General features: G+C 55.4%; 54 protein-coding genes, 4 tRNA genes and 1 pseudogene (1 of these 59 cut by a window edge). 21 read left to right on the plus strand and 38 right to left on the minus strand.

Annotated elements, in window-relative coordinates; genetic code table 11:
- The first annotated feature begins 200 nt into the window (after positions 1–200).
- A tRNA-Thr gene (locus APY94_RS11855) sits at positions 201–277 on the plus strand.
- Positions 278–652: 375 nt separating this feature from the next.
- On the opposite strand, the gene APY94_RS11860 is transcribed toward APY94_RS11855, so the two are convergent.
- From APY94_RS11860 to APY94_RS11875, 4 genes are all read right to left on the minus strand, one after another.
- Positions 653–946 (minus strand): hypothetical protein, encoded by a 294-nt coding sequence (locus tag APY94_RS11860; RefSeq protein WP_058939823.1) that lies wholly within the window; start codon positions 944–946, stop codon positions 653–655.
- Between the two features lie 98 nt (positions 947–1,044).
- Positions 1,045–2,550, minus strand: a complete 1,506-nt coding sequence (gene gcvPB / locus APY94_RS11865) for an aminomethyl-transferring glycine dehydrogenase subunit GcvPB (RefSeq protein ID WP_058939824.1) — start codon at positions 2,548–2,550, stop codon at positions 1,045–1,047.
- Positions 2,551–2,560: 10 nt separating this feature from the next.
- Positions 2,561–3,916, minus strand: a complete 1,356-nt coding sequence (gene gcvPA / locus APY94_RS11870) for an aminomethyl-transferring glycine dehydrogenase subunit GcvPA (RefSeq protein ID WP_058939825.1) — start codon at positions 3,914–3,916, stop codon at positions 2,561–2,563.
- A gap of 111 nt (positions 3,917–4,027) precedes the next feature.
- Positions 4,028–4,252 (minus strand): hypothetical protein, encoded by a 225-nt coding sequence (locus APY94_RS11875; protein ID WP_058939826.1) that lies wholly within the window; start codon positions 4,250–4,252, stop codon positions 4,028–4,030.
- A gap of 198 nt (positions 4,253–4,450) precedes the next feature.
- Here APY94_RS11875 and APY94_RS11880 point away from each other — a divergent pair, with 198 nt between their 5' ends.
- The gene (locus tag APY94_RS11880; RefSeq protein WP_058939827.1) at positions 4,451–5,122 is read left to right on the plus strand and encodes an HAD family hydrolase; all 672 of its coding nucleotides are present in this window, start codon (positions 4,451–4,453) and stop codon (positions 5,120–5,122) included.
- A 45-nt stretch (positions 5,123–5,167) separates the two neighbouring features.
- Positions 5,168–5,746 carry a hypothetical protein gene (locus APY94_RS11885; protein WP_148882587.1) on the plus strand — a complete coding sequence of 193 codons (579 nt, stop codon included), beginning with the start codon at positions 5,168–5,170 and terminating at the stop codon, positions 5,744–5,746.
- Here APY94_RS11885 and APY94_RS11890 read toward each other — a convergent pair.
- The gene (locus APY94_RS11890; protein WP_058939829.1) at positions 5,733–6,011 is read right to left on the minus strand and encodes a hypothetical protein; all 279 of its coding nucleotides are present in this window, start codon (positions 6,009–6,011) and stop codon (positions 5,733–5,735) included. The genes APY94_RS11885 and APY94_RS11890 overlap by 14 nt on opposite strands.
- 160 nt (positions 6,012–6,171) lie before the next feature.
- Here APY94_RS11890 and APY94_RS11895 point away from each other — a divergent pair, with 160 nt between their 5' ends.
- The 4 genes from APY94_RS11895 to APY94_RS11910 all read left to right on the plus strand — a co-directional run bounded on the left by APY94_RS11895 (position 6,172) and on the right by APY94_RS11910 (position 8,587).
- Entirely contained in the window at positions 6,172–6,939 is a 768-nt protein-coding gene (locus tag APY94_RS11895; RefSeq protein ID WP_058939830.1) for a hypothetical protein, read from the plus strand.
- A gap of 44 nt (positions 6,940–6,983) precedes the next feature.
- The gene (locus APY94_RS11900; RefSeq protein ID WP_058939831.1) at positions 6,984–7,691 is read left to right on the plus strand and encodes a PrsW family intramembrane metalloprotease; all 708 of its coding nucleotides are present in this window, start codon (positions 6,984–6,986) and stop codon (positions 7,689–7,691) included.
- Positions 7,688–7,891, plus strand: a complete 204-nt coding sequence (locus tag APY94_RS11905; protein WP_058939832.1) for a hypothetical protein — start codon at positions 7,688–7,690, stop codon at positions 7,889–7,891. Before APY94_RS11900 ends, APY94_RS11905 begins: the two co-directional genes overlap by 4 nt.
- Positions 7,892–7,954: 63 nt before the next feature.
- Positions 7,955–8,587 (plus strand): hypothetical protein, encoded by a 633-nt coding sequence (locus APY94_RS11910; protein WP_058939833.1) that lies wholly within the window; start codon positions 7,955–7,957, stop codon positions 8,585–8,587.
- A 110-nt stretch (positions 8,588–8,697) separates the two neighbouring features.
- Here the strand turns inward: APY94_RS11910 and APY94_RS11915 are convergent, their stop codons facing one another.
- The 10 genes and pseudogenes from APY94_RS11915 to APY94_RS13780 form a co-directional block, all read right to left on the minus strand.
- Complete coding sequence (locus tag APY94_RS11915; RefSeq protein WP_058939834.1) at positions 8,698–9,048, minus strand: DUF1667 domain-containing protein; 351 nt, start codon at positions 9,046–9,048, stop codon at positions 8,698–8,700.
- The gene (locus APY94_RS11920) at positions 9,045–10,301 is read right to left on the minus strand and encodes an NAD(P)/FAD-dependent oxidoreductase (RefSeq protein WP_058939835.1); all 1,257 of its coding nucleotides are present in this window, start codon (positions 10,299–10,301) and stop codon (positions 9,045–9,047) included. The genes APY94_RS11915 and APY94_RS11920 overlap by 4 nt, the downstream gene beginning before the upstream one ends.
- A pseudogene (locus APY94_RS11925) lies at positions 10,301–11,787 on the minus strand (FAD-dependent oxidoreductase). The gene APY94_RS11920 and the pseudogene APY94_RS11925 overlap by 1 nt, the downstream one beginning before the upstream one ends.
- 234 nt (positions 11,788–12,021) lie before the next feature.
- The gene (locus APY94_RS11930; protein WP_058939836.1) at positions 12,022–13,326 is read right to left on the minus strand and encodes an RNA-guided endonuclease InsQ/TnpB family protein; all 1,305 of its coding nucleotides are present in this window, start codon (positions 13,324–13,326) and stop codon (positions 12,022–12,024) included.
- A 149-nt stretch (positions 13,327–13,475) separates the two neighbouring features.
- Positions 13,476–14,957 (minus strand): glycerol kinase GlpK, encoded by a 1,482-nt coding sequence (gene glpK, locus APY94_RS11935; RefSeq protein ID WP_058939837.1) that lies wholly within the window; start codon positions 14,955–14,957, stop codon positions 13,476–13,478.
- Between the two features lie 36 nt (positions 14,958–14,993).
- Entirely contained in the window at positions 14,994–15,686 is a 693-nt protein-coding gene (locus APY94_RS11940; protein ID WP_058939838.1) for a hypothetical protein, read from the minus strand.
- Entirely contained in the window at positions 15,668–16,336 is a 669-nt protein-coding gene (locus APY94_RS11945) for a hypothetical protein (RefSeq protein ID WP_157065546.1), read from the minus strand. Before APY94_RS11945 ends, APY94_RS11940 begins: the two co-directional genes overlap by 19 nt.
- 34 nt (positions 16,337–16,370) lie before the next feature.
- On the minus strand, positions 16,371–17,114 hold the full coding sequence (locus tag APY94_RS11950) for a glycerophosphodiester phosphodiesterase family protein (protein ID WP_058939840.1): 744 nt from the start codon (positions 17,112–17,114) through the stop codon (positions 16,371–16,373).
- Between the two features lie 25 nt (positions 17,115–17,139).
- A complete protein-coding gene (locus tag APY94_RS11955; protein WP_245610474.1) occupies positions 17,140–17,610 on the minus strand; it encodes a hypothetical protein in 471 nt (156 codons plus the stop codon).
- Between the two features lie 29 nt (positions 17,611–17,639).
- Entirely contained in the window at positions 17,640–17,840 is a 201-nt protein-coding gene (locus tag APY94_RS13780) for a glycerophosphodiester phosphodiesterase family protein (protein ID WP_245610475.1), read from the minus strand.
- Positions 17,841–17,950: 110 nt separating this feature from the next.
- Between APY94_RS13780 and APY94_RS11960 the strand changes: the two genes are divergently transcribed.
- The 4 genes from APY94_RS11960 (at position 17,951) to APY94_RS11975 (ending at position 22,232) form a co-directional block, all read left to right on the plus strand.
- Positions 17,951–19,273, plus strand: coding sequence for an SLC45 family MFS transporter (locus APY94_RS11960; RefSeq protein ID WP_058939841.1), 1,323 nt, complete (start codon positions 17,951–17,953; stop codon positions 19,271–19,273).
- 75 nt (positions 19,274–19,348) lie between these two features.
- Positions 19,349–20,605, plus strand: a complete 1,257-nt coding sequence (locus tag APY94_RS11965) for an MFS transporter (protein ID WP_058939842.1) — start codon at positions 19,349–19,351, stop codon at positions 20,603–20,605.
- On the plus strand, positions 20,605–21,468 hold the full coding sequence (locus APY94_RS11970) for an alpha/beta hydrolase (RefSeq protein ID WP_083500662.1): 864 nt from the start codon (positions 20,605–20,607) through the stop codon (positions 21,466–21,468). The genes APY94_RS11965 and APY94_RS11970 overlap by 1 nt, the downstream gene beginning before the upstream one ends.
- Before the next feature lie 38 nt (positions 21,469–21,506).
- Positions 21,507–22,232 (plus strand): DUF2334 domain-containing protein, encoded by a 726-nt coding sequence (locus tag APY94_RS11975; RefSeq protein ID WP_058939844.1) that lies wholly within the window; start codon positions 21,507–21,509, stop codon positions 22,230–22,232.
- Positions 22,233–22,408: 176 nt separating this feature from the next.
- On the opposite strand, the gene tmk is transcribed toward APY94_RS11975, so the two are convergent.
- The 3 genes from tmk to APY94_RS11990 form a co-directional block, all read right to left on the minus strand.
- On the minus strand, positions 22,409–23,026 hold the full coding sequence (tmk, locus tag APY94_RS11980; RefSeq protein WP_058939878.1) for a dTMP kinase: 618 nt from the start codon (positions 23,024–23,026) through the stop codon (positions 22,409–22,411).
- Positions 23,027–23,133: 107 nt separating this feature from the next.
- Positions 23,134–23,841: a phosphohexomutase domain-containing protein gene (locus APY94_RS11985; protein ID WP_058939845.1), complete on the minus strand. Its 708-nt coding sequence runs from the start codon at positions 23,839–23,841 to the stop codon at positions 23,134–23,136.
- A 10-nt stretch (positions 23,842–23,851) separates the two neighbouring features.
- Complete coding sequence (locus APY94_RS11990; protein WP_058939846.1) at positions 23,852–24,937, minus strand: sugar phosphate nucleotidyltransferase; 1,086 nt, start codon at positions 24,935–24,937, stop codon at positions 23,852–23,854.
- Positions 24,938–25,159: 222 nt separating this feature from the next.
- Here APY94_RS11990 and APY94_RS11995 point away from each other — a divergent pair, with 222 nt between their 5' ends.
- The 3 genes from APY94_RS11995 to APY94_RS12005 all read left to right on the plus strand — a co-directional run bounded on the left by APY94_RS11995 (position 25,160) and on the right by APY94_RS12005 (position 31,089).
- The gene (locus tag APY94_RS11995; protein ID WP_211259712.1) at positions 25,160–27,040 is read left to right on the plus strand and encodes a phosphoenolpyruvate carboxykinase (GTP); all 1,881 of its coding nucleotides are present in this window, start codon (positions 25,160–25,162) and stop codon (positions 27,038–27,040) included.
- A 113-nt stretch (positions 27,041–27,153) separates the two neighbouring features.
- The gene (gene malP / locus APY94_RS12000) at positions 27,154–29,655 is read left to right on the plus strand and encodes a maltodextrin phosphorylase (RefSeq protein ID WP_058939848.1); all 2,502 of its coding nucleotides are present in this window, start codon (positions 27,154–27,156) and stop codon (positions 29,653–29,655) included.
- 141 nt (positions 29,656–29,796) lie between these two features.
- Positions 29,797–31,089 carry a sodium-dependent transporter gene (locus tag APY94_RS12005; protein WP_058939849.1) on the plus strand — a complete coding sequence of 431 codons (1,293 nt, stop codon included), beginning with the start codon at positions 29,797–29,799 and terminating at the stop codon, positions 31,087–31,089.
- Between the two features lie 60 nt (positions 31,090–31,149).
- On the opposite strand, the gene APY94_RS12010 is transcribed toward APY94_RS12005, so the two are convergent.
- The 17 genes from APY94_RS12010 to APY94_RS12090 form a co-directional block, all read right to left on the minus strand.
- Entirely contained in the window at positions 31,150–32,868 is a 1,719-nt protein-coding gene (locus APY94_RS12010) for a glutamate--tRNA ligase (RefSeq protein ID WP_058939850.1), read from the minus strand.
- 77 nt (positions 32,869–32,945) lie between these two features.
- Positions 32,946–34,352 carry a DNA primase DnaG gene (gene dnaG, locus APY94_RS12015; RefSeq protein ID WP_058939851.1) on the minus strand — a complete coding sequence of 469 codons (1,407 nt, stop codon included), beginning with the start codon at positions 34,350–34,352 and terminating at the stop codon, positions 32,946–32,948.
- Positions 34,349–34,750, minus strand: coding sequence for a toprim domain-containing protein (locus tag APY94_RS12020; protein WP_058939852.1), 402 nt, complete (start codon positions 34,748–34,750; stop codon positions 34,349–34,351). The genes dnaG and APY94_RS12020 overlap by 4 nt, the downstream gene beginning before the upstream one ends.
- 79 nt (positions 34,751–34,829) lie before the next feature.
- Positions 34,830–36,104, minus strand: a complete 1,275-nt coding sequence (locus APY94_RS12025; RefSeq protein ID WP_058939853.1) for a TIGR04013 family B12-binding domain/radical SAM domain-containing protein — start codon at positions 36,102–36,104, stop codon at positions 34,830–34,832.
- Positions 36,105–36,176: 72 nt separating this feature from the next.
- Complete coding sequence (gene hpkA, locus APY94_RS12030) at positions 36,177–36,380, minus strand: archaeal histone HpkA (RefSeq protein ID WP_014012340.1); 204 nt, start codon at positions 36,378–36,380, stop codon at positions 36,177–36,179.
- A gap of 337 nt (positions 36,381–36,717) precedes the next feature.
- Complete coding sequence (gene dcd, locus APY94_RS12035; protein ID WP_058939854.1) at positions 36,718–37,185, minus strand: dCTP deaminase; 468 nt, start codon at positions 37,183–37,185, stop codon at positions 36,718–36,720.
- A 464-nt stretch (positions 37,186–37,649) separates the two neighbouring features.
- Positions 37,650–37,725, minus strand: a tRNA-Arg gene (locus APY94_RS12040).
- A 75-nt stretch (positions 37,726–37,800) separates the two neighbouring features.
- Positions 37,801–38,898 carry a hypothetical protein gene (locus APY94_RS12045; protein ID WP_058939855.1) on the minus strand — a complete coding sequence of 366 codons (1,098 nt, stop codon included), beginning with the start codon at positions 38,896–38,898 and terminating at the stop codon, positions 37,801–37,803.
- 36 nt (positions 38,899–38,934) lie between these two features.
- A complete protein-coding gene (locus APY94_RS12050; RefSeq protein ID WP_157065547.1) occupies positions 38,935–39,585 on the minus strand; it encodes a hypothetical protein in 651 nt (216 codons plus the stop codon).
- Positions 39,586–40,021: 436 nt separating this feature from the next.
- A complete protein-coding gene (gene rpl12p / locus APY94_RS12055; protein WP_014012337.1) occupies positions 40,022–40,339 on the minus strand; it encodes a 50S ribosomal protein P1 in 318 nt (105 codons plus the stop codon).
- A gap of 77 nt (positions 40,340–40,416) precedes the next feature.
- Entirely contained in the window at positions 40,417–41,436 is a 1,020-nt protein-coding gene (locus APY94_RS12060) for a 50S ribosomal protein L10 (protein ID WP_058939879.1), read from the minus strand.
- A gap of 5 nt (positions 41,437–41,441) precedes the next feature.
- Positions 41,442–42,092, minus strand: a complete 651-nt coding sequence (locus tag APY94_RS12065) for a 50S ribosomal protein L1 (protein WP_058939857.1) — start codon at positions 42,090–42,092, stop codon at positions 41,442–41,444.
- 79 nt (positions 42,093–42,171) lie between these two features.
- Positions 42,172–42,663, minus strand: coding sequence for a 50S ribosomal protein L11 (locus APY94_RS12070; RefSeq protein ID WP_058939858.1), 492 nt, complete (start codon positions 42,661–42,663; stop codon positions 42,172–42,174).
- A 26-nt stretch (positions 42,664–42,689) separates the two neighbouring features.
- Complete coding sequence (locus APY94_RS12075) at positions 42,690–43,148, minus strand: transcription elongation factor Spt5 (RefSeq protein ID WP_058939859.1); 459 nt, start codon at positions 43,146–43,148, stop codon at positions 42,690–42,692.
- A 23-nt stretch (positions 43,149–43,171) separates the two neighbouring features.
- Positions 43,172–43,357 (minus strand): protein translocase SEC61 complex subunit gamma, encoded by a 186-nt coding sequence (locus APY94_RS12080; protein ID WP_058939880.1) that lies wholly within the window; start codon positions 43,355–43,357, stop codon positions 43,172–43,174.
- A 37-nt stretch (positions 43,358–43,394) separates the two neighbouring features.
- Positions 43,395–44,516, minus strand: a complete 1,122-nt coding sequence (ftsZ, locus tag APY94_RS12085) for a cell division protein FtsZ (RefSeq protein WP_058939860.1) — start codon at positions 44,514–44,516, stop codon at positions 43,395–43,397.
- A 122-nt stretch (positions 44,517–44,638) separates the two neighbouring features.
- The gene (locus APY94_RS12090; RefSeq protein ID WP_058939861.1) at positions 44,639–45,457 is read right to left on the minus strand and encodes a D-aminoacyl-tRNA deacylase; all 819 of its coding nucleotides are present in this window, start codon (positions 45,455–45,457) and stop codon (positions 44,639–44,641) included.
- Between the two features lie 224 nt (positions 45,458–45,681).
- Here APY94_RS12090 and APY94_RS12095 point away from each other — a divergent pair, with 224 nt between their 5' ends.
- The 3 genes from APY94_RS12095 to APY94_RS12105 are packed head-to-tail and all read left to right on the plus strand — an operon-like array spanning position 45,682 to position 49,500.
- Entirely contained in the window at positions 45,682–46,713 is a 1,032-nt protein-coding gene (locus APY94_RS12095; protein WP_058939862.1) for a TAXI family TRAP transporter solute-binding subunit, read from the plus strand.
- An 11-nt stretch (positions 46,714–46,724) separates the two neighbouring features.
- A complete protein-coding gene (locus APY94_RS12100) occupies positions 46,725–47,183 on the plus strand; it encodes a DUF1850 domain-containing protein (RefSeq protein ID WP_058939863.1) in 459 nt (152 codons plus the stop codon).
- A 1-nt stretch (position 47,184) separates the two neighbouring features.
- Positions 47,185–49,500, plus strand: coding sequence for a TRAP transporter permease (locus APY94_RS12105; RefSeq protein ID WP_058939864.1), 2,316 nt, complete (start codon positions 47,185–47,187; stop codon positions 49,498–49,500).
- Positions 49,501–49,562: 62 nt separating this feature from the next.
- Here the strand turns inward: APY94_RS12105 and APY94_RS12110 are convergent, their stop codons facing one another.
- A complete protein-coding gene (locus tag APY94_RS12110; protein WP_058939865.1) occupies positions 49,563–50,771 on the minus strand; it encodes a hypothetical protein in 1,209 nt (402 codons plus the stop codon).
- Positions 50,772–50,831: 60 nt separating this feature from the next.
- Between APY94_RS12110 and APY94_RS12115 the strand changes: the two genes are divergently transcribed.
- Both APY94_RS12115 and APY94_RS12120 read left to right on the plus strand, forming a co-directional pair.
- Positions 50,832–51,431 carry an RNA ligase partner protein gene (locus APY94_RS12115; RefSeq protein ID WP_058939866.1) on the plus strand — a complete coding sequence of 200 codons (600 nt, stop codon included), beginning with the start codon at positions 50,832–50,834 and terminating at the stop codon, positions 51,429–51,431.
- 26 nt (positions 51,432–51,457) lie between these two features.
- Positions 51,458–51,534 (plus strand) — tRNA-Thr (locus APY94_RS12120).
- A 916-nt stretch (positions 51,535–52,450) separates the two neighbouring features.
- On the opposite strand, the gene APY94_RS12125 is transcribed toward APY94_RS12120, so the two are convergent.
- A tRNA-Pro gene (locus tag APY94_RS12125) sits at positions 52,451–52,528 on the minus strand.
- A 151-nt stretch (positions 52,529–52,679) separates the two neighbouring features.
- Here APY94_RS12125 and topA point away from each other — a divergent pair.
- Together topA and APY94_RS12135 are read left to right on the plus strand one after the other, a co-directional pair.
- Positions 52,680–54,830: a DNA topoisomerase I gene (gene topA, locus APY94_RS12130; protein ID WP_058939867.1), complete on the plus strand. Its 2,151-nt coding sequence runs from the start codon at positions 52,680–52,682 to the stop codon at positions 54,828–54,830.
- Positions 54,831–54,860: 30 nt separating this feature from the next.
- The gene (locus tag APY94_RS12135; protein WP_058939868.1) at positions 54,861–55,661 is read left to right on the plus strand and encodes a hypothetical protein; all 801 of its coding nucleotides are present in this window, start codon (positions 54,861–54,863) and stop codon (positions 55,659–55,661) included.
- On the opposite strand, the gene APY94_RS12140 is transcribed toward APY94_RS12135, so the two are convergent.
- A protein-coding gene (locus APY94_RS12140; RefSeq protein ID WP_083500660.1) for a geranylgeranyl reductase family protein crosses the window boundary here: on the minus strand, positions 55,645–56,398 show its 3' portion. 437 nt of this gene lie beyond the right edge of the window; the window shows 754 of its 1,191 coding nt (coding positions 438–1,191); its start codon lies beyond the right edge, outside the window — the gene reads right to left on this strand; the stop codon is at positions 55,645–55,647. The genes APY94_RS12135 and APY94_RS12140 overlap by 17 nt on opposite strands.

The following is a 56,398-nucleotide window of genomic DNA, read 5'->3' on the forward strand; positions in this document are numbered from 1 at the left end:
CTCGAACCGGGGACCGCCGGATTAACAGTCCGGCGCTCTACCGACTAAGCTACGGCGGCACGACCCAATGTAGGGAATATGGGGGGGATTTATAAATCTTACGGTGCTCCCCAATGAAGGATGTCAGTCATTTTTGTGGAACATGGCGCGAGAACCGGCTGCGAAAACTTTATATTTTCCCCGGGGAGTCTTTAAACCGTGCCCCGGTAGCCTAGCCTGGTGGGGCGGCGGACTTGTAATCCGCCGGTCGCGGGTTCAAATCCCGCCCGGGGCTCCATTCTAACAAACTTCGCGAAGGCGAAGTTTGATCAAGGTTCGTAGCCCCTTCTGGAAGTGTCAATTTTCAAGTGGTTTCTCATTATCGGAGCGTTTAACACGGAGAACAACTCTAAAATACTCCCGTACAAGGGGTTTGCTTTTTTGACGCCCTTCGGGCGTCTTTTGGAGTTAAACCCCTTCAACAGGAACACCAAAATGGTTCTCACCTGAAACGTTGGCCTTGAGTTGAGAAACCACCTTTCCAAAGTGCAACCTGGAGAAGAGCTACGAACTTTTGGTGAAGCTTTTGGAAACGCTTTTTGACCAAAATTCGTCGGATAAGTTGCCCGCTTAAAACCGCTGTGGATTGTGTTGGAGGTGAGAGGCATGAACCTCAGCTCGTCGTGAAGATGGTCCGGCTCTGGTAGTCAGCTTCTATGAGAACCTCTATTACGTCCTCTTCACCGTAGCGTATCTCCCTCACCGTTATCTCCTTCTTGACACGGCCTTGTACAACGGCTTGGTGAACCTCTTTGGGGAGCTCCTCGGTTACTGGGATTATTCTGCCCTTCACGTATATTCCCGCTAGCTTGCCCCTCTGGAGGAGGAACCCCCTCACTGGGACAACGTACTCATCAAATCCAACCTCATATCCGGTGTTCTCAACACGTCCAACCCCAACTGCCATATGAATCACCCATGTGTAAGTTTTCTATTACATATTTGTGCCCTTCCTTTAAAAATCTTTCTGGACAACATCGGGGATAAGGAAATAGAAAAGGCACCTCAGTAATCAATCTCGCCTTTCTCCCTCAGCCGGAGGTACATTCTCCAGCTTAAGATGGGCTTTTTGGCCGCCAGAACGTCGTCCACCCTTCCAACGGCGGCGTTGTGGGGCGCCTCCTTGACTACTTTGGGGTTGGTGTAGGCCTCTTCGCTGATCCTCTTGAGGGCCTCAACGTAGGCGTCTATCTCCTCCCTGCTGACGGTCTCGGTCGGCTCTATCATGAGGGCCTCGTGCACAATCAGCGGGAAGTATATCGTCGGTGCGTGCATGCCGAAGTCGAGGAGCCTCTTCGCCACGTCGAGGGCCTTAACCCCGGTCTCTCTCTTCATGGGCTCTGCCGAGAAGACGACCTCGTGCTTTCTCAGCTCCTTGTGCGGCAGCTCGTAGCCGCGCGTTCCCTTCAGCTTCTGGGTGAGGTAGTTGGCGTTGAGAACCGCTATCTCGCTGACCTCCCTGAGGCCTTCCCTGCCCATTATCTTGAGGTAGGTCAGGGCCCTGACTATCACCGCGAAGTTGCCGTAGAGCTCCTTCACCTTGCCTATGCTCTTTGGCACGTCGTAGTCGAGGTAATAACCACGCTCCTCATCGTAGCCCACGAGCGGAACCGGCAGGTAGTCCTTGAGGAAGTCCTTGACGCCAACGGGCCCGCTTCCCGGTCCACCGCCGCCGTGAGGTGTTGAGAACGTCTTGTGGAGGTTGAGGTGGACAACATCGAATCCCATGTCGCCCGGCCTTATCTTGCCGAGGACTGCGTTCAGGTTGGCGCCGTCGTAGTAAAGGAGACCTCCGGCCTTGTGGACTATCTTCGCTATCTCGAGTATCTCGTCCTCGAAGATGCCGAGCGTGTTGGGGTTGGTGAGCATCAAACCGGCCGTCCTCTCACTTACGGCGTTCTCAAGGGCCTCCAGATCAACGGTGCCGTTCTCGTTGGAGGGTATCTCTACGACCTTGAAGCCGGCCATAGCTGCACTTGCAGGGTTGGTCCCGTGCGCTGAATCCGGAACGAGCATCTCCGTCCTCTGGGTGTCGCCGCGGTCAAGGTGGTAGGCCCTTATTATCGAAACGCCCGTGAACTCGCCGTTCGCCCCAGCCGCCGGCTGGAGCGTGAAGCGGTCCATTCCGGTTATTTCCTTCAGCCACTGCTCCAACTCCCACATTATCCTGAGCGCTCCCTGGACGGTCCGTTCGTCCTGGTACGGATGGACGTAGGCAACGCCCGGATGGGAGGCGATCTCCTCGTTTATCTTTGGGTTGTACTTCATGGTGCACGAGCCGAGGGGATAGATGCCGTTGTCAACGCCGTAGTTCATCTCGCTCAGCCTGGTGTAGTGCTTCACAACCTCAGGCTCGCTGAGCTCGGGGAGGTTGAGCTGGCTCTTCCTCCTCAGCTTCTCCGGGATTTCAACGTCTATCTCCTCGATCGGCTTGGGAAGAGTGTAACCAATCCTTCCGGGGCGCGAGAGTTCGAAAATGGTCGGCTCATCCCATTTGGCCTGTCTGAACATTTTCACCACCTCACAGCTCCGCCTCGCTTATTATCTCCCTCAGGGCCTCCACGAGGGCATCAATCCACTCCTTCCTAGTCGTCTCGGTCGCCGCGAACAGCGCCGTCTCCCCCAGCTCCGGGAAGTGGCCGCCTATGTAGTAGCCGCCGTGTATGCCCCTCTCGAGGAGCCTCTCGTGGACGACGTCGTAGGGAACCTCGAACTTAACCGGCACGTCCTTGAAGTTTACACCGTCGAAGGCCACCTCTCCAACCTCACCGAGGCGCCTCTTGAGGTAGGCGGTGTTTTTCAGAATGATCTCGCCAAGCTCCCTCAGTCCCCTCGGCCCGAGGGTGGCAAGGTGTATCGCGGCCGCTACCGCGACCAGCGCCTCGTTCGAGCAGATGTTGGAAGTCGCCTTGGCGCGCCTTATGTGCTGCTCCCTGGTCTGGAGCGTCATCACGAAGTCCCTCTTCCCGTCGGCCGTCTTGGTCATGCCGATTATCCTTCCGGGCATCTGGCGGATGAGCTTTTTGTCATTCCTGACCGCGAATATTCCGGCCCTCGGACCTCCGAAGTTCATGGGGTTTCCAAAGTAAGCGGCCTCGCCGACCACCACGTCGGCCCCAAGCTCTCCCGGCGCCTCGACTATCCCGAGTATGGTTGGGTCAACGCCGACCACGAAGAGCGCCCCTGCCTCGTGGGCTATCTCACCGACCTCCCTTACGTTCTCCTCGAGGAGTCCGAAGAAGTTGGGCATCTCGATGTAGACCCCGGCGGCGCCTTCAACCGCCTCCTTGAGCTTCTCAATGTCAAGCTGTCCCCTCTCGTCCCACGGAACCTCGACTATCTCGAGGCCGGGGCCACCGGTGTAGGTTCCGAGAACCCTCTTCTTCTCGGGGCTGAGTGCCTTGGGAACGATGAACTTATTTCTCCTCGTCACGCGGGCGCTCATCAGGGCGGCCTCGGCCATAGCCGTTCCCCAGTCGTACATCGAGGAGTTGACTATCGGGAGGCCGACCAGTTCGGCGATGATGCTCTGGTACTCGAAGAGGGCCTGTAGCATGCCCTGGCTTACCTCCGGCTGGTAGGGGGTGTAGGCCGTCAAAAATTCGCTCCTCTCTATGAGGTACTTGACGTGGGCTGGAACGTAGTGGAAGTAGGTTCCAGCGCCGAGGAAGCTCGGCATCTCGAGGACGGTTTTATTCTTGCTTAGAATTTCGCTGAGTTCTGTGAATACCTCGTATTCGCTCTTCCCTTCGGGCAGGTTGAACTTCTGAACCATTCCCTTCGGGACGTCAGAGAAGAGATCTTCAATCGATGTGAATCCGATTTCCTTCAGCATTTCATCCTTATGGGCCGAGTTTGGAAGGTAGTGCCTACCCATACCTATCACCTTCTGAGCTTTAAGACGCTCGTTGAAAGTTGAAGTACCAGTAATATATGCTTTGTGCCGCGGGTGAAAATGTCGGAGGAAAAAATAGGGGGATAAAAGGCCTCAGCCAGTAACGCCGACGTCCTCGAAGAACTTCTCCATGAGTCCGGCCATGGCCCTTATGTCGTACTGCATGGTCTCGTAGACCGCCCACTGAACCTTGCTGTAGGCCCTGCCGTCGAGGGTCTTGAAGCCGCTCGGCGCATTCACGTCGAAGTTGGCGTGGAGTTCGATGTTCCTTATGGCCCAGCCGTCCACGTCGTCGTCGAGCCAGTCGTCCTTGCTCACGTAGGTGTAGATCTGACCTCCTCCCCGCCCTGAAGGGCGAGGCTTTCAAAAAGAAAAAGTAACGCAGGATTAAAGCTTTTTCGAGTTACTGAGGTTATAGCCTTTGGAGTCCTCTGGGTCATGCTGTATCATCCGACATGGAAAAGTCACCGGGACAACGCTTAAATGTCCATCTTCCTCCCCAGTAAGGGGGTCGTCATGATAATCGCTTTCGACTTCGACGGAACTCTAGCGGATACGTACTCGTGCATTGGGGAGGCGTTTCAGCGTGCGCTCGAGAGGCGCTACCGATGGCTTCCCGGAAAGGCCGTCTGGGCGAAGCTCCTGACTAAAATCGAGCTCCAGTTTGAGAGGCCTACCTTTGGAAAGCACAAGAAGAAAAGCAGGCCGCCGTTCTTCCTACGCACAAAGTTCTTTGAGACATGGTTCGAGGAGAGGGCCGAGCTCACGAAGCCCATTGACGACTCCATCGAACTGCTGAAGAAGCTCAGGGAGGATGGCCACGTGGTCCTCTCCTTCTCGGCGGAGGATTTCATCGATGGCATGAAGGTGCGGCGCCTGAAGCGGATGGGCATCTACGACCTCTTCGACGACGTCATCGTCTTTGGCCACGATATGACCATAGATGAGGCGTTCCGGCTTGTTCGCGAGAAGTACGGGGATGACGTTTTCATCTGGGTGGACGACAAGCCCTGGCGCTTCGTGGGCCACGGCGACGAGAACACCGAGTACGTCTGGTACTACTTCCCGTTCACAGCGAGGTTCGTGGAGAAGAACCCCGAAAAACTGGCCCTGATACCTCACCTCCACGTCATAAGGGACCTGTGGAGTATATTCGACGTCATTGAGAACGTTAAAACAAAACGCTGATATGCCCAGAAACTTTTTTAGTTTGAATGTGGAATATTAAGGGTGATGAGGGTTATGCGGAATAAGGTGGTAATCGGACTGCTGGTGATTTTTGCGGTCATGGTCATCCTAGGTGTTGGGCCGTGGTGGGATAACATCATCGGGGACGTCAGCCCACCTCCCCCGAATGTTAGCGCGATTTATCTGGGGGTCAAAAATCCCGATGCCCAGAAGGGCTGGCAGTTCGTCGTGGAAGACTCTATTCTGACGGACTGCATGGTGGCGTACATATATTCCTTTGACCACCCTGGAAAGCTCACGGTATATGAGCTGGACGGGGGGACGTTGAATTCACTTGGGCTGAATTTTGAAGTCCAGAACTGCACCAACGTCCGGAGGTACGGAGTTCTTGCCGTTAATTTCACGGAACGCCCAGACGTTCTCTCGATCGAAATATGGGTCAGCAAAAGTTCTACTGGGGGAAACGACGTTTACTTCCAGCAACTCGGTAACTGGCGCTTTGTCAACGGCTCTTACATAGGATTCACCGCACCCCCAATGAACGATGATTATGCCCTGCTGGACATAGAAAAAGTGCGGGAGCTAATGAATGCCACTGGGATTCACTACATCAATCGCCGCTGAGGTATTCGAGGGTATCCTCCACAAAACCATCCCAATCGTCGTCGTTAACCTCTTCGAGTCTAATGGTGAAAGCATCCCCGATGTTCCACCTGATGGCTATCGCCCCCCTTTCGGTTTCCACTATAACAAGCCCGAATGGGGCATCCCCCATCCAGTGATGTTTTGAGAACCCTATTCTAAAACCGCGCTTTCTTAGTTCATCCATGATCAGTTCGTAGGTTTTGGCCGGTCCGTACGGACTCCTTGCAAACCCAATATGGGGCATTTCTACTCACCGATGTTCCATTGGTGGACGGATTTAAAACCTTTTCGGTTCCCTTAACAAAATTTGAGCTGCGAAGAAGAAACCTCACTGGCACCGGAACACCCCTGGGGGCGATGCTAACCTTTTAATACCCCGTGGGGGAGTTATCTCGGGTGATGGAATGAGGAAGCTTTACATTGGCCTGTTCATTGTTCTGGTGGTCTTTGCCGCGGGCTGCATCTCCGGGGGCGGGACGACCCCTGCTCCAACCACGACCACGACGACCGCCGCGAACCTTCCTTTTACCCCCGATGATATGGAAAACGCCATAAAATCCCTTAAGAGCTACGAGTACACCATGCACGTGGACAGCTACAACGGAACAAAACTCGTGGCCCAGCTCTCGAACGAGGGTGCGATTGACTTTGAGAGGAAGCTCAAATCCGTCTCCACCTTCTCGAACAGCTCCGTAGGCGGCGGCTCGTATTATAGGAGCTATTACTACACCACCTCCAGCGGCTACGCAAGCTATTTCGACCGGAACGGCACCGTGACCTGGGAGGCCTCGTGCTACGGACCGGGTGAAGGGCAGGATTTCAACTCCACGATCCTCAGCGGGCTCTGGGAGATCCTTAACATCGATAACGTCAGGGTCATCGAGGATGGGGATTACTATGTTATCTACGCCAATGAGACCGGCGGCACCGCGATTGGGCCCAACGTGACGAACGCATACCGGACCAGAATCGAAGTCAGGCTCACTAGGGACCTGATTCCGGTTGAGATAAAGAAAACCGTCTATTACGAGAAGGATGGCGCCAAGTGGGTTGACGTGATCACGATAGACGTCAGGAACCCCAACGCCGCCGTGGTTGAGCCGCCCGAGGAGCTCGTCGAGTACCTCAGTGCACAGGGTATCGACCTGGCAGACTTCCTGAGTGGATGCTAAACCTTTAAATCCCACTTCCCCCATTTTCTTTTGGTGGATCTGCGGTGGATGCGTTCAGCGGTCTGGTGTTCTTTGCGTACGGGCCAGCACTGGCGATACTCTGGTACTTCTATCACGCCGACAGGTACGAGCCCGAGCCGAGGAGGTACGTCCTGGGCACATTCATCTTGGGAGGGACGCTCTCGGTTGGGATAGCGTTCATTCTGGAGAGCTTTCTGACCCTCGGTGGAGCCATTCAGCCCCTCCTGCCCGCGTCTGCATTCTACGTCGCCCTCGTGGCCGGAATAGTGGAAGAACCCGCCAAGGCGCTGGCTATACGCTGGCCATTCAAGGCGGGACAGATGGATGGGATAATGGACGGCCTCGTCTACGGCGTGGCTGCGGGCCTCGGTTTCGCCGCGACGGAGAACTTCCTCTACGGCCTCGGCTGGGGTCTCGGAGTAACCGTGATGCGCGCGTTCCTCACCCCCCTCGCCCATGCCACATGGAGTGCCGTGATAGGAGTGGCCTACGGCATGAAGGCGGAGGGCAAAATGACCTCCACGGCCTCGTACTTCCTGCTGGCGATGTTTCTGCACTTCATCTGGGACTACTACGCGTTCATGAGTGCTGGCGTCCCCGCGTACAACATCCTGCTGATATTCTTCATAATCCTGAACCTTGCCCTGCTCCGCTACTTCCTCCTCCTGGGACAGGCGGAGGACAGGAGCAGGCTGTGGTACTACTGGTTCAAGAGGAGGGACGGACTGTGAATGAGCTAGAGGAGGCTCTATTTGAAGCCAGACCTTACGTGGAGTATTATGATCGGCTGGAGAATCTGGTAAAGCGCCTCTGGGAGGAGGCCACCGATAGAGAGAACTTCCTCCAGTTTCTGAACGAGGAGATTGAGCGGGCCGAGGAACCCTTCAGAACGGACCTCAGGATATTCCTGCAGAAGTTTGAGGCGCTGTGAGATTCCATCCCTGGATGGTAACCTTTATAGCCTTCCATTTTCAAACTTTTTTCGGTGGGTGTGATGAGAAAAACGGCGGTTGCGGCCGCGGTGGCTGTTCTCGTAGTGCTGGCAGTTTGGGCCGTGGTGGATGGGACGCTGGGAAGGCCATCTGTGGAGGACGTTCTCGATGCCATTGGGGGCCAGAACTCCTTCTGCTGGAGGGCGGAGCTTGCCGACAATCTCACTGAGAAGGAAATCCTTGCCTGCGTGAACTATGACAACGGGAGCGCCTTCTGGAGGGTGACTTCGGGTAACAGAACCTCGCTTATCAGGGCGTTTCCTGGCGAGGAGTTCTACGACCTCAACTGGGACGTTGTACTCAACAGCAAAGGCGTGGAGTGGAATGCACTCAACTTCGCGAGCTGGGTTTTAAAGGAGGGCACGGTTGAGGGAATCGAGAAGGTCGGGCGAGATGAATATGAAATCCGCGTCGTTCTCAGGGGGACCGATAGCTACGCCGTTGGGACCATCGAGAACGGGAGCAGGGTCGAGGAGAGGTACGAAATAGTCGCCTTTCTCCGGGTGGACGGTGACGGCGGACTTAAGGGTGGACGCTTCACATGGAGGCGCGAGATGCACTACACTGATTGGAACATGGACGAGGTCACGGAAATCCGCGGGAGCTTCGAGATGCTCGGGCCGTGGAAGCGCTGATATCCTAATCCTGAACGTGAGTGTTCTTAGAGAGGGCTTTCCACTTTTTGCAAACTTTTTTTGGGAATTGAGCGCGCGGGGGACTTCGAGGAAATATTCTGGTGAGGGGGCTAAGCCCCCCTCGTAGCCACTATTTTTATTCCGTTCCACTCGGCAACGACTTCCCCGATCTCCACAGGTGCCTCGAGCTTCAACTCCGCCAGGAATTTCATCAGCTCCGGAATCAGCTCCTTCGGTACCGGCTCCGCGGTTTTAACGCTCACCGTTGGTAGTGCGCCGTCCTTAACCCTAACCACGCTCATGATGACCCTCTTGGGGTTGGTGGCCTCTTCCACTGCCCATTCCTGCCCCCTGGGGCAGGTGTGCCCGGTGACGCCTATGACCTTCCCGTCCTCAACCCTTACCTCAATAGAGCACCCAAGGGGGCAGACGATGCACGTGAAGCGGTACGTTTTCGTCATTCCCTCACCACCTCGACGGTAAGCTTCTCTGCATCCCTGATCTCCTCCGCCTTCAGCTTCACCCTGAGCATCTCGGCCGGCGTTGCCAGGGAGAGCTTTACGCGCTTCCCGGCCTCGGGGATCCTGAGTTCGACGTCTTCCATTGGCCTGGCGACGCGCAGGTAGAGGTAAACGTCGCGCTCCCCGCTGAGGCGGTGTGGGGCGAGGAGGCGGACGTTTTCTCCTTTCTCAACCCCGATCCATTTCCTGCTCCCTATTCCGCCGTTCTCGATGAACTCCTTCGCCCCTTCGGCCGCCAGCTCTCCCTGCTCTGCAACGTAATCGACGAGGTCGTTGATGAGGAGCGCGTTTCCAGCCACGAAAACCCCGGGAACGCTCGTCTCGAGCCTGTCGTTCACAACCGGCCCACCGGTGGATGGGTCGATCTCAACGCCTATGGCCGTCAGCTTCTTGACGCTCGGAACCAGTCCGGCGGAGATAATCAGTGTATCCGCCTCGATCCAGAACTCACTTCCGGGGATTTCGTTGAGGTTCTCGTCCACTTTTACTACCTTCACCCTCTCGACCCTTCCCCTGCCCCGCACCTCGACAACCTTGTGGCTCAGGTAAAGGGGAATCTCGAAGTCCCTCAGAATCATAACGTTTCTGGCCAATCCACCTGGGTAGGGCATTAACTCGATGACGGCCTTCACCTTCGCTCCTTCAAGGGCGAAGCGGCGCGCCATTATCAGGCCGACGTCGCCGGAACCGACTATCACAACCTCCCTGCCCGGCATTACCCCGTAGATGTCCATAAGCGTCTGTGCCTCCCCTGCGGTGTAGATTCCGGCAACCCTATCGCCGACTATTCCTATCTCGAAGGCGTGCCTCTCGCGAGCGCCGGCGGCGTATATGACTGCCTTGGCCCACGCCTGATAAGCCCCGCTTGGAGATGTGAAGATTACGACCTTCTCCAGGTCGGAGTAGTTTCTGATTTCCATAACCCTCGCGGCGGTTCTGTATTCCACCCCAAGTTCAACCAGCCTCTTCGCGAGCCTCGCCGCGAACTCCGGGCCGGTTAGCTCCTCCCTGAAGTAGTGCAGTCCGAAGCCGGGGTGTATGCACTGGGGGAGTATCCCTCCCAGGTAGTCGTTCTCATCCAGGAGGAGAACGTTCAGCCCCAGCTCCTTAGCCCTTACCGCGGCCGCCATGCCGGCGGGTCCGCCGCCGATGACCACAACATCGTAGTTCAGCATCGGAATCCCCGGGAACATCAGGCATCACCCCTGAGAAGGGCCTTGACGTCGCCCACTCCAATCTCGCTTCCCTTACCTTTCAGGGTAACCTTCCACGCTCAACGCCGTACTCCCTCGCGAGGAGCATGACTATCTTCGGCCTGCAGAAGCTCCCCTGGCATGTCCCGGTGGTTGCCTTCGTCCTGAACTTCACGGAATCCACGCTTGGCGTTTTAACGCCTATGAACTTCATCCTCTCGATGGCTTCAAGCACGTCCCCCTCGCTCACGTTGTTGCACCTGCAGACCACCTTTCCGTAGGAGGGGTTCCTCTTTACGGCCTCGTTCACTCCCTCGGGACTCATCATGAAGAGGTGGCTTATCTCCTTCCTGTAGGGGCTCCATTTGGACTTCTCGACCAGTTTTATCCCGAGGTCGCGCCCGATTATCTCGGCAACCTCGTAGGCTATCGCTGGAGCGCTCGTCAGTCCTGGCGAACGGATTCCGGCGACGTTGATGAAGCCCCAGACCTCTTCCTCCGCTTTGATTATGAAGTCTCCCCCGCTGGGCTCTGGCCTTAATCCGGCAAAGGTTCTGATGACCTTGCTCTTCGGCGGGAGCTGGGGCCAGAGCTTCTTTGCCCCTTCCCAGACCTGCTCAAGCCCCTCCCGGGTGGTGGCGAGATCCTCTTTCTCCTCGGGCGGCAGATCCTGGGCGTTCGGCCCTATCATCAGATGGCCGGATATCTCGGTTGTTACTACGATTCCCTTGCTTATCGGGGTTGGGGTCGGGAAGAGGACCCTCCTCGGTCCGGGGATTCCCTCGTCGAAGAGCCAGTATTCTCCCTTCCTCGGGTGTATCTCGAAGTAATCTATGCCCGCCATTCTCGCTACCCTGTCGGCGTAGAGGCCCGCGGCGTTGATGACGATATCGGCCTCAATGAAGCCGTTGTTAGTTTCAACTCCCTTAACCTCGCCGTTCTCGGCCTTTATGCCGGTGACCTCTGTCTCGAGGTGGGTTTTTACGCCATTAGCTACCGCGTTCTCGGTTATCGCTATAACGGCTGGAATCGGCCCAATCTGTCCCACTATCGGAACCCACAGGGCGCCTATCGCTTCAGGGGTCAGGTTCGGCTCGAGGTGGAAGAGCTCTTCCCTGTCCACAATTCTCATCTCTGGGACGCCGTTCTGCCTTCCACGCTCCAGAAGCCTCTCAAGCTCGTCGAAGTCCTCCTCCCTGGTTGCGACTATCAGGGCCCCGTTCCAGATGTGGGGAATCTCAAGCTCTTTCACCCACTGGTGCCAGAGCCTGTTTCCCTTTATACACAGCTTCGCCCTCGTCGGATACTTCTCCGGGTCATCGTCGTAACCCCCGTGGATCAAAGCCGTGTTCGCCTTGCTGACGCCCCAGCCAACGTCCGGGGCCTTCTCTATTAGGTGAACCTCGAGGTTCTCGTACCGGCTCAGGACGCGCGCTATACTGGCCCCACTAATCCCCGCGCCTATTATGGCAACTTTCGTTTTCATGCTCTTCACCCCGATTTAACTTGAGAAAGGATTTTCATCGTTTTAAAGCTTTCCTTAACCTTAAGTTTGGCTGAAAAGGGGGGAGAGAACAGCTCTGGGCATGAGGGGGAAGGACATGGGTGGACACTCATCAAATGAACAGATATGGCGTCTGCCCTGCCAGTAACTTCAGGTTTTGCATGTACATGACCTCCTCCCCGTCCTGAAGGATGGGGTTTCTGTCGGGGGAACCCCCTAACTCAAGGGCGGGGAAGTTTGAGGGGTTCTCATCACCCCTTTTGAAGGAGGTTCAAAGAACCCCTCCGGCCCGGTCTTAGGCCAGTTACCCCTACCGCCAGCCAAGGCCGAGAGGCTCGGGGTTATGGTTTCCACAACCTTCTTCAAGATATTAAACGCTCCAACAAGGTCAGCGTTCATAACAACGCCCTCTCCACGGCACTTAAACAAACCCCTGAAAATCCTCCCATCAGGATGGCGTTGGCCGCAGAGAGGGCAAGATTGAGAAGTGAAAGCCTCGTTCACAACCACAACAGAGATACCATACTCCTCAGCCACTTCCTTGAGCCGTTGAATCACGGTATTGAACCGCCAGACGTGAGAGAGGATAAAATTCTGCTTCCTGCTCCTATAAGAGTTTCTGGCTATCCCCTTCGGGTAACCCACGACAATTTTGCTAACCCCAAGGCGGTAGAGCTTCTCCACAGTCTGCCTTACGGCAGTGTTGATGTAGTGTTTTGCTTGTAGTTTAGCCTTCTCGTGCATTCTTTTGAGCTTCCTACTCTTTTTACAGCCAGAATTATTGAGTTTGGACTGATACTCGGCTATTCTCTTCCGCCAGTAAAATGCAATGCTCTTTAAGGGTCTGCCATTGACCAAGAAGCTCTCTCCACTCTCAACGTAAACTGCCATTAAATTGTTCACTCCCAGGTCAATCCCTGCTGAAACGTTGCCCAACGGTTGCCTTGGAACTTCAACCCATTCTCCGTTGAGTAGTTTTTCCTCAACGGTAAGGCTGATGTGAGCGTACCATTTCCGCTTTACCTCGTCGTAAGTTATCTCCAACCGCCCCTGCTTGCCTTTAAGATGAATTTTTCCTTTAAACTGGATTCTCAGCCTTCCAAACTTCCCGAGGCGCCTCAACCCAATAACGTTCCCGTCAATCTTATACTGGTCGTTCCTAAGCGGGATAATGAACAGTTTCTTTCCGTTTTCTTCCCCAATGAACCCCGGAGGTTTCGGCCTGAACCATTCTGGCAGTTCCCCACTCTTTTTCTTCTTGTTGAGTTGGAAGAAGCTTCTCCAGCTTTCGGCGTTCTTTCTGGCCAATTGTTGAACTGTCGAACCTCCAACCCAGTTTTTGAACTCGTGATAAGCTTCTTTTTCAGTCCCGTTAAAATCAATCCTGCCGAATTCTTTGAATTGTCTCAAGCGTTGGTAGTTGAGCTTGTTCCAGATTACTGCTGAAGCGTGAGCTAATTCAAAAAGGATTTTCTCCTGCTCTTTTGAGGGCTGGAGTTTGACCGTTACTGTCCTCTTCATATCAAAGCATGGTATGAATTTTAGGCTTTAAAAGAGTATCGCTTTCCCGCTTAAGGGCTAGCTGGGTGGTTGTTCGTAACCCACCCCAAAGGGCGAGGCTTGGAGAAGAAAAATGTCAAAAAAAGAAGGAGACCGGAGCCGTGCGTTCGTCAGACTCCAACAACCTTCGCCCAGCCCATCGCCCTCTTCACAGCCTCCTTCCAGCCGTGGTAGAGCCGCTCCCTCGTTTCTTCGTCCATCGTCGGCTCGAAGACCCTCTCCGCCTTCCACAGGCTCCTTATCTCCTCGAGGCTCCCCCAGTAATCGACGGCGAGGCCGGCCAGATATGCCGCTCCCAAAGCTGTGGTCTCCTTCACGACGGGCCTGACGACGCGCCTGTTGAGTATGTCCGCCTGGAACTCCATCAGGAAGTCGTTCGCAGTCGCCCCTCCATCGACGCGGAGCTCCTTTATTCCGACGAGCCTCTCCATCTCCTCGACCACATCGCGCGTCAGGTAGGCTATGGCCTCTAAAGTTGCCCTCGCGAGGTGCTCCCTGCCGGTTCCGCGCGTTATGCCGATTATCAGCCCCCTCGCGAACTGATCCCAGTAAGGGGCACCGAGTCCAACAAAGGCCGGGACGAAGTAAACACCTTCGTTGCTCTCAAGTTTTCTCGCGAGTTCTTCGGTCTCGGGCGCGCTCTTTATTATCCTGATTCCGTCGCGGAGCCACTGCACAGCGGCACCGGTTATAAAGACGCTCCCTTCGAGGGCATAGGTGACCTTCCCATTGAGTCCCCACGCTATTGTCGTGAGCAGGTTGTCGGAGTAGCGGACGGTCTTCCCCGTGTTGGCCAGGATAAAGCTCCCCGTTCCGTAGGTGGCCTTGACCATTCCTGCCTCGAATCCCGCCTGGCCGAACAGTGCCGCCTGCTGGTCGCCCGCGTCGCCGCTGACGGGTATCTCCGCACCGATGAGTTCACTCTTAGTGTAGCCGTAGACCTCGCTCGATTCCCTGACCTCGGGCAGAACCTCCTCGGGGATATTGAAGATTTCGAGAAGCTCATCGTCCCATTTGAGCCTCCTGATGTTGAAAAGCATCGTCCTTGAGGCGTTGGAGTAGTCTGTGACGTGCTCGCCGGTGAGGCGGTAGATTAGGAAGGTATCGACAGTTCCAAAGAGAACCTCTCCCCTCTCGGCCTTTTCCCTCAGACCGGGAACGTTATCGAGGAGCCACTTCAGCTTGCTGGCCGAGAAGTAGGCATCAGGCACGAGGCCCGTTTTCTCCTTGATTACATCACCGTATTCCCTCTTTATCTCCTCCACCATCTCAGCCGTTCTCCGGCACTGCCAGACTATCGCGTTGTGGAGTTGCTTACCGCTCCTGTCCCAGACTATCGTCGTTTCGCGCTGGTTGGTAACGCCTATCGCCGCTATTTGGCTTGGCTCAACCTTGGCCCTCTCTAAGGCGGTCTTGATGGCCCTGAACTGGGCGTCCCAAATTTCTTCCGGGTTGTGCTCGACCCAGCCGGGTTTGGGGTAGTGCTGGGGGAACTCGTACTGGCCGACGCTTAGAACGTTGCTCTCCCTGTCGAAGATTATTGCTCTAGCCGAGGTAGTTCCCTCGTCGAGGGAGAGGATGAATTGCTCCATGGTACCACCGGAATTAGAGAAGGGGCATTGGGGGTATTAACGGTTTCGTTCCTCCTTCCTGGAGATGATGGCTAGGATTGACCCGAACCCAACGAGGATGCCCAAGGTAGCGAGCAGGACAGAGAGTTGGTGGAAATCATCGGGGGTTGCTTCTCCCCCGGAGTGGACAAAGATGGTGAGGTCCGCCCACTTTTCCATGCTTTCCCTCGTCTTTTTCATATCCCGCCTGTTTCTCCTGACCACCCTAAGGAGAACATCTCGGCTTTCAGGTGACAGCTGGTCAAGGTGGGCAAGGATTATCCTGTTTTCAATTTCGTCATTGGAAATCCATTCAGCACAGGTCTCAGTTTCGTTGTAGTAGACCGCAATCCACCCGTCCCTCTCGCTTTCCTTCATGAAGTCGTCCAGCTGCTCAATCCTCAGCCTTCCGACCATGCTAAGGAACCACTTATCCTCCCTTGAGACTCTGACGTTGATATGAAATCTCTGCAGGAGCTCCTCAAGCTCCTCTGCGTCTTCGCCGCCGTTCATGTAAACGTAGAGAACCACCATGTTGCAGGGCCCAGCTCGCGGGGCGTTGGGGACGTTGAGCTTCTCGAGTTCGTCCAAGCCCGCCTCAATGCTCTTTTCCCGTAGGGTTTTGTGTAGGTAAACCCCGGGGAAGATTAGTGCGAGGAGAACAAAAACTATAAACGGAACAAAAGCCCGCATCAGTCTCTTTCTCTCCATACCACCACCAGCCCTATCGCGCCGATTAGAGCCACCCCAGCCCACAGGGCGAGCATGAACGGGACGTTGCTCTCCTTTCTAAATGGGTAAACGAGGATTACGTGGGCCACCGTGACGTTGCAGACGGGGACCTCGCTTTTGAGGCCGAGCCCGTACCCAAGGTCAATGGTTTTGTTGTGGATTATCTCCCTCTCCTCGGGGTCGGTGAGGATGCTCTCGAGCTCGCGAAAGGCGTTGAGCTCCTCAAGTCCTTCTTGGCTGGGTGGTTCGTCTTCCGCTTTTGTTCCCCGTATCACGCAGAAGGCTGGCAGTTCCTTCCAAAAGGCGCTCTCGTTGAGAATCGTGACTTCGAACTCACCGCGCCCTTCTTTGAGGTTTATGCTCCCATGAGGGAACTTGCTGAAGGCGGAAACCGTTCTTTTCATTCCCCAATCGTCCCTGATGTTGCAGGTCACGAGGAGCTCCCTCGCGGGGTTGCACTTCCACATGTCCGTTAGGTTGCGCTCTTTGAGCTCCTCCGTGAAGTTCTCCATGTTGGGCGGTACGAAAATCTCAGGTTGCTCTGAGTGTCTCTCTGGAGGAAGAAGCGCCGCCGATATCATGAGAACGATTGCCGTGATGAGCAGGACGACCCGTGCCTTCATCTCCAATCGTAATTAGTAAAGAGAAGAACCTTAAAAAGTTTTACCTCAACCCAATGTTCCCAAGGTACTCAATCATCCTTTCCACGTCGTTGACTATGACCCCATTGAAGAGTCCGCCGAGGCGGACGAGGTTATCGTTGGCGTAGTAGGTCTCATCTTTGAGGGACCACAGAACGACCTTAAGACCCGCCCTCCTGGCCATCTGGAGGGCGCCCACGGTTTTTTCCACACCGATGAGTTCAAGCGCCTCCGCCGGGGGATTTATTGACCACAAAGATAGCTCCCCGATGAGGGTAGGGAGCCGTGCGAGCGTCTCTTCCCTGTCCACGAGGAGCCCCATCCTTGTCTCCCTGTCGTGTTTCCTGTACTCCATGAGGGCATCGATTAGGAACGAAGACACCATAACCCTCGACGGGTTGTTTGCTCCGATTATTGCGGCCGTCTTTTTCACCGCTTTTGCATCCTTTATCTCCACGTTGATTAAGACATCCTCCGGGAGGGCTTCAAAGGTCTCTTCGAGCGTTGGAATCCTCTCCCCGTTCCCGAAGTCCAGGGACTTCAGCTCGTCCAGCGTCATATCCTTGACTTTACCGCTCCCGTTGCTCGTCCTGTCAACCGTATCGTCGTGGATCACCACGACCTCCCCGTCCTTTGTCAGCCACACGTCCAGCTCAATTCCATCGGCACCTGCTTCAATTGCCTTTTTGAAAGCAAGAAGCGTGTTCTCGGGGTACTTGGCGGAGTAGCCCCTGTGGCCGAGCAAGAAGACCTTTCTTTCCGCCACGAAAATCACCTCCCTGATACTCGCCTCAGACCGTAAAAACTTTTCTAAGCCTCGCTGGGTCGTCCGAGATGACGGCATCCACGAGGGGGAGAAGCCTGGGCACCCAGCGGAGTTCGTCCATCCCGTGGTTCCAGAGGTGGATTTTAAGTCCACGCTTTCTGAAGGCTTGGAGAAGGCTCCTGAACGCCTCGTACCCAACGTACGAAACGGCATCTATTGGCACGTGGAGGGAGTAGATGCCCTTCAACCGCGGAACCCACATGAGGGAGGAGTAGCCCACTATGGAAAAACCCACCCTGCAGTCGGGGCATGCCTTCAGAACGGTCTCCACTATCTCCGGCCTCTCCGAGGAGAAGACTGTTCTCTCGAGGGTCCCGTACCGTTCCGCCTCCCTTAGCAGGGGTTCAACCGCATTGCCTTCTTTAACGTCGGCGTTGAATACCGCACCGTGAAGTCGTGTGAAGACGTCCTCCACCCGTGGTATCATCCGCCCCATCGGGTGCAGCCTTCTCAGCTCGACGAAGGTTAGCTTTTCGAGGGGATAGAAAGCCCCGTTGGAGTAAAAGCCCCGTCGTGTTGGGTTACGAGCTTTCCGTCGCGGGTCAGCCTCACATCGAACTCCACACCATCCGCGTATTTAAGCGCCCTCTCGAAGGATGGCAGCGTGTTCTCGAGTCTCCCCCTGACTCCTCTGTGTCCAAGGATGAGAGGTCTCTCACTGTCCATAGTTGTCACCTCTCTAACCGCTCAAAAATGAGCTCACAAGTCTTAAAAGTTTCATCCGTGTATTCTTTTTCTGTTAATTAAAACCCTGCCAATAGATGGGGGTGTACGGATTGGAGTTTAAGTACAGCAGGATATTCATACTCGGCTTTGGATTTTTCGGAATAAGCATTATCTGGGCCCTCTACAACGCATACATCCCGATTTTTCTCCAGGATACGTTCCACCTCAGCAAGACTGCCACGGGCTTCATCATGACCATCGACAACCTCTTCGCGGTTCTCCTGCTCCCGTTCCTAGGCGCGCTCAGCGACATGACGAGAACGCGGATCGGGCGGCGTAAGCCGTACATACTGCTGGGCGCACCGTCGGCGGCTCTGATGTTCGCGCTCATCCCGGTAGCGAGGACCCACGAAAGTCTGGCCCTCTTCATGGGAACGATTATCCTGATGAACTTCTTTATGGCGCTGTTCCGCTCCCCGGTCGTTGCGTTCATGCCGGATATAACGCCGAGCGAAAAGAGGAGCCAGGCCAACGGAATAATCAACTTCATGGGAGGTCTCGGCGCCCTGCTGGCGTACTTCGGAGGCAAGGCGCTCTACGACATGAACTACGCGTATCCCTTCTACTTCGGTGCCGCGATAATGCTCCTCGCCAACGTACTCGTTGTTCTCGTCGTTCCCGAGCCCGAGGAGTACCGCGTTCCCGGGAAGAAGATAAGCGTGAGGAAGCTGCTCTCCGAGACATCCCACAGGAGCTTCGGTGAACTGAAGGACAACCTCAAGGACGTGTTCACGAGTCACGAGAGGAGCCTTCTGGCCGTCCTCCTTGCGATATTCCTCTGGTTCATAGCCTTCAACTCGCTGGAGACCTTCTTCACCAGCTACGCCAAGTACTACCTTGGAATAGAGGAGAGCACGGGAGCCTTCATGCTCGGCGTCTTCAGCCTGAGCTTCATGCTCTTCGCAATCCCTGCCGGGTTCATCGGCGGCCGCTTCGGAAGGAGGAGGACGATAACCCTGGGTCTCATAATAGTCATCGGAATAATGCTTGCCGCGTACCTCGTCGGCGAGGGCTCGAAACCGGAGTCCAGCTCCCTGAGCGACCCCGTCGTCATGACATTCATGGGCCTGTTCTTCGTGGGCGGTATGGGATGGGCCATGATCAACGTCAATTCCCTGCCGATGGTCGTGGACATGACGACCGAGGAGAAGCTTGGAGGGTACACGGGTCTCTACTACTTCTTCAGCCAGGCGGCAAACCTCGTTGCCCCGCCCTTCGCGGGGGCGTTCCTCGACGTTATCGGCTACAGGACCCTCCTGCCCTTCGCGACGCTCTTCTTCATACTCGCGGCCCTGGCGATGCAGTTCGTCCGGAGGGGCGACATCGTTCGGAGGAAGGGCGACGCCCTCGACTACGTCCCGGATATGGATTGAGTTCAATTTCCCTATCTATTTTAATTGTTGAAATCCAAATCGTCATAGATTGCTTGAGAATAAGGGGGTGATACCATGGAACGAAAGGGCTTCAATTGGGGTGTTGTTCTCGGTCTGGCTCTCCTGGGATTCAGCAGGAGCATGGGATGGGCCCTCAACAAGGGGTTCTCTTTCCCCCTGCTCTCCGACTACACCGGTTCCGCCTTTGTGAAGGGAAGCATTCTGGCACTCGAGGGGTTTATAGGCTTAATAATCCCGCCGCTCCTCGGCTATTACAGCGATACCCTCAAGTCAAGGCACGGGAGGAGGAGACCCTTCATATTCATAGGGGGCATCCTCGCGGCGCTGGCGACGTTCATGATATGGACCGCCTACAAGATGGGCGCTCCCCTCTGGGCCTTCGCCCTCACGCTGGGCTTCCTGTACTTCTCACTCCACCTCTACACCGCCCAGTTCAGGGCTTTGATGCCGGACACGGTTGAGAGCGGCCAGCGAGGAAAGGCGAGCGGAGTTATAACGCTCCTCGAGTGGGCCGGCAACCTCTTCCTCTTTGGCCTTGGCGGGTTCCTGGTTGCGAAGTATGGGAAGGACTACATCGGCCCATTCGGGCTCACTGCACTCTTCCTCTTCATCGCGGCGGCTTTTGTCTACCACAAGGTTAGGGAGCCGGAGACCCCCGAGATAAAGGAAAACGAGAGTCTCTCGGGATACGTGAGGAGCATATTTGCCACGAAGGACTTCCTGAAGTTCTACACGGCCCAGATCCTGTGGTGGATGAGCTTCGAGTTCATAGCCATATTCCTGTACGGTATCATAGCGTTCATACTCAAGGGCAATGCGACACCTGAGAACATCGATGCAGTGACCTCGGTGGGCCTCTATCTGATGGCGCTCTTCAACGTTGCCGTGCTCATTGGTTCCCTCCCTGGCGGCTACGTCTACGATAGGGTGGGAAGGAGGCTCAGTATAATCATAGGGGGCCTCATCTTCGCCCTGCCGCTCCTGTGGGGGTGGTTCATCCACACGGAGGCCCAGATTTACATGGCACTGTTCATGGCCGGAATCGGGTGGGGGGCGCTCATAGCGGCATCCTACCCCGTGGTCGGAGACCTCCTCACCAAGTTCGAGAAGGAGGCCTTCACGGGGCGCTACTACGGTGTCTACGAGGCCACCAAGTCAATCCCAGTACTGCTCGCGGGCACCATAGGTGGGGCCATCGTTGACCTGGCGGGTGGTAACTACCGCATTCTCTTCCCGATAGGGGCCATCCTGGTGTTCCTCGCGATGCCCCTTATATGGAGCATGAAGGAACTCGAGGTGAGGAGGGAATGATGGTCTGGCTTGTTCTCTTCCTCCTCTTGCTCTTTCTGGCCTTTTCGGCCTTCGTGGGTTACAAAATGGTGAAACCGCCGCGCCTCATTGGGGACTGGACGCCCAAGGAGCTGGGCTTCGACTACGAGGATGTCACCATCGAAACGGAGGACGGGATCAAGCTGAGCGGCTGGTGGATTCCGAACGGGAGCGACAAAACGGTCGTTCCGCTACACGGCTACACGGCGAGCAGGTGGAACGACCTCTACATAAAGCCCACGATCGAGTTCCTTCTCAGGGAGGGCTACAACGTCCTTGCCTTTGACTTCAGAGCCCATGGAAAGAGCGAAGGGAAGTACACGACGGTCGGCGATAGGGAGATAGCCGACGTGAGGGCCGCCGTAAGGTGGCTGAGGGAGAAGCACCCTGAGAGTAGCAATAGAATTGGATTGATAGGCTTCTCGATGGGTGCCATGCTGACCATACGCTCGCTCGCCGAGATTCCGGAGGTCTGCTGCGGCGTCGCCGATTCACCGCCGATGGACCTCGATAAGACAGGTGCTAGGGGGCTGAAATATTTCGCCAAACTGCCCGAGTGGTTGCACATCTTCGTCAGGCCCTTCACGAAGCTCTTCAGCGGTGGGAGAGAGGTTCACCCCATAGAGTACGCCGATGACGTCAGAAAGCCGCTCCTCCTCATAGCCGGTGAAAAAGACCCCCTGGTCACGGTTGAGGAAATCAGGGAGTTCTACGAGAGGAACAGGGCTATGAACGCCGGTGTTGAACTCTGGGTTACCGACGCCCCCCACGTGAGGACGCTCAAGTTCCATCCCGAGGAATGGAAAGCCCGGGTTGGGGAGTTTCTGAGAAGGTGCATGGGTTAGGCTTTTAGCCTCGGGTTTCCATTTTTTCCCGTGGGAGCATGAAAGCGGAAATCTCGACCATGGTCATCATCGTCCTCGTCTTCGCGGCGTCGTCCTCCATATCCGCGCCCGCTTACATCCCCAGGTTCGGGGACTTTGCCATTCTCATACACGACGTCAGCCCGGGATACTTCGAGCAGCTGAGGGAGATAACCGCCCTTATAGATACCTACTCCCTCCAGAACGCGACTTACCTCTTCGTGATTCCGAACCACGGCGGAGGGATGCCGCTTGAGGATTCCCCCGCTTTCGTGGCTTTCCTCGGGAGGCTGAAGGCGGAGGGCTACCACGTGGAGCTTCACGGGTACGCCCACACCGGGGACGAGTTCGACTGCGGCGCGAACTTGGCCGCGGAGAAGCTTGAGCTCGGCCTTGAGGCACTCGCCCCGCTCAACGCATCGCCCGCGTACTTCATAGCCCCAAGATACTCCCTCTCGAAAGATGCACTGGCGGTTCTTCTGTCCCGTAACATAACCGTCATCGGGGAGGATTTCGTGTACTTCCCCAACGGAACCGTCGAACCCGTATACAACCGGGAGTACACGTGGTACCTTCCCAGCCCCTTCCTGGACTACCAGCTGGCGAGCGCCAGGGCCTCGTACGCCCACACCAGGGGAACTTTTCTCCTGTCCATCCACCCCAAGGCGGTGAACAACGATGCTGGGATGGAGTTCCTCAGAGAGTTCCTGGGTTCTCTGAAGACCTATGAAAAACGGAATCCATGAAACGGCCTCGGCTAACCCTCTTCTCCTCACCGCTCAGCGTGGCTAACGCTCGTCATCGGCCGGGAGAATTTTGGGGGAACCTTTTAAAAAGCAACCGCCGAGAAGGGAAGGGGGATGACGAGCGTTTACCGGTCTGATTCGCTACCGAATGATGAGACTGGCACTGGCAGACCCCATCACTTCTTGAAGAGCTCGTGCTCCACGAGCGCGACTATGTCGTTGTGGATGTCCTCAACGCTCGCTAGAGCGTTGACTATCCTTATCTCGGGGAAGCGCTCCGCCAGTTTGAGGTAGTTCTCGCGCACCTTCTTCTGGAGCTCGACTATCTTGTCAAACTCGGTCTTTATGCTCCGCCCGTTTATGCGCTTCATGCTCTCCTTAACGGGCAGATCGAGGAGTATCACGAGGTCGGGCCTCACGGCGAATCTGTTTAGGTCAATGAGCCACTCAAGGTCGAGCCCTCTCGCCCACTGATAGGCGAGGGACGAGTAGAAGTAGCGGTCGGATATGACGATTTTACCCGCCTCTATTGAGGGTTTTATCAGCTTGCTGACGTGCTCTGCCCTGTCGGCGGCAAACAGGAGCGCTTCTGCTTCGTGGCTTATCCTTGCCCCGTCTATGATGCCCTCCTTCCCGCCGGTGAGCACGAGCTTCCTGATGAGCTTCCCGAAAGCCGTGTCGGTCGGCTCCTTTGTGAGAACGACCTCGTGACCCTTCTCTTCAAACCACTCCGCCAGAAGTTTTGTCTGAGTTGATTTTCCCGCACCATCGATGCCTTCGATAACAATGAACATTCCCACACAGGCCACCCCCAAAATGGACGGAGAATTATAACGGCGCGGGCCTTTTTAACGCTTTTCCGTGAAAATTTTTGAAAAGGATTTAAAAAGAGCCCAAAAATTCAAAGGTTCTTTTTCATGTGGTCGAGCAGCTTCCATATGCTGCCGAACTCCAGCTCCTCCCCGTCCCTGTAGAACTCGACAACCCCCTCGGGCCTGAAGCGCAGTCCGAAGTCGTAGTCACCCTTCCCGAGCTTGTGGAGGAAGACCTCTTTGGGCTTCGGGGGAAGGTAGCTGGTCATCATATCGTTGATCAGTTCAATCTCGAAGCCGAAGTGGTCGCTCATGCGCGGGAAGAAGAGCACCGCGGGGGTGTTCATGGCATCGACGAGGGCTTTTCCATCGATGTGGAAGTTGTAGTGCTTGAAGACCTCATGAAGGAAGTCGTCGAGGGCGTTGGGATAATAGACCGTCGCCCCGATGTCGTTGGGATGGGCCTCTATGAAGCTCCTGCTCTCCAGTATGGCCCCTATTTCGTCGCCATCGATGCCGCTGACGTAAACGCGGACGCCGCCGTAGTAGTACACGTAGGCCAGGGGCAGGCCCTTCCTCATGGCGAAGTCCTTGAGGGCTATGAGGGGAATGAGTCTGACGTCCATGATGGTTGAGCCTGTACTGACGATTCCGACCACCATGGCGCGCTTCCCGTACCTTGAGATGGCCCTTCCGTCCCTTCCGACTATTATCGTGCCGTGGGATATCGTTCCTATTGCCCTTCCGAGAAGGGCGAGCTCCTCAGGGTTGAACCTGGGGGAATAGTACACCTCCACTTTCATCACCTCAATCAGGCAGTATTATACTCTCCTTTCCAATCCGGGACTCCACCCAGATCTTGACGTTGGAGCCGATCTTGCTGAAGTCTTCGATGAGCGTGTTGTCGCCGATTACGCTTCCGGGCTGTATCATAACGCCCTTCCCAATGCGGACGTTTTCGCCTATTATGGCCTCCCGAATCTCGGCACCATCCTCTATGACGGCACCTGAAAATATCACCGAACGCTCTATTTTAACGTTTCTGCCAACTTCAACGTCGTCTCCAAGCACCGCGAACCCCCTTATCCCGGGCCGCCTCAGCACGCACCGCCTTCCCGTGACGAGTGCCCCTCCGTGTTCGAGGTTCCCCTTGAGGCCCTCCGTCCGCAGCTCGGGCAGCAGGAGCCGCCCATGGAAGACGTCTTCCGTTGCCTGGAGGTAGCTGGAGGGTCTGCCCACGTCGTTCCAGTATTCATTGAACGGGAAACCGTACAGGGCGAGATCGTTCTCCAGCATTCGGGGGAAGAGATCCTTTGAGAAGTCGAAGTTCATTTCCATAGGGACGAGATCGAACGCCTCCGGCTCGAAGACGTAGATGCCGGCGTTGACGAGGTTGCTGAACGTCTCCTCCGGCTTCGGCTTCTCCTTGAAGCGAAGTATCCTGCCATCGTCGTTGATTACCGCTATGCCGTACTGGGTGGGATCCCCAACCCTTGATAGGGCTATCGTGGCGAGGGCTTTTTTCCTGCGGTGGTACTCGTAGAGCGCCTTCAGGTCAAGGTTCGTCAGCACGTCGCTGGAGACGACGAAAAACGTTTCGTCCATGTTCTTTACCACCTTCTTCGTCGCCCCTGCTGTTCCTAGCTTGATGTTGTCGCCGTTGGAATACCGCATCCTGACGCCCCAACTGCTTCCGTCCCCGAAGTAGTCAATTATGCGCTCTTTGAGGTACCCGACCAGGACGTATATCTCATCCACGCCCGCCTTCACCAGGTTTTGAACGGCGTACTCCATAAGCGGCCGGTTGAAGAATGGAATCATCGGCTTTGGCCGGTACACCGTTAGTGGAAGCAACCTCGTGCCTCTGCCTCCGGCCAGAATCACGGCTTTCATTACAAGCACCGATAGTCTATATCACCGCGAGTTAATATACTTTGCGCCTGATGCAGGGAGATGAACACCGGTCGATAAATATGGGCATCGGGTACCTGTCGTTGTGACAAGCTGTCCTCCCTTTTCTGGATAATAACCAAAATACGCCCGGGAATTGCCCCATGTGCTGGTCATAACGACGAAGAATTTTTAAGCCTGAATCCAACTCCCAACGGAGGCGATATTATGAACGCCATTGAGAAGCTTGAAAAGCTCCTCGATAGAGAGCAGTTTGAGAAAATCAAGGCCCTGAACAACCCAGAACTCCACGAGTTTTTGGCGGAGTGGATTGAGTGGCTCGAACCTGATAAGGTCTTCGTCTGCACGGACAGCCCTGAGGACGAGGCCTACGTCAAATGGAAGGCCCTCTACTACGGCGAGGAAAAGATGCTTGAGACCCCGAATCACACGGTTCACTACGATAATTACTACGACCAGGCCCGCGACAAGGCCAACACGAAGCTCCTCGTTCCGGGTGGGAAGGCGATTCCCTTCCTCAACACCAAGGACAGGGACGAGGGTTTGAGGGAGATACGCGAGCTCATGAAGGGCGTTATGAAGGGCAAGGAGCTCTTCGTCTGCTTCTTCGTCCTTGGGCCCAGGAACTCGGTCTTCACGATTCCTGCCGTTCAGCTCACCGATTCAGCCTACGTCGCCCACTCGGAGTTCATCCTCTACAGGAAGGGCTACGAGGAGTTCAAGCGCTTGGGTAGAAACGCTCGCTTCTTCCGCTTTGTTCACAGTGAGGGTGAGCTCGACGATAGGAAGACCAGCAAAAACCTCGACAAGAGGAGGATTTACATCGATCTTCTCGACGAGACCGTTTATTCAGTCAACACCCAGTACGGAGGAAACACCATCGGCTTGAAGAAGCTCGCCTTCAGGCTCACCATCCAGCGTGCGGTCAGGGAGGGCTGGCTCAGCGAGCACATGTTCCTGATGCGCGTCAACGGCCCCGACGGAAGGAAGACCTACTTCACCGGTGCCTACCCGAGCATGTGCGGAAAGACCTCCACCGCCATGATAAGCTGGGAGAACATCGTGGGGGATGATCTCAGCTTTATAGTGCCCGTCAACGGCGTTGCTAGGGGAGCCAACGTTGAAAAGGGAGTCTTCGGCATCATCCAGGGCGTCAATCCCGAGGACGACCCGATAATCTGGGAGATACTGCATTCACCGGTCGAGATAATATTCTCCAACGTGCTCGTCAAGGACGGCAAGCCCTACTGGAACGAGATGGGGGTTCCGATTCCCGACGAGGGTGAGAACCACAGCGGAAAGTGGTGGCGCGGAAAGAAGGACGCAGAAGGAAACGAGATACCTCCGAGCCACAAGAACGCCCGCTTCACGGTCTCACTGGAGCACTTCCCGAACGTTGACATGGAGGCCCTGGAGAACCCATGCGGCGTTGAGGTCGGTGGAATGATATTCGGCGGCCGCGACAAGGACACCTGGCCGCCGGTCAGGGAGGCCTTCAACTGGAGGCACGGCATCGTTACGATGGGCGCCGCCCTCGAGAGCGAGACCACCGCGGCGACCCTCGGCAAGGAAGGCGTCAGGGCCTTCAACCCGATGGCCATACTTGACTTCATGAGCGTCCCGCTCGGGGAATACCTCAGGAACTACCTTGACTTTGAGAAGAAGCTCAGAAAGGCCCCCAAGATATTCGCGGTGAACTACTTCCTCCGCGATGAAAACGGGAACTGGCTCAACCACAAGCTCGACAAGGGCGTCTGGCTCAAGTGGATGGAGCTGAGGGTTCACGGGGACGTCGGGGCGATAGAGACCCCCATAGGCTACATACCGAAGTACGCGGACCTCGCCAGGCTCTTTGAGGAGGTCCTGGACAAGGAGTACACTAGGGAGGAGTACGAGAAACAGTTCACCATCCGCGTTCCGGAGTTGCTCGCCAAGATAGAGCGCATCGAGACCATCTACCGCGAGAAGGTTGGGGAAGTCCCGGAGGAGCTCTTCCAGGTTCTCGAGGATGAAAGGAAGAGGCTCCTTGAGGCCAGGGAGCGGTACGGGGACTACATCAGCCCCTTCGCCCTTGAGGGGGAGTGAGCTTTTCTCCCGATTTTCTTCTTTTTGCGGGCCTTCGTCAAACGTCGAGCGGTAAGGCTTTTTAAGGACATCGATAACTAAGTATCACCCAGGATGATATACGGGTGGTTGCCATGGCAGAGCTCGATACGTGCACATGTGATACAATCAGGGAGAAGCTTCCCCATCCGCTTAAGGGCCTGGCCGACCTGGCCTACAACTACTGGTGGAGCTGGAACAGGCGTGCCACCAAGCTCTGGGAACGGATAGACCCAGAACTCTGGCGCGAGCACAAGAACCCCGTTAAGCTCCTGCTGGACACACCTGAAGACCGCTTCAAGGAGCTCCTCCGCGACGATGATTTCATGAACCTCTACGAGCTGGTGATGGACCAGTTTGAGGCTTATATGAATCCCGAGAGTACCTGGTTCTCGACCAACTATCCCAAGTGGGACAAACCTATAGTGTACCTCTGCATGGAGTACGGTATAAGCAGGAGCCTGCCCATCTATTCCGGTGGTCTGGGAATTCTCGCTGGCGACCACGTGAAGACCGCGAGCGACCTCGGGCTTCCGTTCATAGCGGTTGGCCTTCTCTACAAGCACGGCTACTTTAGGCAGGAGATAGACAGGGACGGCCGGCAGAGGGAGATATTCCCCGAGTACCGGCCGGATGAGATGCCGATCACGCCAGTTCTCGGTAGCGATGGAAAACCGCTTCTGGTCGAGGTTCCGATTGGGGGTGACATCGTCCATGCTAGGGCCTTTGAGGTGAGGGTCGGCAGGGTCAGGATATACCTTCTCGACACGGATGTGCCCGAGAACAGCGCCGACGACAGAAAGATATGTGACTACCTCTACAACGCCGAGATAGACAAGCGCATAAAGCAGGAGATACTTCTTGGAATCGGTGGGATGAGGCTCCTGAAAAGGCTCGGAATAGAACCCGGTGTCGTTCACCTCAATGAGGGGCACCCGGCCTTTGCGAACCTCCAGAGGATGGCCTGGTACATGGAGGAGGGCCTTACCTTCACAGAGGCGCTCAGCATAGTTAGGGGCACGACGGTTTTCACCACGCACACCCCGGTTCCGGCCGGCCACGACAGGTTTCCGATAGAGGAAGTCAGGAAGAGGCTGGCAAGGTTTCTTGAGGGCAGGGAAGAGCTTCTGGAGCTTGGCAGGGAAGGCAACCAGCTTAACATGACCCTCCTGGCCATAAGGACGTCGAGCTACGTCAACGGCGTGAGCCAGCTTCATGCGGAGGTCAGCAAGCGCATGTGGAAGGACCTCTGGCCGGACGTCCCGATAGACGAGATACCGATAGAGGGCATCACGAACGGAATCCACACCATGACGTGGGTTCACAACGAGATGAGGAAGCTCTTCGACCGCTACATTGGAAAGGTTTGGCGTGAACACACGAACCTGGAGGGAATCTGGTACGCCGTTGAGAGGATCCCTGACGAGGAGCTCTGGGAGGCGCACCTCGAAGCCAAGAGACAGTTCCTCGCCCTTCTGAGGAGGAAGATCATGCGGAGGAACCAGCGCCTCGGTACGGACGACCCTCTCCCGAGCATCGACGAGAACGCTCTCATAATTGGCTTCGCCAGGCGCTTTGCAACCTACAAGCGGGCGACGCTCCTGTTCACGGACCTTGAGCGGCTGAAGAGGATCCTCAACAACCCCGAGCGGCCGGTGTACCTGGTCTTCGGTGGAAAGGCCCACCCGATGGATGAGGCCGGGAAGGAATTCCTTAAGCGCGTTTACGAGGTCAGCCAGATGCCCGAGTTCCGGGGCAAGATATTCGTGATGGAGAACTACGATATGGGTAGCGCCAGGCTCATGGTTGCGGGCGTCGATGTCTGGCTCAACAACCCGCGCAGACCGCTGGAGGCGAGCGGAACGAGCGGCATGAAAGCTGGATTAAACGGCGTCCTCAACGCGAGCATCTACGACGGCTGGTGGGTCGAGGGCTACAACGGAAAGAACGGCTGGGTGATCGGCGAGGAGAGCACGGAGCCGGAGACGGATGCCGACGACGTCAAGGATGCCGTGGCCCTCTACGAACTCCTTGAGAGGGAGATAATCCCGACCTACTACGACAACCGCGAGCGCTGGATTTACATGATGAAGGAGAGCATTAAGGGCATCGCCCCGCGCTTCAGCACCCACCGCATGGTCAAGGAGTACATGGACAGGTTCTACTCGAGGGCCATGAGCAACCACATCTGGCTCACCCGCGACGGATACCGCGGTGCGAAGGACATTGCCGCGTGGAAGGACCGCGTCACCGCCTCGTGGGACGAAGTGCGGCTCTGTGATCCGAAGGTTCGCGAAGACGGAACCGGTCTGGAGGTGGAGGTTGTCCTGGACGGACTGAAGCCCGAAGACGTTCGCGTGGAGCTCTACTTTGGGGTTAAGGCGGAGGGCTACAACGTCGAAAGGGCCCACATAATAGAGCTCAGGCATCCGAAGAAGCTCGAAGGCGGCAGGTGGCTCTACACCTACGAGGGCAACGCTCTCAGACATCTGGGCGACCCCTGCTGGCACTACGCACTCCGCGTTTATCCGCACCACGAGAAGCTGCCCCACAGGTTCCTCCTCGGTCTGGTGAAGTGGAAGAACCTCGACGCTTGAACTTTCCTTTTTGTTTCATCCCTGCACTGTACTGTGCCGTAGAATGCCAGTTGGAACTTTTAGACTTTCCCTGTGAAGGGACATATTTTTTAACCGGAAGCGTTCATTGTAAAAGCCGGACAACCTATAGGGGGTGAAATCATGGATGAGGTGAAGAAGTGGACTCTGTACCTTACGTTCCTGGTTGCGGGATTCGCCACGGGCATCGGTAGCATAGGCCTGTTCCCCCAGTTCTGGCTCCAGTACGGCATTACAGGAATGGCTGTGTACATTGTCTTCCTTGCAGTGTTTACGTACATCGCCATACTTGAGGCAGAGACTGTCATGAAGTCTGGCTACTACTTCGTCGAGCTTTACAACAAGGTTTCCAAGCGGCCGGCGATGGTGCTGTCCATCTTCGTCGTTGTGGCAATTTTCCTCTCGTACTACGCGGCCAACACCATGCTGACGGTGCTCTCGCCCGTCCTCGGCACGGGAACCGTTGCCAGGCTGATAGCGAAGGTGCTGATGTTCACCATGGTCTTTTTGATACTCACCAGAGCTAAGGAGAAGACGTTCTCCATCATGGCCTTTGGTTCGATAATCTTCGTCGTCGCGGTGACCGTGACCGCCGTTGCCTTCAAGGTTCAGATACCTGAGAACGCGGCGTTTCTGGGGCTGGCCAAGCATATGATAGTTGCCAGACACGAATTGAGCCTTGCCCTGATAAAGGCTGCCGCCGAAAGGGCCCTCTACGGTGTCGGCCTGGGAATGGCTTTCTACCTCATGCTCGGCAGCTTCATAAACGAGCGCTTCAACGCCAAGGTCATCATCGGGACAGGCATATTCATCCAGCTCCTCATAGGCGTCCTCTCCACGGTAACCGTGGTTTACGCCATTGCCCCCACAACGCCGGAAAGACTCCTTCAGTACGTCTACGGTGGGGAAGAGGGCGCCATTCAGATGATGGCCGACCTTCCCACGATACTCGCGGATTATCCCATGCTCCTGGCGTTAATAGGCCTTTCTACGTTCTTCGCCGGTGTGACCAGCCTGCTCCCAACCGCGGAGGTTGGCCTTCAGATCATCGAATCGATGATGGATACCGGAAGAAACCGGGCCGCGACGTACCTGATAGGGACCTCCCTCCTGATAGGCATCTTTGACTCCCAGCCCTCGATAGCCAACATGGTCCTCAAGGCGGTTGTCGTTGCCACGTTCTTCACGGCAATATACGAGCTCTACCCGGTGGTTTCGTCCGGAAAGAAGCTCTCAATGGCCGCTATGGCAGTGGTTGCAGTAGGCTCTCTCGTGTTCGTGGTTGGGGGTCTCTACGCCTTCTTCGGCGTGTTCAGGGCCGGCGGGCTCTACGTAGTCTCGGGTGTCCTGGCGGCCATCGTGTTGCTCTTCGGCCTCTTTGGCGACAGGCTGGTCGCCCAGAAAACGGCCGTATGATGCCCCTTTTATTTTCTCTTTAATTCCCTGCTGAAAAAGATAAGAAAAGGTGGCAGCGCGTTACCTGTGGGCGAATATCGCCACGACCTTCTCGGGCGTTACCTCGTCTATTCTGACGAATCCAAAGCGCTCGAACTGAACAACATCGTCCACGCTGACCTCGGCATCACTCTCCAGGAGGCCCTTCCTCACAACGAGTTCGTCCCCCTCGGGGACAAGAACCTCACAGGGCTTCCCCTCTGTGACCCAGTGCACCATCCTCCAGCGGTTCTCCCTGGCAACTTCGTAGTCAACGCTGTGGAACCTCGCTTTTATGCCCTCCTCTGAGACCTCAACTATCTCGACGTTGAAGAGGTCCTTAAGGCGGACGAAGTTGCCTGGCTTGAACAGCTCCATGTCATCCTTCGAGACGTAGACAGGCTTTCCAGGCACGAACTTGAGCCTCCTGACACCGCGCTCCGGGTGGTCCGGGTGGAGCGGTACCTCCGCCGTGAACTCCTCGGCCCCCTCTATCCACATCGGAATGGGATCGGCGACGAAGAAGTACCTGTTGGCCACAGGCTCGATTATCCTCCGGTTTATCGCCGCCAGGTTGTCCCAGCTTATCGTGGTGTCGCTTCTCTTGAGGCCGACGTCGATGATGAGCTCCCTTATTGCCTCGGGTCTTATGCCGCGCCTCCTGAGGGCCCTTATGGTGCCAAGCCTGGGGTCGTCCCAGCCGAGGTACTTGCCCTCCTCTATTCCCTTTCTGGTTTTGGACTTGCTGAGGATGACCCCCTCAATGCTGAGCCTTCCGTGGTGAACCGTCTGAGGGTATTCCCAGCCGAAGTAGTCGTAGAGGTAGCGCTGTCTCGTTTCGTTCTCCGCGTGCTCCTGTCCGCGGAAGATGTGGGTGACGCCGAGCTCGTGGTCGTCTATGGCCGAGGCGAAGTTGTAGAGCGGCCAGACGCGGTACTTGTCGCCAACGCGCGGGTGGTCCGCGTTGTCGATTATCCTCAGCGCCGGCCAGTCGCGGACGGCAGGATTGGGATGCTTGAGGTCAGTCTTTATCCTGACGACGGCCTCTCCCTCTCTGTACTCTCCGTTCAGCATCTTCCTCCAGCGCTCCAGCTGAACCTCAACCGGCTCCTCCCTGTGCGGGCAGGCGATGCCCTTGTCCCTAAGCTCGCGGAACTTCTCCGGTGGGCAGGTGCAGACGTAGGCCTTTCCGCCCTTTATGAGCTCCTCCGCGTACCTGTAGTATATCTCCAGCCTGTCGCTGGCTATGTGAACCTCATCGACCTTGAAGCCGAGCCACTCGAGGTCCTCCTTGATCCACTCGTAGAACTTGGGCTCGGGCCTCTTGACCTTCGGGTCGGTGTCGTCGAAGCGGAGTATGAACCTGCCGCCGTAGAGCCTCGCGTACTCGTGGCTCAGAATAGCGGCCCTCGCGTTTCCGAGGTGGAACGCGCCGTCCGGATTGGGGGCGAAGCGCGTGACGACCTTCCCCTTCTCGGCCTTCGGCAGGGGCGGGAGGCCTTTTTTCTCCTCCTTTTTCTCCTTCTTTGCTTCAAAGAACTCGGGATAAATCTCCCTGAGCTTGGCCCCCTGCTCCTCGATGCTCATGCCGTTGACCTTTTCCACGATTTCGTTCACCAGGGGAATCACTTCCTTGGCCTTCGGTCTCAGCTCCGGGTTCTCGCCGAGAACCTTTCCTATAACCGCCTTTGGGTTTGCCCTCCCCTTGTGGGTGTAAGCGTTGATGAGCGCGTACTTCAGTATGAGCTCCTCCACGTTCATTCTCCTCACCGGGGGGAGAAAGGCGGGAGTGGTTATAAAGTTAGTCCTCGGAAATTGGGAGAAAAGGGGTGCGGAGCTCACTCCGCGAAGGTGACTATCTTGAGGTTTATCGGGCGCCTGACGACGTTGTACTTCCTCGCGCCGACGAGGTACTTGACGCCGCTCTCGCTCACCGTGTCGATGAGCCTCTGGGTTATGACGCCGTTGAAGACGACGGCGTAGACGTCCTTGCGCTCCTTGAGCCGCCCGGTCATCTCCCTAACGGGTATCTCCGCGAGGACGTTTTTGTCCTTGTCGAGGAGGAGCGCCATCGACTCCTTGGAGGCCTTGACCTTCTCTATGAGCTCGCCGAACTCATCGAGCTCGCTTGGCTTCGGCTGCTGGATGGGTTTTATTATCCTCTCCTCCCTCTTGGGCTCGGGCCTCTCGGGCTTTTCCGGCTTCCTCTCCACCGGGCCCCTCTGCACCTGGCTGGGGGCGTGGGCAGCGGGTTTCCGCTCCTCCTTCCTCTCTTCCCTTGCCTTTGCCTTCTCCTTTTCCTTGATGACGTCGTAGAAGTTCCTGCCCTTGTAGAATATCTCGGTTATGACCTGCTCCGCCGGGACCTTGCTCCTGAGGGACTTGACTATCTCCTTCTTGGTGAGCTCTTCAACTTCCTTGCCCTCCGGCGCGCGGGCCACGTAGTCCACATCGGCAACCTGGAGGAGCTCCTTGAGGATGAGCTCGCCGCCGCGGTCGCCGTCGGTGAAGGCGGTAACAATGCGCTCCTTGCTGAGCTTGGTTATCGTCTCGGGAACCGAAGTGCCCTCCACGGCTATGGCGTTCTTTATACCGTGCTTGAGCAGGTTGAGGACGTCGGCCCTTCCCTCAACGACGATAATTGAGTCTGAGAACGGAACGTGCGGTCCAGCTGGGAGCTTCTCGGGGCCGTACTCGATGAGCTCCTTGGCGCGGACGGCCTTCTTGACCTCCTCGGTCAGCTCCTGGGTCTCGGGGATCTCCTGTTCCATAAGTCCCTCGAGTATCTCCTTGGCCCTCTCTATGATGTACTTCCTCTTGGTGGCACGAACGTCCTCGATGCGGAGGACCTTTATGTTGGCCTCCGCCGGGCCAACGCGGTCAATGGTCTCGAGGGCGGCCGCCAGAATCGCGGTCTCAACCCTGTCGAGGCTCGAAGGTACGGTTATCGTTCCGTAGGTTTTTCCGGCCTTTGTGTGAACTTCAACCCTTATCCTTCCAATCCTTCCGGTCTTCTGAAGCTCCCTGAGGTCAAGATCGTCACCGAGAAGACCCTCAGTCTGTCCAAAAATAGCACCAACAACGTCCGGCCTTTCAACAATTCCGCTTGCTTCAAACTCCGCGTATATTACATACTTGGTCGTTCCGAATTCGTCCTTGGCTGACATACCATCACCCTCTTTCCGTTTTTCAAACTTCTGCTTTTCAGCCAAAATGTGGTGAAGCACTGTCTTCTTCCTCTTCATCGAATCCCCTCCGGATGGGGGTCAGAAACGGAGACGACCTTGAGGTAAAGGCCGTAGAGATCCTCGATACCTTTAATGTCCTTCTTTGCGATTCTCCTGAGCTCTCTGCGCGTCTCTGCATCGACCCTGCAGGGATAGCCCTCCAGGTACCGGAGGAGCTTCCTTGCGAGTTCTTCGCCCTTTCTGTCGAAGTCCGTAAGTATCATGACCTCTTTATACGATGAGGCGATGAGCGCAACTTCCGTTAAAGGCAGGCGGGAGAGCCTTATTATCTCCGCCCTGACCCCCAGATTCCTCAGAGCCACCTCGTCTCGCAGGCCCTCAACTATGAGGGCTCCCTCAAACTCTCGCAGTTTATCTATAAGCTCCAGGAATCTTTTATAGTTTTCGGCGTACATTTCGCCGTCGGTTGGATAACGAAAGAATGGGGTTATAAGCTTATTGGGTGGCTCTTTGACACGTCCATGCGAATGGTAATCAGCAGACGTTCCTGACGGGCACCGTGTGGCTCATCGGCTCCTCGTAGAACTCTTCCAGGAGCCTCTGAAGCTTCCTCGACAGTTCAATCTGGTTGCCCCACGAACCCTCTATCTTTCCCTTAGCTGCCATCCTCCCCAAAAAGCGCTTCATCTCCTCGCTCAGCGGGCTCGGCTTGCAGCGCGCCCAGGGCGTTCCGGGGAGCGGCATGAAGTAGTGGGCCCTTACCTTCCCGCCCCTTGCCATCACCCACTCCATCAGCTCGATGCTTTTACGCTGGCTCTCCTCGCTCTCGTTCGGAAGACCTACGATGAAGTCAACGACCGGTTCAAAGCCGTACTCAAGCATGTACTCAACCGCCCGCTGGACGTGCTCTATCCTGTGAATCCGGTGCATGGCTTTGAGCATCGCATCGTCACCGCTCTGGGCACCTATGGCCAACCTCCTGTTGTCTGCATAGTCGATGAGGAGCTCCAGCGTCTCCGGGATGACGAACTCCGGACGAACCTCGCTTGGAAACGTTCCGTAGTAGAGCCTCCTGCCCTCTTTCCGGAGGGGTTGAAGTGCCTTGAGAAGGGCCTCAAGCTTGTTAAGCTTTAGTATTGCCCCCGGTGAGCCGTAAGCAAAGGCGTTGGGGGTTATGTAACGCATGTCCCTCATCCTGCGGGAGTACTTCACAATCTGGTCTATCGGCCTGTGCCTCATCCGGAGCCCCTTGATGTACGGCGTCTGGCAGTAGTAGCAGCCGAAGGGGCAGCCGCGTGTTATCTCTATCGGCGATATGAGACGGACGCTCTCGGGATACGGCGGGAAGCGCCAGAAGTCCTCAACCTTGGCGAAGCCTGTGAAGACGAACTCGCCGTTGAGGTAGAACGCCAGCCCCCTGATGTCGAGGAGCTCCTTTGTGATCCGGTACCCGGTCTTTTTCAGCACGGTGAGGAGCCGGTAGAGAACCTCCTCCCCTTCGCCTATAACCGCGATGTCAAAACCGAGCTGGCCCAGGGTGTGCTTCGGCATGGCTATCGCGTGGTAGCCTCCGGCAACGAGGAGGGCCCCTTTCTCCTTCAGAAGGCGTACCTCCTCGGTCAAGGCCCCCCATATCTCCTCGGTGAAGAAGGAGTAGAGAACAACCTTCGGTCTGGCTTTCAGTATCTCTCTGAAATCCTTGGTTATTATGATCTCACTGAGATCAAATCCCTGGCTCTCCAGGGCTCCGAGCAGGTGGACGAAGGCGTTGTGATTGCGCTTTGTCATTCTCACCGCTATCTCTGGCATGTTTGAAGCCTGGAGAATTGACTTAAAACGCTAACGGTTGGGAGATGGAAGTAAAAGAAGCCAGAAAGGCCTTCAGGCCTTGATGGCAAGCTTGATGTCCTCGGCCTTGACGGTCTTCCTGCCGGCGTGCCTGGCAAAGTCGGCGGACTTCCTGGCAAGCTCGATGGCGTACTCCTCGAGGTACTCGGCGAGAACCTTGGCAGCGTCCTCGCTGACCCTCTCAGCGCCGGCCTTCCTTATAAGCCTGTCAATCGGGGCAATCGGAAGCTCGGCCATTCGCAACACCTCCTTAACGGGTTCTTCGGTATTCTTTAGGGAATTGGAGATATATAAACCTTTCGGTAAAAGGAGGCATTTCCGCCGGTTTAACGCCAGATGCACCCTTGAATAAATTTAACTTGGCCAGTTGGGTGTTCATGGACACCTGCTTTCCTTCCGGTTCTGCCGTCATGACACTACGGCCCATTGGAGGGTCCACCCAGGTGGAGCCTTTTAACGGCTGTGGGCACGATTGAAAAAAAGCACTGGTCGATACTGCTAACGGCACCGGAAAATTATTCAAACGTGGGCGGCGGGAGGGAGAAGAAGGGGGAAAACCCTCATCCGAGGGAAATCACTTCTTTCTCTTTGAGAGCGCCAGATGCTGGCTTCCCTGATAGTTTCCGCGGTAGGGACTTTTGGCCGGTCCCTCCAGCCTTATGAAGGCTATCTGTACGAAGCGCTCTCCGTAGGAGAGCTCGACCGGTTCATCGGAGGCGTTGTAGATTCCAAGGGTAAGGTTGCCGTCCCAGCCGGGATCGACCCATGCGAAGGAGCCGAGTAAACCCTCCCTGGCGAGGCTGCTCCTGAGCTTCATGTCACCCATGACGTCGTCCGGGAGCCCAATCCTCTCGAGGGTAAGGATGAGGGCGTATGTCTTTGGGGGAATTACCACTTTCCCGGCCTCTTCAACGTCTATCAGTTCTCCGTTTATGTACGCCTCTCTCCCAACGCGCAGGTCGTAGCCCGCCGGCTGGAGGGACTTCTCGTTGAAGGGCTCGATTAGAATTTCCTTCCTGATTTTCCAGTCCGGGAGCATCATTAGTGACCACCGGTTTGAATATTCGGGTCACGTATAAAACCGTTCCGGGGGCCAGAAGAAATTCGCGCAGGTGGGTGAGCATGCCCCTTCTGCCATCCGTCCAGGACGCTTGAACGGCAGGGAAAGCAGCGCTGAAGCTTTTGGAAAACTTCACCAAGGAAAGTTTGCAGGGCAAAGTTCCATCAAAGTTCGTGGTTCTTGGTTGGGGAGCTATTTGGGAATGTATTTTCCCGAGTGTTGGCCTTTTCGATTGTGAATTCAATTTTTAGCGAGCTTGTTATTCGTGAGTTTGCATTTTAATCGACGCCCGCAGGGCGTCAAGGAGAGAAACTCCTTTTTGGTTGGCTTGTCTGAAGAATTCACTGACTTTTGGGTTCGTGTATTGTGAAAATCCTCGGAGAATAGCAATTTTGGGAAGAACCACTGACCTTGATCAAACTTCGCGCAGGCGAAGTTTGATTTGCTGGCGGGCCCGGCGGGATTCGAACCCGCGACTACCGGCTCCGAAGGCCGGCGCCATGTCCCCTAGGCCACGGGCCCACCGGGGTAGTTAACCCCGGTCTTTACATAAAGGTTACGGTAGGGAATGCATCTGAGATTGCAGGAGAGGAAAAGTTAGACTCTCCTTTTTAGGAGCAGGAGAAGAGAAAAGAGCATCAAAGCGCAGACTAAGCATATTATCCTTCTTTCGTGGGACCCCTGTAGCAGGTGATCTGAATCCGAAGGTGGCCACGGCTTTGCATTTAAGAGTTCACTTGTCAAGTCCTCAAACATCCCATCATGGTACTTTAGGAGTCGCCACTGACCCTTTTGCACACCTGCAATTAGCCAGAAATCATTAACTCGGGTTATGTAAACTATACGTATACCTGGGTCAGTTATCTTTGTGAAGTTTCTTCCGTCATATGTGAAAAGTCCTCCACTCGTAGCAAGCATCCAGCATCCATCCCACCTGACAAGATAAGCATCCATCGTGGAAATCTTGTTAATAGTTCCATTGTAGGAATAGAGTCCATAATTTGTCGCTAGGAGCACCACCGAGCCATTGGAATCCATGGAATAAACCTTAAAACCCTCTGAAAAATCCAAGAGCTTCTCCAAGCTCCCGTCATAAAGATAAAGAGAATTTTCGTAAAGATCTCCCCCGTTTCTAAGATAAATCAACCATGAGTCCCTCGATGGGATGTAAGCAACATGGATTGAGTCCCCGGTGATGTTGATCCACCTAAACTGCCCTCCGTCGAACATGGTGACGGTTTCATACGTGAGCATGGTGACCGTTCTTGAGACAAAGAGGGCATTGTGCGTTCCGGACTTAAACTCCGTAACCATGCACGCAGAGCAGCCTGGGTGGAATACGACTCTAAAAGTCCTTCCATCGAAGAAAGCCAGCCGCTCTAGACCATCAAAAATCCAGGTACCGTTGAAATATCCAACAACCACAGGATTTAGCTCATCATAATAACTCCATTCATTAGGCTCGTAGTCAATTGCGGTTCTGTTGAGGTCCACCGGTTTTCGTGGGATGGGAAATTCGTAAAAGGAACTCCCATCATAAAGGGCAGTGTGAAAGCCATCATCTTTATAATAACTCACCATCGCGTGAGTTCCATTTGAGGTGAGTCCCCAAATTTTAATATTCTCCGCTGTAACAGCTGAGGCATGCAAGGCAAGTAGCAACAAACCGACGATAACTAAGGTTCTTGCGTTCATTGGCATCCCTCTGATAACAAAGAGATAGCATAATGCCTAACAAGTTGAATTTCCTCCGGACGGACATGAAATTTCATTATAACGTTCCTTCACTTTCAGATAATTTTGTATGTCATTGCTAAAGTAATGATAGACATATTTAAAGCCACCAACAGCATTGGATGCACAATAATAGTTTACCGCCCGGTCAGTGCACCTTAAATCTTCCTCGAACATGCACTGACACCCGCAATTTTCTCTACTCCCACCAACGTAATCCTCTCTAACGGCATTATCACATTCAAATTCTACTCCCCATCCCCTATTTTTGCATTCTTGCATAAATATTTTTAGTTGGTTAAAGTTCATACCATTTGGTCTATACGGATCCATTCTCAATTGGCACTCTGAGTCATACTTGTATCCTGTGTCATCTCTAACTTGATAGTAATGTGGCTGAGGAGCTATATTAGTGAAGTGAATGTAAGCTTGACACTTATCCATGTAGTTAAAGCTGAGATTTCCCTCTATAGGTATCCACACGGCATATTTATTTTTTGCTTTGATATCATTAACTATCCTTTTCACATTGTCTCTGCAATATGTGTTATCTTGAGCTTTTGCATTATACATTGTATAAGCTCCTTCGGGTACTAGATAATAACCTCTAATCTTTGAACCTACTTGATCTTCCAGGTATCGAACCATAGTTTCATTTGTTGATATGTCCACTTGCCCTGGGGATTAGGAATCTCTGATATTATCTGAAATCCCGGTTTTTGAGTCCAGAATTCATTAATAATCTGAATCAGTGTATTAATGTCATCATTATCCCGGTCTGTTTCTGGACCAAGCTATCCGACTCCCAGTATAATAAAAAAGACTTACATTCCATGTCATTTTTATCACTCCCATATTGTTTTCAAAGAATCATAATGATAAAAATTTAAAAAGTTTTCTATTTGTATTAAAATCTAATCCAGAAACATTATTAAGAGATATGGAATAGCACTAAACTATAGACGAAACAAATATTATAGAAAGAATATAAACGTCTTCGAGACAACGACGATCGTGATCCCAAGGAACAAAACAACAAAGCTATTCTTAGAAATCTAAAATCAAAAACGTAAGAAAGAGGAGTTCAGCCGAAGAGGGCACCGAGACCGGCGAGGGCCTCCTCCTCGCTGGCCTCCTCTTCCTCTTCCTCCTCTTCCTCAGCGGCGGCCTCAGCCGGGGCCTCGGCAGCCGGAGCAGCGGCAACGGCAACCGGGGCGGCAACCGGCATGGCGGCCTTCTCGATGACCTCGTCGATGTTGACGCCCTCAAGGGCGGCAACGAGGGCCTTTATCCTAGCCTCGTCCGGGCTGACACCAGCGGCCTCAAGGATGGCCTTGAGGTTCTCCTCGGTTATCTCCTTACCAGCGGCGTGGAGCAGCAGAGCGGCATACACGTACTCCATTTTTCGCACCTCCAATCATCTTCATTTTTCATTCATTTCACACGGATTTGTTCAGGGATACGAGGGAAATGGAAAGTTCAGCCGAAGAGCGCGCCCAGTCCAGCGAGCGCGTCCTCCTCTGAGGCTTCCTCTTCTTCCTCCTCTTCTTCCTCAGCCTCCTCAACCTTCTCCTCCTGAGGCTGAGCGGCAACGGCTATTTGTGCCTGTTGGTTTAAAAGCTCTTTGGTCTTCTCGTCGAGCAGGTCCTCAGGCAGCTCCTGTGCTATGAGCAGGACTGCACGCAGAGCCCTGCCAAAGATGTCCTCGACGGTCTCTGGGGTGACGTAGCCAGCCTCCACAGCGACGTTCTTCGCGCCGAGGAAGGCCTTCTGGATGATTGCCTCGATGGTCTGGCCCGTCGGGTAGGCGGTGTTGACGGACAGGTTGAACGCGTGCATGTAGGCCTGCTGGAGCAGGTTGATATACTCACTCTCGTCGATCGCCAGGACGTCCGGGGTGTAGACGATTCCGTCCTCGTAGGCCGCGAGCAGGTTGAGACCGACCTCGAGCGGCTCGATTCCGAGCGCGTTGAGGATTCTCGCGAGCTGGTCGGTGATGACCTCACCGGCCTTGAGGACGGTGTAGTCCTTCTGGATGCTGACCTTACCCTTCTCGATCCTCGCCGGGATTCCGATGCTCTGCATCTCACCGACGAGCGGACCCGGCGAGATCGAAGTCGGACCGGCGGGTATGACGACGTCCCTGGTAACCACCGCTCCCGGCTTGGCCGGGGCAGGGGTCTTGCTCTCCTCGAGGAGCTTGTAGAGCTTGAACGGGTTCATCTCGGTGGCGAGGATTCCGGCTCCGCCCTGGATGTGGTCGATGAGCTTCTCGAGGTCCGGGTTGTTGAGCTCCTGGGCGGCCCTCTTTATGGCGAGCTCTATGAGGGTGTTCCTGCTCACGCGGAGGAGCGCCTTGCCCCTGAGCTTCTCACGCATCTTGCTGAGCGGGTAAGCCGGGACGTTGGCGACGTCAACGAGCGCTATCACTGGGTGGCTCTTGATGATGTTGGCGAGCTCTTCAACTTCCTTCTTCTTCCACTCGGCAACGTGGGCCATCTTCCTCACCTCTCCACCTTAACTGCCGGTCCCATGGTGGTCTTGACGTACACTGACTTCACTTGGTTCTCGCCGCGCTCCAGCTTGTTGATGATGGCGTTGAGAACGGCCTCTGCATTCTCTGCCAGCTTCTCGTCGTCCATGTCCTCGGTTCCGACCCTGGCGTGAACGACCGGGTTGTTCTTGAGCTGCAGCCTGACGGTTCTCTTGAGCCTGGCAACTATCGGTTCAAGGTTGGTCATGGTCGGCGGGACGACCTGCGGCATCTTGTTCCTCGGACCGAGGTACCTACCGAGGTACCTACCGATCTTCGGCATCAGCGGGGCCGCCGCTAGGAAGAAGTCGTAGTTCTTCGCCAGCTTTCTGGCTTCCCTTGGGCTCTTGGCAAGTTCCTCAAGCTGCTCTCCACTAATCACATCAAGCCCGAGCTTTTTAGCCGCCTCGGCAACGGCACCATCAGCGATGACCGCGATTTTGGGCTCCTTCCCACGACCGTGGGGCAGCACAACCTCAAGCTTAAACCTGTTCTCCGGCTTGCGGAGGTCTATATCCTTGAGGTTGACTGCCATTTCGACGGTCTGTGTGAAGTTGCGCGGCTTAGCCCGGGCCTTCGCCTCCTTCACCGCTTCCACGAATTTCTGCCTGTCAAAGGCCATTTACAGCCCTCCTTTCGGTTTTGATTTAAGCAACGAAAAGTCAAAAATGCGTAAAAAGAGGGATTTTTAAACTTTTCCCTCACTCCTCGGCGTTGGCGAAAATCTCGTCGTAAACGCCTTCGTCAATCTCCCTCTGAACTTCCCTGGGATCCTTGCCTTCGATGGTGACGCCCATGCTGAGGGCGGTACCGATGACCTCCTTCGCCGCAGCCTTAATGTCGGCCGCGAGCATCTGGTCAACCTTGGCCTTCGCTATTCTGATGACCTGCTCCATGGTCAGGTTCCCGACCGGGCTGTGACCGGGCTCGCTGGAGCCCTTCGGGGCGCCGATCTCCTTCTTGATGAGCTGGCTGACCGGCGGGACACCGACCTCGATCTCGAAGGTCTTCTTCTTCGGGTCGGTGACGATGATCTTAACGGGAACCTGCATTCCCTCAAAGTCCTTGGTGGCCTTGTTGATCTCGTCAACGACCTGCTTGACGTTGAGTCCGAGCGGACCGATAGCGGGACCGAGCGGGGGTCCGGGTGAAGCCTTTCCTCCCTCAACGAGCACCTCAACAACCTGTGCCATTTTTCTCACCTCTGTCTGTTGACCGTTCACTCCTTCTGGCGTTTGCTTATAAGTCTAACGTATTCGCCCCTCACCGTGACCGGAATCGGGACGATCGAGCCTATGAGCTCAACGACTATCTCGTCCTTGGCTTCGTCGACCCTGACGACCTTGGCCTTCTCGCCCTTGAACGGGCCGGAGATGAGTTCAACGATGTCGCCGGGCTCGAAGCCGCTCACAGCGGGCTTCTCCTCGAGGAAGTGCTCTATCTCCTCGAACCTGACCTCTCCCGGAAGGGTTCCCTTGGCGTGGCGTATGCCCTTTATGGCCTCATCCACGGCGCTTTTGCTCGGCGCCTCGATGAAGATGTAGCCCTTAACCTTTGACGGCGCCAGTATGGCGTAAACTGGAAGGTTGTACGTCTTAATCTTGCTGTATATCAGCTTGGCGGTGGTCTCTTCCTGCCCCACCGTGACACGCACTGTGAATATCTTGCCATCGCTCATCCTTCTCACCCACTGCCGCTGGTTCAGGCCCCGGTGATGAGGTAGCCTATCAGACGGAGTATAAGGCCAATGATACCTACCAGGAGCATTCCAATGCCGGTTATCTTCGCTGCCATCTTAAATTCCTTCATTCCCGGCTTTTTTGTGACCATCAAAACCCTCCGCGACTCCGCGAAGAAGCTTTTAAGCTTTTCCGTGGTCGTTGCCACTCCCGTCACCTCGCTAAATTTTGAAAATGAAAGGTCGTCAAAGCTCCTCAAGATCGAGCTTAATAACTTTTCTCTCCTGCTCCTCACCGTAGTAGCCCGGCTCTTCCTCAGCCACCGCGTAGGGTGAGCTGACGCCGGTGACCACAATGAGGATGCGGATCATCTTCTCCAGCTCCTCGTCGAGCTGGATACCCCAGATGACCTGCGCCTCTGGATCGAGCTTGCTCGTGACGAGCTCGATGATCTGCTGGGCCTCCTCGAGCTTGACATCACTTCCGCTGATGCTTATCAAAGCGCCCTTGGCGCCGCTGATGTCGACGTCGAGGAGCGGGCTGTTGAGGGCCTGCTGGGCGGCTTCAAGAGCCCTCTTCTCGCTGTCGCTCTCTCCGATACCGATCATGGCAACGCCGCCGTCCTTCATGACCGCCCTTACATCGTTGAAGTCGAGGTTAACGAGACCCGGCTTGGTGATGAGCTCGGTTATGCCCTTGACCGCCTGGACGAGTATCTCGTCGGCGACCTTGAAGGCCATGTGTATCGGCAGGTTCGGGGCGACCTCCATGAGCTTGTCGTTCGGGATGACTATGACCGTGTCGCTGTTCTTCCTGAGCCTCTCAAGGCCGTACTCGGCGTTCTTTATCCTCCGGATTCCCTCGACCGTGAACGGGAGGGTGACAACTGAGACGGTGAGGGCTCCCATCTTCTTGGCTATCTCCGCAACCACCGGAGCAGCACCGGTTCCGGTTCCGCCGCCGAGACCGCAGGTGATGAACACCATATCGGCTCCCTCGAGGGACTCTCTGATGTCCCTCTCGCTCTCTTTGGCGGCCTCTTCTCCCATCTTGGGATTGTTTCCGGCTCCGAGGCCGCGGGTGAGCTCCTTACCGATGAGTATCTTCCTGTGAGCGCGAACCTTGAGGAGGTCCTGGGCGTCCGTGTTTATTGCGACAACCTTCGCGCCCTCAATACCAACCTGCATCATCCTGTTAATGGTGTTACAGCCGGCACCGCCGACACCAACGACATTAATCTTAGCCTGAATCTGCTCAAGAATCCTCTTGAGTTCCTCATCGATGTCAGTCTGGGGGGTCTGGGCCTCCGGCACCTTGTTGAGGCCGGCGGAGGTTCTTTCAATGGCATCTTCAATCAGCTTCAGCATCTTTTCACCCTCCGGGCAATTTAACATCTGTTCCACTTTGTACGCAGGTAGTATATAAATTTAGCTAAGTGACGAGTGTTGATTTTTAAATCCCGCTCAACATCTTTAAAGATTTCGATTGTTCAGTCACGTATGAACTCCAAGCCCAGTTCCTCGGCCAGGCTCCTAGCCAGCTGCCTGGTTTCTCCCCTGCTGCCCTTCCAGTCAACGTAAATGGCATCGACTCCTCCCTGTGTCCTCTCAATGGCCCTGAGGAGAAGCTCCTCTTTAACGGGGTGTGCGTACTTCGGGACTATGTGGCTGAACGCTATGTCGGTCTCAAGTGCCCTCTTGGTCTGCTTTGGAGCGTAGTGCCCGCCACCTATGCCTATTGCGACCGGGAACTTGGCGGTCTTATAGTTTTCGAGCACGTGAATTATCGTCTCTGCTATTATCTCTCCCGCCCTGTCGTTGACCCACTCCTCCTCACTCGAGCCTATCTCAATAAACAGGCTCGGCACGTCGAGCTCGCTGGGGCCGTGGTGCGTTGCCTCGTAGCAGACGGTCCAGCCGAGGTCGTTGAGCTCGTCCATTTTCATGAGGGCAAGCTTCATGGCCGCGGGCTGTGCGACGGCGAGGCTCTCGTCTTTCCCTCCATACATCGCGTTCCCCCAGTTGCCGGTGACGTGGGTGGTAAGAGCGGGAAGCTTCTGCTTGCTGGAGTGGCGCGAGGCGAATATTATGATCTCAGGGGTAATCCCCAGCTGCTCGTTTATGGCCCCATCGGGTCCGTCGTAGTATATCATCTCATCGTTCGTCGTGAGGATAAGGGCGTCATCCTTTGAATAGATGGGATTGCCGTCGAACTCCCCCTCTGTCTCTCTGAATCCGAAGTTCTCGATGAGCTTTCTCATTATGTTCATAGAGGCCAGGTCGATCTTGGTTGTCATTATAACTTTCATTTTACAACCCCCACGGGTGATTCCCCTTCTGATTAAAAGGCTTTGCCCGGGTTCGAAATTCTACCTTTGTATAGCCCATATCGAGGTTCTTACGTTTCATGTTGGCATCCAATGAAAGATTTACGAAAATGTAACGCAAACTATATAACATAAAATGTACTTCAATATCCTAATATGGCCGTTAGGCCATAAACGCGCATTATAGTTTGGAGGTGTGCAAGACTATGAGAAAGTTTGTCTCAATTGGATTGGTTGCGGTTTTACTTTTTGCGGTCGTTATGGCAGGCTGTATAAGCTCCGGAGGGGAAACCAGCTCCGCCACCGGCCCGACCGAGAGTTACTCGGTGGAAATATACACCGGAGGAACCAGCGGCGTCTATTACCCGCTCGGCTCTGCCTACGCCAACATCCTTAACCAGTACAGCAAAGACGAAACCGGAATAAAGATTGAGGCCAGGGCCGTCACCAGTGGTGCCAGCGTTTCCAACGCCCAGGCCATCGGTGAGGGAAGGGCCCAGGCTGCTATAATGCAGAACGATGTCGCCTACTACGCTTTCCACGGCACTACCCTCGAGGCGTTCCAGGGCAAGGCCGTCACCAAGATCCGCGGTGTCGCTGCCCTCTATCCCGAGACCATCCAGTTCGTTGTTAAGGCCGATAGTGACATAAAGACCCTCGAGGATCTCAAGGGCAAGAAGGTTGCAGTTGGCGCGGCCGGAAGCGGTACCGCCGTTGCGGCCCGGCAGATACTCGAGGCCGCCGGCGTCTGGAACGACGTTGACAAGGTTTACCTCAAGTTCAGCGAGGCCGCCCAGCAGCTCAAGCTCGGCCAGATCGATGCCGCGGTTATAGTCTCAGGTGCCCCGACCCCTGCCATCGACCAGATAGCCGTTCAGACTCCGGTTAGGGTCCTTCCGATTGGCGAGGATATCCTCAAGAAGCTCAAGGACAAGGGATACATATTCTACGTCAGCCAGACCCTTCCGAAGGACACCTACAAGGGCATGACAGAGGACACCTCAACCCTGGCTGTCAAGGCCATTCTCGTGGTCAGTGCCGACGTTCCGGATGACGTTGTGTACGCCATGACCAGGCTCCTCTTCCTCCACGTTGACGAGCTCAGGCAGGTTCACGCCAAGGCGCAGTACATTAGCTTCGACACCGCCCTCGACGGTATGAGCATCCCGCTCCACCCTGGAGCCGTCAAGTACTACGAGGAGAAGGGCAAGACTGTCTCCAGCGAATTAAAGCCGTGAGGAGGGTCTCTTTGAGCCGGAAAACTCTTTCTTTTTTTGCAGTCATCCTTGTATTCCTTCTGCCCTTTCTTCCGGTTAAAGCGGTTGAGATAACTGTTGATGGTGAATCTTACGTTTATCCCCTTGGTTCTGCGATCGAGATATCCTACATCCACAGCGTTGAGCGGAGTCCTGTGGTGGAGGTGCTCGTTGCCAACGACAGCGGTTTTTACGCCGTCGAGATGAAGTGGAAGGACTTCGGGGCGGGCCTTCCCGAGGACATCCAGAACCTGACGGACGGTTTTTACGTCAAGAAGACCCGCGATTACCTCGGGAAGGAATTCCGCTACTGGTTCATCCCGATAAACCACGCGAACATCACCGTGGACGGCTCCCCCGTCATCGTGAACTCCGACGGCGGGAGGCAGATCGTTGTGGATTTCCGCATCAAGCGTGTTCCGCTCATAATGAAACTCATTGGGAGGTGGTAAAGTGGCAGAAGAACCCAGTATAGATGTTGTTGAGATGGAGGAGGTCGTGATAGAGAGGACGAGGACCCTGCCCCCGAGGCTGGAACTCGTGGTTAAGGTGGCGGCGGTGCTCATCGGCCTGTACGAGATTCTGTTCATCTTCAACTTCAACTACACGCTCTACGACCTCTTCCAGCGCCTCGGTGTGGAGCTCGAATTCCTGAGGATAACCTTCCAGCCCAAGCAGGGCGAGGCCTTCGTCATGGCAATGCTCATGGTGATAACCTTCCTCCTCTACCCGATACGCAAGAGGGAGACGTACTTCCGGAAGGTTTTCTCCTACGACTACATCATGGGAGCTGCCGGAGTGGTTTCAATGCTCTACCTGTTTGCGGTCTATGAGCGCTACATACTGACGTCGTCCCTGAACCAGACCGATGTGATCTTTGGCCTGCTGGCCATAATAATGGTCATCGAGGCAACGAGGCGCGTCCTCGGTTGGGTTCTGCCCATGATAGTCGTCCTTTTCCTGCTCTACGGAATCTACGCCATCAACTACGACTGGACCCGCTTCGTCCAGCAGCTCTACTTCGACGAGGGAATCTTCGGAATCCCGTTCTTCGTCATGACGATATACGTGTTTGCCTTCATATTCTTCGGTGCCTTCCTGCTGAGGATAGGCGTCAGCGACTACATCACCGAGTTCATGATAAGCCTTTTTGGAAAGCGGCCCGGCGGCCCGGCAAAGTCTGCGGTCATCTCGAGCGCCCTCATGGGAACGGTCAGCGGTTCAAGCGTTGCCAACGTCCTCACCACGGGAACCTTCACGATTCCCCTCATGAAGAAGGCCGGCTACCCGCCGGAAATAGCTGGAGCCGTCGAGCCGGTCGCATCAACCGGCGGCCAGCTGATGCCGCCGATAATGGGTGCGGCAGCCTTCATCATGGCCGAGTTCCTCAATTTACCATATAACAAAATCATCATCGCGGCGGTTCTGCCGGCCCTGGTCTACTACGGCGGAGTCTACCTCTTCATAGACCTCGAAACCAAGAGGCTCGGTCTGAAGGGCATGGCCGCCGAGGCATTCAAGACGATGGCCTACTTCCTGCGCAAGCTCTACATCCTCCTGCCGATAGTCGTCATCACAGTTGCCCTCGTGTGGGGAATAGCGCCCCAGATAGCCGCCATATCGTCGCTCGGAGTTGCCATCTGGGTTGCATGGATATCGAGGGATGAAATATACGGGAACGAGAAGCTCTACGTCGCCGTTGCACTGCTGGCAACGCTGCTGATGTTCCTGAGCAAGGACGTTGGAAAGCAGACTTCCATGGTTCTCCTGGCCATGTTCCTTCTGCTGGCCGCACTTGGGGTAATGAAGAAGGGTGTTGCATTCAACGAGAAGTTCTACATAACCTCCCTCTTCCTGCTGTTCATAGCCCTGACCAAATACCTTGGAATGGGCAAGGAGCAGATAGTTCTGATGACCGGTGTCTTTGGAATAGTCTTCTCAATCCTCGTCGGCTACCGCTCTGCACTCGACAGCGGCAAGATGATGTACCGCGCCACCTACGAGGCCATGATAGACGCGGGCAAAACCAGCGTCAGCGTCATGCTCGCGGCCGCCAGCGCGGGCCTCATACAGGGTGTCCTCACGATGACCGGTGAGCTTACAAACATCGGCTACCGCCTCATCAGCCTTACCCACGGAAACCTCTGGCTGCTACTCCTGCTCACGATGGTCTTCAGCCTCATCCTCGGAATGGGCGTCCCCACGACCGCCAACTATATCATCACCTCGCTCGTCGCCGCTCCAGCAATCTACATGCTGGTCAGGAACATCGCACCCTACAACCAGCCGGTTCCGGGCTACACCGTCCTCATAGCCATGCTCGCGGCCCACTTCTTCGTGTTCTACTTCGGAATCCTTGCGGACGTCACCCCGCCGGTGGCTCTCGCGAGCTACGCGGGCTCAGCAATCGCGGGCGGAGACTTCTGGAAGACCGCGATGAACGCTGTGAAGTACGCGCTCGCGGGCTACATAGGGCCGTACATATACTTCACCCACCCGGAGATGTTCCTCATAACGGTCTCCGAGTGGACCCCGGCGATGATCATCCGGGTGCTCTACTACCTGGTGGCAACGCTCTTCGTCATGTACCTCCTGGCGATAGCGCTGACCGGCTTCTACAGCACGAAGCTCAAGTCCTGGATGCGTGGGGTAATCGGTATCCTCGGCCTGGCCGGTGTGACCCTGAACCCCATCGTCATAGGGGCAGGAGTCGTGGCGTGGCTTGGCCTGAAGTTCTACGGGGCGAGGTTCGAGAAGAGCGCCGCTTAGCCCCCCTTTTCACATTTCCTTTTGATAGTCTGTTCTGGAAAAGTTTGGAAATTGAAAAAAGCTCAGTAGAGCATGACCTCGAAGCCCAGTTCACTCAACAGATCAGCCAGCTCCTCGCTGTCCACGTAGACCAGCAGGTGATGGTTTCCGAGGGTGCCGTCTATGAAGTCCATTGCGTCCTCTATGCGGAGTTTCATCTGGGTTCTGCATCTAAAGTTGCTGTGCTCCTGGCCGACCACCTCGACGCCGGCAACAACGGCCTTCCTTCCGCGTATCTTCAGGAGGCTGGCCGTTCCTCTGGGCAGCTGGACGTCGACGCCGACGCCCATGCCGCTCTCAAAGTGCGACCTGATGATGTACTTTCCGATGAGCGGTGCTGTGCAGTGGGCGAGGATTATGTGGCTTTCCCCGTAGTCGGCGATGTTGCCCATAAACGCCGGCTTGTCGAAGAAGCGCCTCGCTATCATCATGCCCATGAGCGCGTTCAGCTCGCCCTCGCAGGCGGCAGGGATTCCCTCCGCGTTGAACATCGCCAGGGCCAGGCAGGGCGTCGCCTTGAGCTTGCCTATCAGGTCGAAGCAGCCGATGGTAAATCCATCGAGCCTGTAGTCCTCCAGTATTCTCTTTATCGCCAGGTATATCCTTCCGGCCTTTACCAGGTCCTCCCTGCCGGGCTCCTTTATCTCGATGGCCTTCCCGACGATTTCCTCCACCACCTTCCAGCCTTCCGCCTCGGTGGTGGCCTCGTAGTACTCGTAGAACTTCTTGAGGCTGATGCTGGTGTAGGGAAGCTCGAACTTCTCGTTGATGAGCCAGGGTGAGACCCTGCCGATTATGCCGATGCGCATCTTGAGGAACTTATCCAGAATGTCCTTCATGTCCTCGTATCCCAGAAGCGCCGCCTTCAGCTCGTTGAAGTCCTTTACCAGGGTGGACGGTACGAGCCTGTCCCTGAAGTACTCCCTGAGCTCGATTCCGGCTGCTAGTGAGTTGTTGAATGGGTCACCGTAAATCACGGTGGGCCTCCTGTAAACCGTAAACTCCTTCAGCGGGCCTTCGGTGCCACCGGTCAGCGGGTAGAGGACTATGGCATCAACCTCGTTGAAGTTGACCTCCTCCTTGGCCTCCTTGAAATCCCTCTTCGTCGAGATGAAGAACCCTCCAACAACCTCAAACTCCTTTGCGAGGCCTGTTATGAACTCCGAGGCTTTCTTCTCAAAGGCCTTCGGGTTCGCAAGCTCGCTGACTCCAAAAACGACTCCGACCTTCATGCTTTCACCTAACCGTTTTAAACTTCCGCGCTTAAATAAGCTTGTGGTGGTAGCGTGGCAATGCGGTTTGTCCTCGACACGAGCATCTTCGTCAACCCCGAGATACGGGGAAAGTTCGGCGACAGTCCAACCGAGGCGATGCGGGCTTTTCTGGACTATGCCGAGAAGCTCTTCGGTAAAATAGAGTTCTACATGCCCCCGGGCATCTACAGGGAGGTTATGCATTTCGTCGATGAGGAGGAGCTCCTTCCCGAGGTCGAGCTGTACATAATCAAAAAGCCCCCGAACGTTCACGACATCAAAATCCCTGCCTTCGTCGTCTACGAGCTGATAGACGACATCCGGCGCAGGATCGACAAGGGACTCCGCGTCGCCGAGAGGGCGGTACGGGAGGGGGTCATCGAGACCGATAACGTGGACAGGATAATTCAGAAACTCCGCAGAAACTACCGCAAAGCCCTCCGTGAGGGTATCGTGGACAGCAAGGAGGACTTTGAGCTGATTCTTCTCGCAAAGGAGCTCGACGCCACGATAGTCTCTGCCGACGTCGGCATACTCACCTGGGCGCAGAAGATGGGCATTAAATGGATAGATGCGGCCAACTTCAAGGAGGTCCTTGAGGGATTGGTGGACAAACTGGGGGAAGGGAAAAATTTATAAAGCCTCTGCTGCATCGTATCATCGACGCCCCGGTGGCTCAGCCTGGTGGAGCGGCCGCTTGGTAAGCGGCAGGCCGCGGGTTCAAACCCCGCCCGGGGCTCCATTCTACAAACTTCGCCTTCGCGAAGTTTGATCAAGGTCCGTGATTCCTTTTGAAAAAAGCGTGCTTTGAGTGGATTTCTCTGAGGACTGCTTTTTGGGCAGAATTGATTCATTCCAAGGAGGTGTTTCAGGAGGGTTCAAGCGTTTTTGGCGCTCCTTCGGAGCGCGGTTCAAGTGAAACCCGCGTGAAAAAGCTTTATTTTCGATGACTCAACCTTCTAAAGGCCAAGTTTGGACTTGAAATCCCTTCTGCAAAGGAGCCTTAAAGGGAATCACAGACTTTTGGTCAAGCTTTGTTAAAGCTTGCTCTGTACTCTCAAACCCCGAAATGGCTACACCATATATCCTAGACCTTTTCTTCCAACTTGGCGGGAATCCGAGCGTGCATTTTAAAATTTGCTCGTGAATAGGGTTTGACTTTAAAACAGGCTGTTGAACAGGTTTCATTCTTATTCTGGCGTCTTTGGACGCCTTGTGGGGAGTGAAACACCGTAGAACTCCCAATTAAAGAGCAAACCACTTAGAAAACAAGCTTTTTTAAAATTGCATGCCATTTTCCGCCAGCGTTGAAGCTTTTAAGAAAAGCTTCACCAAAAGTTCGTGATTCTTTTTGGAAAGGGTTTCATTACAAGTGTTTGCATTATAGATGGTCCTTTAAAGCTTGGAATTCAGCATCTATCTAGTATTTGCTTTTTGAGGTTTACTTTTTCTCGCGCTCCTCCGGAGCGCTTTCTAGAGGTAAACCTAACTTCAAGAGAGTTTAAAGATGAATTCCCAATCCAAAAGAGCCGTTAGAACACAAACACTCCTTCAAAATTGAACTTACAGAGAGAATCACAAACCTTGATCAAACTCAACGGGACTGTCGTCCCGTGCGTTGAAGCTCCGCTTCAACGTCGCGCAGGCGAAGTTTGCACTGGTGGGGCCGCCGGGATTCGAACCCGGGTCACGGGCTCCCAAAGCCCGCAGGATGGACCAGGCTACCCTACGGCCCCGCCCGCGGTAGGTGCATCGGGGGGTTCCTTATTAAGCTTTTCGCTGGAAGCTTTTGGGAAAGCTTCACCCAAAGTTCGTAGCAAGCTTTTTCCAAAAGCTTGCTCCGCAGGATTTTTATAATCCACCTGCCTATCACCTCAAGGTGTCGTCATGGTCACGCTCATCATAGCCGAGAAGCCCAACGTTGCTCGTAAAATCGCCTATGCGCTGGCGGAAGGCAAACCCGTGAGAAAAACGATAGGTAAGGTAGGTTATTACGAGTTCACCCGCGACGGAAAGAGGATAATCGTCGCTCCAGCAGTCGGCCACCTCTTCTCCCTCGCCCCCAAGGTGAAGACCTACGGTTACCCCATCTTCGACATCGGGTGGGTACCTGTCTATGTCGCTGAAAAGGGCAAGAGCTACGCGAAGGACTACATCAAAGCCCTGGCCGCGGTTGCCAAACAGGCGGATGAGTTCGTGGTGGCCTGCGACTACGACACGGAGGGTGAGGTTATCGGCTACACGGCCCTCAAGTACGCCTGCGGCGTTGACCCCGCCAGGGCGAAGAGAATGAAGTTCTCCGCCCTCACCAAAAAGGACCTCCTCAAAGCATGGTACAACCTCGAACCGACGATAAACTTCGGAATGGCCGATGCTGGAATAGCGCGCCACGTCCTCGACTGGTACTGGGGTGTAAACCTCTCCCGCGCCCTCACATCGGCCATAAAGCGCGCCAGCGGCAAGTGGCAGGTTCTCTCCACCGGCCGCGTCCAGGGTCCGACGCTTAAGTTTCTGGTTGACAGGGAGAAGGAGATTCAGAACTTCAAGCCCACACCGTACTGGGTAATCAAGATGCTCCTCGAGAAGAACGGGGAGCAATACACCGCCGTCTATGAGAAGGAGCGCATACTCGATGAAAACGAGGCGAAGCGCATCGTCGAGGAGGCGAAAAAGGGCCCGGCCTTCGTCGAGAGGGTCGAGGTCAAGCAGCAGAAGAGGAATCCGCCGGTACCCTTCGACCTTGGAACCCTGCAGAGGGAGGCCTACTCCGCCTTCGGCTACTCCCCGAAGAAGACCCTGGAGATTGCGCAGAAGCTGTACGAGAAGGGTTTACAGTCGTACCCCCGCACCTCCTCGCAGAAGCTCCCCAAGAACCTCAACTTCCGCTCCATTCTCCAGAACCTCGCCAAGCTGCCTGAGTACAAGCCCTTCGCCCACGAGCTCCTGGGTAAGGAGCGGCTCAAGCCCGTCGAGGGCAAGAAGGACGACCCCGCCCACCCAGCAATCTATCCAACTGGGGAGCTTCCGAAGCCGGGTGACCTCACGAAGGATGAGCAGAACATCTACGACCTCGTGGTCAGGCGCTTCTTGGCCCTCTTCATGGAGCCGGCCGTCAGGGAGATAATGAAAGTGATCCTAAACTCCAACTCCCACCGCTTCATCCTGGGTGGAGCGAGGACCGTGAAGGAGGGCTGGCTGAAGGTCTACGGCAGATATGTCAAGTTCGACGAGGTGATCCTCCCCGCGTTTAAGGAGGGCGAGCCGGTCAAGGTCATCCAGATTAAGCGCGAGAAGAAGAAGACGAAGCCCCCCGCGCGCTATTCCCCCGCGGCGGTTATCAAGAGGATGGAGGACCTCGGCATAGGAACCAAGGCCACCCGCGCCCAGATTCTGGAGACCCTCTACAGCCGCGGTTACATTGAGGGCAAGCGGAAGATAAAGGTCACCCCGCTCGGCATGCGCGTCGTTGAGGCCCTGGAGAAGAACGTGCCTGACATAGTGAGCGTCGAGCTGACGAAGGCCTTCGAGGAGAAGATGGAGGAGATTATGGCAGGGAAGGCCGATAGGGAGGGCGTCATCGAGGAGAGCAAGAACCAGCTCATCAAAATCCTCCAGGTTTTCAAGGAGAGGGAACTCGACATCGGAAAGATGCTCATGGAGACTACTGGAACCGGGGCGACTACCTCAAAAACAGCCGCCAGAAAAGCCGGCACGGTAAAGGAGCTCAGCGAGGAAGAGGAGAAGGCGGTTAAAAAGGCCGTTGACAAAGGAGAGAGGAGGAAAGAGCCCCTCGTGGTAGGCAAGTGCCCCAAGTGCGGCGGCGATCTCGTGGTGAGGTACAACCGGAAGACGGGCAAGCGCTTCGTCGGCTGCTCCAACTGGCCAAAGTGCAACGTCACCTACCCACTCCTCCAGCGCGGTGAGATAATTCCAACCAACAAAACCTGCTGCGGCGGCGCGCCGGTGGTCAAGATACGCGAGAAGGGCCGCGAGTACGAGATATGCGTGGACATGAACTGCAGGGATTGGAAGCGATAGCCTTATCTTCCCTTTTGCGGAGTTCTTACCATGGACGAGTGGGAAAGGACCGCCAAGGTTCTGCTCGACAATGCCCGCGAGTTCCTCGAAAGGTTGAGGGACGAGGTTAGGCTGAATGAAGTAACCCTTGCGAGCCTTCTTGAGGTTCAGTCAACGTTCGTCCTCGGTTTGGCTGACGCGAGCCTCTACGCTTTCCCCCTTGGACGGGATGATGTCATCGAGGGCTCCTACCGGCTGTTCCTTGAGGGGCTCGACGTCCTCAAAGCCGGCCATCTCTTGGTCAGCGAACCAGAACTTGACCTCTGGCTTTCTCCTCTCAGGGAGCTGAATCCTGAGAGGGGCTTTTCCCTCGACAGGCGCTTCTCCCTCCTCAGCGAGCCGAAACCGACGATGGTCTGGGCCAACCGCGTCGTCCAGCTCAGAAACGCCCTCCACGGGAGGCCGGTCAGGGATCCGCTGAGGAGCATCGGCTACGGGATAGACAAGGGAGGCAGACGCTTTCCCGTTCTCTTGAAGGCCGTCAGGAGGCTCTACACGCTATACCCAGCTTCGATCGATGAAACTGCCCGGCTTCTCGCCCTTGAGCTCGGCGAGGGACTCGACGGAGAGCCATTGGAGTGCTCTGACGGAACCTGCGAGGAGATAGCCGAGCTCCCAGACGTTTTGGCCTTCATAAAAACGGTTTCCGGCGACGTGGAGCTTTACTACCTCATCGAGAACTCCAAAGACCTACACTCCCCCTGGGGAAGCCTGAGCGTCGGGAGGGCAAGAGAGATAGTGGTGTTTTCAAGGAAGAAGGGAAAGGGGTTCAGGCTCAGAGAAGCTCCCTGAGGAGCTTTATTCTCCTCGGGCTGAGGATGACCTTCGGGTGCTTGAGGAGCGCCTTGATGACCTCTCCGTAGTCTCCGCCCGCTATCTTTTCTGCGTCGGCACCGCTGAGTATCTGGATGAAGAGGTCCAGGTCCTCGTCGCTGAGCTTCTCCGTGACCTTCCTGACCTTGAGAACCTTCTGAAGCCTCTCTCCGTCGGTTTCCCACCATTCGGTCGTGTAGTTCCTGAGCAGCGCGAGGTCCTCCTCTTCGAGGGCCTTGACTATCCACTTGCTCGCTATCGTTCCGGCCTCCATAGCCTCGGCCATTCCCCCGCCGTGCATCGGGTTTACCTGCCTGGCAGCATCGCCGACCACGAGAATGTTGTCCTTGACGAGTTCCTTGACAAAGCCGCCGACCGGGACAACGCCGACGTTCACCTCAAGGATTTTCTTGGCAGGGATATTGTTCTCCTTCAGCCACTTGTCGAGGTAGTACTTGGCCGTCTGCGGGTTGTCTGAGTTGATGCCTATTCCGACGTTGGCCCTGTCCTCGTCCTTCGGGAAGACCCAGACGTAGCCCCTCGGGGCAACCTCGTTGCCGAACCAGAGGTGTATCAGGTCCGGGTCGTAGCCCTCGATGAGCATTTCGTACTCGTAGCTGGAATCGAACTCGTGCGGGGGAGCGTAGGTGTTTATGCCCGCCTTCCTCGCGATCGTGCTCTCCACACCGTCCGCTGCGACTATGACATCGGCATGA

It is taken from the genome of Thermococcus celericrescens (genome assembly GCF_001484195.1).
GTDB lineage: Archaea > Methanobacteriota_B > Thermococci > Thermococcales > Thermococcaceae > Thermococcus > Thermococcus celericrescens.

Bases quoted from the DNA above. Each gene is read 5' to 3' on its own strand.
- APY94_RS12135 (WP_058939868.1), top strand. From the start codon at position 54,861: ATGGACGAGTGGGAAAGGACCGCCAAGGTTCTGCTCGACAATGCCCGC.
- ftsZ (WP_058939860.1), bottom strand. From the start codon at position 44,516: ATGCTGAAGCTGATTGAAGATGCCATTGAAAGAACCTCCGCCGGCCTC.
- APY94_RS11860 (WP_058939823.1), bottom strand. From the start codon at position 946: ATGGCAGTTGGGGTTGGACGTGTTGAGAACACCGGATATGAGGTTGGA.
- APY94_RS12005 (WP_058939849.1), top strand. From the start codon at position 29,797: ATGGATGAGGTGAAGAAGTGGACTCTGTACCTTACGTTCCTGGTTGCG.
- APY94_RS12075 (WP_058939859.1), bottom strand. From the start codon at position 43,148: ATGAGCGATGGCAAGATATTCACAGTGCGTGTCACGGTGGGGCAGGAA.
- APY94_RS11890 (WP_058939829.1), bottom strand. From the start codon at position 6,011: ATGCCCCATATTGGGTTTGCAAGGAGTCCGTACGGACCGGCCAAAACC.
- APY94_RS12020 (WP_058939852.1), bottom strand. From the start codon at position 34,750: ATGTACGCCGAAAACTATAAAAGATTCCTGGAGCTTATAGATAAACTG.
- APY94_RS11885 (WP_148882587.1), top strand. From the start codon at position 5,168: ATGAGGGTTATGCGGAATAAGGTGGTAATCGGACTGCTGGTGATTTTT.
- APY94_RS11975 (WP_058939844.1), top strand. From the start codon at position 21,507: ATGAAAGCGGAAATCTCGACCATGGTCATCATCGTCCTCGTCTTCGCG.
- APY94_RS11880 (WP_058939827.1), top strand. From the start codon at position 4,451: ATGATAATCGCTTTCGACTTCGACGGAACTCTAGCGGATACGTACTCG.
- APY94_RS12050 (WP_157065547.1), bottom strand. From the start codon at position 39,585: ATGGTTCGATACCTGGAAGATCAAGTAGGTTCAAAGATTAGAGGTTAT.
- APY94_RS11955 (WP_245610474.1), bottom strand. From the start codon at position 17,610: ATGGGGCGGATGATACCACGGGTGGAGGACGTCTTCACACGACTTCAC.
- APY94_RS12110 (WP_058939865.1), bottom strand. From the start codon at position 50,771: ATGAAGGTCGGAGTCGTTTTTGGAGTCAGCGAGCTTGCGAACCCGAAG.
- tmk (WP_058939878.1), bottom strand. From the start codon at position 23,026: ATGTTCATTGTTATCGAAGGCATCGATGGTGCGGGAAAATCAACTCAG.
- APY94_RS12115 (WP_058939866.1), top strand. From the start codon at position 50,832: ATGCGGTTTGTCCTCGACACGAGCATCTTCGTCAACCCCGAGATACGG.
- APY94_RS11940 (WP_058939838.1), bottom strand. From the start codon at position 15,686: ATGGAGAGAAAGAGACTGATGCGGGCTTTTGTTCCGTTTATAGTTTTT.
- APY94_RS13780 (WP_245610475.1), bottom strand. From the start codon at position 17,840: ATGGACAGTGAGAGACCTCTCATCCTTGGACACAGAGGAGTCAGGGGG.
- rpl12p (WP_014012337.1), bottom strand. From the start codon at position 40,339: ATGGAGTACGTGTATGCCGCTCTGCTGCTCCACGCCGCTGGTAAGGAG.
- APY94_RS12070 (WP_058939858.1), bottom strand. From the start codon at position 42,663: ATGGCACAGGTTGTTGAGGTGCTCGTTGAGGGAGGAAAGGCTTCACCC.
- APY94_RS12060 (WP_058939879.1), bottom strand. From the start codon at position 41,436: ATGGCCCACGTTGCCGAGTGGAAGAAGAAGGAAGTTGAAGAGCTCGCC.
- APY94_RS11910 (WP_058939833.1), top strand. From the start codon at position 7,955: ATGAGAAAAACGGCGGTTGCGGCCGCGGTGGCTGTTCTCGTAGTGCTG.
- APY94_RS11895 (WP_058939830.1), top strand. From the start codon at position 6,172: ATGAGGAAGCTTTACATTGGCCTGTTCATTGTTCTGGTGGTCTTTGCC.
- APY94_RS12095 (WP_058939862.1), top strand. From the start codon at position 45,682: ATGAGAAAGTTTGTCTCAATTGGATTGGTTGCGGTTTTACTTTTTGCG.
- APY94_RS12045 (WP_058939855.1), bottom strand. From the start codon at position 38,898: ATGAACGCAAGAACCTTAGTTATCGTCGGTTTGTTGCTACTTGCCTTG.
- gcvPB (WP_058939824.1), bottom strand. From the start codon at position 2,550: ATGTTCAGACAGGCCAAATGGGATGAGCCGACCATTTTCGAACTCTCG.
- APY94_RS11990 (WP_058939846.1), bottom strand. From the start codon at position 24,937: ATGAAAGCCGTGATTCTGGCCGGAGGCAGAGGCACGAGGTTGCTTCCA.
- APY94_RS11970 (WP_083500662.1), top strand. From the start codon at position 20,605: ATGGTCTGGCTTGTTCTCTTCCTCCTCTTGCTCTTTCTGGCCTTTTCG.
- APY94_RS11965 (WP_058939842.1), top strand. From the start codon at position 19,349: ATGGAACGAAAGGGCTTCAATTGGGGTGTTGTTCTCGGTCTGGCTCTC.
- APY94_RS12010 (WP_058939850.1), bottom strand. From the start codon at position 32,868: ATGAACGTGGAGGAGCTCATACTGAAGTACGCGCTCATCAACGCTTAC.
- dnaG (WP_058939851.1), bottom strand. From the start codon at position 34,352: ATGAAGAGGAAGAAGACAGTGCTTCACCACATTTTGGCTGAAAAGCAG.
- APY94_RS11930 (WP_058939836.1), bottom strand. From the start codon at position 13,326: ATGAAGAGGACAGTAACGGTCAAACTCCAGCCCTCAAAAGAGCAGGAG.
- APY94_RS12025 (WP_058939853.1), bottom strand. From the start codon at position 36,104: ATGCCAGAGATAGCGGTGAGAATGACAAAGCGCAATCACAACGCCTTC.
- glpK (WP_058939837.1), bottom strand. From the start codon at position 14,957: ATGGAGCAATTCATCCTCTCCCTCGACGAGGGAACTACCTCGGCTAGA.
- malP (WP_058939848.1), top strand. From the start codon at position 27,154: ATGGCAGAGCTCGATACGTGCACATGTGATACAATCAGGGAGAAGCTT.
- dcd (WP_058939854.1), bottom strand. From the start codon at position 37,185: ATGATGCTCCCGGACTGGAAAATCAGGAAGGAAATTCTAATCGAGCCC.
- hpkA (WP_014012340.1), bottom strand. From the start codon at position 36,380: ATGGCCGAGCTTCCGATTGCCCCGATTGACAGGCTTATAAGGAAGGCC.
- APY94_RS12090 (WP_058939861.1), bottom strand. From the start codon at position 45,457: ATGAAAGTTATAATGACAACCAAGATCGACCTGGCCTCTATGAACATA.
- topA (WP_058939867.1), top strand. From the start codon at position 52,680: ATGGTCACGCTCATCATAGCCGAGAAGCCCAACGTTGCTCGTAAAATC.
- gcvPA (WP_058939825.1), bottom strand. From the start codon at position 3,916: ATGGGTAGGCACTACCTTCCAAACTCGGCCCATAAGGATGAAATGCTG.
- APY94_RS12065 (WP_058939857.1), bottom strand. From the start codon at position 42,092: ATGGCCTTTGACAGGCAGAAATTCGTGGAAGCGGTGAAGGAGGCGAAG.
- APY94_RS11920 (WP_058939835.1), bottom strand. From the start codon at position 10,301: ATGTTCCCGGGGATTCCGATGCTGAACTACGATGTTGTGGTCATCGGC.
- APY94_RS11915 (WP_058939834.1), bottom strand. From the start codon at position 9,048: ATGACGAAAACGTACCGCTTCACGTGCATCGTCTGCCCCCTTGGGTGC.